This window comes from Bacteroides sp. MSK.18.37 (assembly GCF_019129155.2).
In the GTDB taxonomy this organism is placed as follows: domain Bacteria; phylum Bacteroidota; class Bacteroidia; order Bacteroidales; family Bacteroidaceae; genus Bacteroides; species Bacteroides ovatus.
In genome coordinates this window covers 5,421,122-5,478,792 of sequence record NZ_JAHOIB020000001.1, presented here as the reverse complement: position 1 = coordinate 5,478,792, position 57,671 = coordinate 5,421,122, and the positions used below count along the sequence as shown (strand labels likewise).

Annotated in this window: 43 protein-coding genes and 2 pseudogenes (2 of these 45 running past the window's edge); 31 read left to right on the top strand and 14 right to left on the bottom strand. The window is 42.1% G+C overall.

Annotated elements, in window-relative coordinates; translation table 11 throughout:
• The 4 genes in view from KSX81_RS21145 to KSX81_RS21130 are tightly spaced (at most 8 nt apart) and all read left to right on the top strand, a layout consistent with a single transcriptional unit that may run on beyond the window.
• Window positions 1–2,701, top strand: the 3' portion of a protein-coding gene (locus KSX81_RS21145) for a cobaltochelatase subunit CobN (RefSeq protein WP_217725769.1). 1,718 nt of this gene lie to the left of the window's left edge; the window shows 2,701 of its 4,419 coding nt (coding positions 1,719–4,419); its start codon lies off the left edge, out of view; the stop codon is at window positions 2,699–2,701.
• Window positions 2,702–2,707: 6 nt separating this feature from the next.
• Entirely contained in the window at window positions 2,708–3,421 is a 714-nt protein-coding gene (locus KSX81_RS21140; RefSeq protein WP_004300149.1) for a hypothetical protein, read from the top strand.
• A gap of 8 nt (window positions 3,422–3,429) precedes the next feature.
• Window positions 3,430–4,038 carry a MotA/TolQ/ExbB proton channel family protein gene (locus KSX81_RS21135; RefSeq protein ID WP_004300150.1) on the top strand — a complete coding sequence of 203 codons (609 nt, stop codon included), beginning with the start codon at window positions 3,430–3,432 and terminating at the stop codon, window positions 4,036–4,038.
• The gene (locus tag KSX81_RS21130) at window positions 4,025–4,363 is read left to right on the top strand and encodes a DUF2149 domain-containing protein (protein ID WP_004300151.1); all 339 of its coding nucleotides are present in this window, start codon (window positions 4,025–4,027) and stop codon (window positions 4,361–4,363) included. The genes KSX81_RS21135 and KSX81_RS21130 overlap by 14 nt, the downstream gene beginning before the upstream one ends.
• 583 nt (window positions 4,364–4,946) lie before the next feature.
• Here the strand turns inward: KSX81_RS21130 and KSX81_RS21125 are convergent.
• Both KSX81_RS21125 and KSX81_RS21120 read right to left on the bottom strand, forming a co-directional pair.
• Window positions 4,947–5,615: a bifunctional 4-hydroxy-2-oxoglutarate aldolase/2-dehydro-3-deoxy-phosphogluconate aldolase gene (locus KSX81_RS21125; RefSeq protein ID WP_004300153.1), complete on the bottom strand. Its 669-nt coding sequence runs from the start codon at window positions 5,613–5,615 to the stop codon at window positions 4,947–4,949.
• A gap of 54 nt (window positions 5,616–5,669) precedes the next feature.
• Entirely contained in the window at window positions 5,670–6,695 is a 1,026-nt protein-coding gene (locus tag KSX81_RS21120) for a sugar kinase (RefSeq protein WP_004300154.1), read from the bottom strand.
• A 253-nt stretch (window positions 6,696–6,948) separates the two neighbouring features.
• Between KSX81_RS21120 and KSX81_RS21115 the strand changes: the two genes are divergently transcribed.
• Both KSX81_RS21115 and KSX81_RS21110 read left to right on the top strand, forming a co-directional pair.
• Complete coding sequence (locus KSX81_RS21115) at window positions 6,949–8,013, top strand: LacI family DNA-binding transcriptional regulator (protein ID WP_004300155.1); 1,065 nt, start codon at window positions 6,949–6,951, stop codon at window positions 8,011–8,013.
• Between the two features lie 30 nt (window positions 8,014–8,043).
• Entirely contained in the window at window positions 8,044–9,534 is a 1,491-nt protein-coding gene (locus tag KSX81_RS21110; protein ID WP_004300156.1) for a UxaA family hydrolase, read from the top strand.
• Window positions 9,535–9,650: 116 nt separating this feature from the next.
• Here the strand turns inward: KSX81_RS21110 and KSX81_RS21105 are convergent, their stop codons facing one another.
• From KSX81_RS21105 to KSX81_RS21090, 4 genes are read right to left on the bottom strand one after another with little or no spacing between them, the layout of a single operon-like run.
• A complete protein-coding gene (locus KSX81_RS21105) occupies window positions 9,651–11,255 on the bottom strand; it encodes an MFS transporter (RefSeq protein WP_004300157.1) in 1,605 nt (534 codons plus the stop codon).
• Window positions 11,252–12,322 carry an HlyD family secretion protein gene (locus KSX81_RS21100; protein ID WP_004300158.1) on the bottom strand — a complete coding sequence of 357 codons (1,071 nt, stop codon included), beginning with the start codon at window positions 12,320–12,322 and terminating at the stop codon, window positions 11,252–11,254. Before KSX81_RS21100 ends, KSX81_RS21105 begins: the two co-directional genes overlap by 4 nt.
• A 14-nt stretch (window positions 12,323–12,336) precedes the next feature.
• Window positions 12,337–13,656 carry a TolC family protein gene (locus KSX81_RS21095; RefSeq protein ID WP_004300159.1) on the bottom strand — a complete coding sequence of 440 codons (1,320 nt, stop codon included), beginning with the start codon at window positions 13,654–13,656 and terminating at the stop codon, window positions 12,337–12,339.
• Window positions 13,637–14,077: a MarR family winged helix-turn-helix transcriptional regulator gene (locus KSX81_RS21090; RefSeq protein ID WP_004300160.1), complete on the bottom strand. Its 441-nt coding sequence runs from the start codon at window positions 14,075–14,077 to the stop codon at window positions 13,637–13,639. Before KSX81_RS21090 ends, KSX81_RS21095 begins: the two co-directional genes overlap by 20 nt.
• A gap of 253 nt (window positions 14,078–14,330) precedes the next feature.
• On the opposite strand from KSX81_RS21090, the gene KSX81_RS21085 reads away from it, so the two are divergent.
• The 3 genes from KSX81_RS21085 to creD are packed head-to-tail and all read left to right on the top strand — an operon-like array spanning window position 14,331 to window position 16,606.
• The gene (locus KSX81_RS21085; RefSeq protein ID WP_004300161.1) at window positions 14,331–14,930 is read left to right on the top strand and encodes a hypothetical protein; all 600 of its coding nucleotides are present in this window, start codon (window positions 14,331–14,333) and stop codon (window positions 14,928–14,930) included.
• Window positions 14,931–15,227, top strand: coding sequence for a winged helix-turn-helix domain-containing protein (locus tag KSX81_RS21080; RefSeq protein ID WP_004300162.1), 297 nt, complete (start codon window positions 14,931–14,933; stop codon window positions 15,225–15,227). It begins immediately after the preceding gene.
• Window positions 15,228–15,253: 26 nt separating this feature from the next.
• Window positions 15,254–16,606 carry a cell envelope integrity protein CreD gene (gene creD / locus KSX81_RS21075; protein WP_004300163.1) on the top strand — a complete coding sequence of 451 codons (1,353 nt, stop codon included), beginning with the start codon at window positions 15,254–15,256 and terminating at the stop codon, window positions 16,604–16,606.
• A 457-nt stretch (window positions 16,607–17,063) separates the two neighbouring features.
• Here creD and KSX81_RS21070 read toward each other — a convergent pair whose 3' ends face one another.
• Both KSX81_RS21070 and KSX81_RS21065 read right to left on the bottom strand, forming a co-directional pair.
• A complete protein-coding gene (locus tag KSX81_RS21070; RefSeq protein ID WP_004300165.1) occupies window positions 17,064–17,507 on the bottom strand; it encodes a GNAT family N-acetyltransferase in 444 nt (147 codons plus the stop codon).
• A gap of 29 nt (window positions 17,508–17,536) precedes the next feature.
• Window positions 17,537–17,887, bottom strand: a complete 351-nt coding sequence (locus KSX81_RS21065) for a winged helix-turn-helix transcriptional regulator (protein ID WP_004300166.1) — start codon at window positions 17,885–17,887, stop codon at window positions 17,537–17,539.
• A 166-nt stretch (window positions 17,888–18,053) separates the two neighbouring features.
• Between KSX81_RS21065 and KSX81_RS21060 the strand changes: the two genes are divergently transcribed.
• The 21 genes and pseudogenes from KSX81_RS21060 to KSX81_RS20960 all read left to right on the top strand — a co-directional run bounded on the left by KSX81_RS21060 (window position 18,054) and on the right by KSX81_RS20960 (window position 47,805).
• Window positions 18,054–18,581 (top strand): DJ-1/PfpI family protein, encoded by a 528-nt coding sequence (locus KSX81_RS21060; RefSeq protein WP_004303842.1) that lies wholly within the window; start codon window positions 18,054–18,056, stop codon window positions 18,579–18,581.
• Between the two features lie 499 nt (window positions 18,582–19,080).
• Window positions 19,081–20,686 (top strand): annotated as a pseudogene (locus tag KSX81_RS21055) (GAF domain-containing sensor histidine kinase).
• A 147-nt stretch (window positions 20,687–20,833) separates the two neighbouring features.
• Window positions 20,834–23,992, top strand: coding sequence for an ATP-binding protein (locus tag KSX81_RS21050; protein WP_032846867.1), 3,159 nt, complete (start codon window positions 20,834–20,836; stop codon window positions 23,990–23,992).
• Between the two features lie 47 nt (window positions 23,993–24,039).
• A complete protein-coding gene (locus KSX81_RS21045; RefSeq protein WP_004300171.1) occupies window positions 24,040–25,341 on the top strand; it encodes a Na+/H+ antiporter NhaC family protein in 1,302 nt (433 codons plus the stop codon).
• A gap of 106 nt (window positions 25,342–25,447) precedes the next feature.
• Entirely contained in the window at window positions 25,448–26,002 is a 555-nt protein-coding gene (locus tag KSX81_RS21040; protein WP_004300172.1) for a 30S ribosomal protein S16, read from the top strand.
• Between the two features lie 177 nt (window positions 26,003–26,179).
• Window positions 26,180–27,175, top strand: a complete 996-nt coding sequence (locus tag KSX81_RS21035) for a GntR family transcriptional regulator (RefSeq protein WP_004300173.1) — start codon at window positions 26,180–26,182, stop codon at window positions 27,173–27,175.
• A 68-nt stretch (window positions 27,176–27,243) separates the two neighbouring features.
• The gene (fucI, locus tag KSX81_RS21030; RefSeq protein ID WP_004303845.1) at window positions 27,244–29,019 is read left to right on the top strand and encodes an L-fucose isomerase; all 1,776 of its coding nucleotides are present in this window, start codon (window positions 27,244–27,246) and stop codon (window positions 29,017–29,019) included.
• A gap of 129 nt (window positions 29,020–29,148) precedes the next feature.
• Window positions 29,149–29,787: a class II aldolase/adducin family protein gene (locus KSX81_RS21025; protein ID WP_004308079.1), complete on the top strand. Its 639-nt coding sequence runs from the start codon at window positions 29,149–29,151 to the stop codon at window positions 29,785–29,787.
• 17 nt (window positions 29,788–29,804) lie between these two features.
• Window positions 29,805–31,235 (top strand): rhamnulokinase, encoded by a 1,431-nt coding sequence (locus tag KSX81_RS21020; protein WP_217725917.1) that lies wholly within the window; start codon window positions 29,805–29,807, stop codon window positions 31,233–31,235.
• 6 nt (window positions 31,236–31,241) lie between these two features.
• A complete protein-coding gene (locus tag KSX81_RS21015; RefSeq protein WP_004300177.1) occupies window positions 31,242–31,634 on the top strand; it encodes an L-rhamnose mutarotase in 393 nt (130 codons plus the stop codon).
• A 19-nt stretch (window positions 31,635–31,653) separates the two neighbouring features.
• Complete coding sequence (fucP, locus tag KSX81_RS21010; RefSeq protein WP_004300178.1) at window positions 31,654–32,964, top strand: L-fucose:H+ symporter permease; 1,311 nt, start codon at window positions 31,654–31,656, stop codon at window positions 32,962–32,964.
• 242 nt (window positions 32,965–33,206) lie between these two features.
• Complete coding sequence (locus KSX81_RS21005) at window positions 33,207–33,761, top strand: RNA polymerase sigma-70 factor (RefSeq protein WP_195443681.1); 555 nt, start codon at window positions 33,207–33,209, stop codon at window positions 33,759–33,761.
• A 52-nt stretch (window positions 33,762–33,813) separates the two neighbouring features.
• Window positions 33,814–34,800: a FecR family protein gene (locus KSX81_RS21000; protein ID WP_008776546.1), complete on the top strand. Its 987-nt coding sequence runs from the start codon at window positions 33,814–33,816 to the stop codon at window positions 34,798–34,800.
• 144 nt (window positions 34,801–34,944) lie between these two features.
• A pseudogene (locus KSX81_RS20995) lies at window positions 34,945–38,281 on the top strand (TonB-dependent receptor).
• Window positions 38,282–38,285: 4 nt separating this feature from the next.
• Window positions 38,286–39,881, top strand: a complete 1,596-nt coding sequence (locus KSX81_RS20990; protein ID WP_004300183.1) for a RagB/SusD family nutrient uptake outer membrane protein — start codon at window positions 38,286–38,288, stop codon at window positions 39,879–39,881.
• Between the two features lie 24 nt (window positions 39,882–39,905).
• Window positions 39,906–40,940, top strand: coding sequence for a glycoside hydrolase family 18 (locus KSX81_RS20985; protein ID WP_032846860.1), 1,035 nt, complete (start codon window positions 39,906–39,908; stop codon window positions 40,938–40,940).
• Window positions 40,941–40,954: 14 nt separating this feature from the next.
• The gene (locus KSX81_RS20980; protein WP_032846868.1) at window positions 40,955–42,190 is read left to right on the top strand and encodes a DUF1735 and LamG domain-containing protein; all 1,236 of its coding nucleotides are present in this window, start codon (window positions 40,955–40,957) and stop codon (window positions 42,188–42,190) included.
• Window positions 42,191–42,217: 27 nt separating this feature from the next.
• Window positions 42,218–43,771, top strand: a complete 1,554-nt coding sequence (locus tag KSX81_RS20975; RefSeq protein WP_004317799.1) for a BT_3987 domain-containing protein — start codon at window positions 42,218–42,220, stop codon at window positions 43,769–43,771.
• Window positions 43,772–44,456: 685 nt separating this feature from the next.
• The gene (locus tag KSX81_RS20970; protein WP_004300188.1) at window positions 44,457–46,154 is read left to right on the top strand and encodes a response regulator transcription factor; all 1,698 of its coding nucleotides are present in this window, start codon (window positions 44,457–44,459) and stop codon (window positions 46,152–46,154) included.
• A gap of 174 nt (window positions 46,155–46,328) precedes the next feature.
• Window positions 46,329–46,988: a DUF4840 domain-containing protein gene (locus tag KSX81_RS20965; RefSeq protein ID WP_004325670.1), complete on the top strand. Its 660-nt coding sequence runs from the start codon at window positions 46,329–46,331 to the stop codon at window positions 46,986–46,988.
• A gap of 124 nt (window positions 46,989–47,112) precedes the next feature.
• The gene (locus KSX81_RS20960) at window positions 47,113–47,805 is read left to right on the top strand and encodes a DNA alkylation repair protein (RefSeq protein WP_022199559.1); all 693 of its coding nucleotides are present in this window, start codon (window positions 47,113–47,115) and stop codon (window positions 47,803–47,805) included.
• Between the two features lie 121 nt (window positions 47,806–47,926).
• Here the strand turns inward: KSX81_RS20960 and KSX81_RS20955 are convergent, their stop codons facing one another.
• Genes KSX81_RS20955 through potA form a run of 4 tightly spaced genes read right to left on the bottom strand, consistent with a single transcriptional unit; the run spans window position 47,927 to window position 52,282 of the window.
• A complete protein-coding gene (locus KSX81_RS20955) occupies window positions 47,927–49,258 on the bottom strand; it encodes an ABC transporter substrate-binding protein (RefSeq protein ID WP_008776543.1) in 1,332 nt (443 codons plus the stop codon).
• A gap of 32 nt (window positions 49,259–49,290) precedes the next feature.
• A complete protein-coding gene (locus KSX81_RS20950) occupies window positions 49,291–50,085 on the bottom strand; it encodes an ABC transporter permease (protein WP_004297655.1) in 795 nt (264 codons plus the stop codon).
• Window positions 50,079–50,879: an ABC transporter permease gene (locus KSX81_RS20945; RefSeq protein ID WP_004308090.1), complete on the bottom strand. Its 801-nt coding sequence runs from the start codon at window positions 50,877–50,879 to the stop codon at window positions 50,079–50,081. Before KSX81_RS20945 ends, KSX81_RS20950 begins: the two co-directional genes overlap by 7 nt.
• Before the next feature lie 11 nt (window positions 50,880–50,890).
• Complete coding sequence (potA, locus tag KSX81_RS20940) at window positions 50,891–52,282, bottom strand: polyamine ABC transporter ATP-binding protein (protein ID WP_217725916.1); 1,392 nt, start codon at window positions 52,280–52,282, stop codon at window positions 50,891–50,893.
• A 138-nt stretch (window positions 52,283–52,420) separates the two neighbouring features.
• Between potA and KSX81_RS20935 the strand changes: the two genes are divergently transcribed.
• Window positions 52,421–53,524: a TlpA disulfide reductase family protein gene (locus tag KSX81_RS20935; RefSeq protein ID WP_004308092.1), complete on the top strand. Its 1,104-nt coding sequence runs from the start codon at window positions 52,421–52,423 to the stop codon at window positions 53,522–53,524.
• Between the two features lie 210 nt (window positions 53,525–53,734).
• On the opposite strand, the gene KSX81_RS20930 is transcribed toward KSX81_RS20935, so the two are convergent.
• Together KSX81_RS20930 and KSX81_RS20925 are read right to left on the bottom strand one after the other, a co-directional pair.
• Window positions 53,735–56,299, bottom strand: a complete 2,565-nt coding sequence (locus KSX81_RS20930; protein ID WP_004297649.1) for a glycosyltransferase family 1 protein — start codon at window positions 56,297–56,299, stop codon at window positions 53,735–53,737.
• 37 nt (window positions 56,300–56,336) lie between these two features.
• On the bottom strand, window positions 56,337–57,671 hold the 3' portion of the coding sequence (locus KSX81_RS20925) for a glycogen/starch synthase (protein ID WP_004297648.1). 327 nt of this gene lie beyond the right edge of the window; 1,335 of the gene's 1,662 nt are visible here — the last part of the coding sequence; its start codon lies beyond the right edge, outside the window; the stop codon is at window positions 56,337–56,339.

Genomic DNA, 57,671 nt, shown 5'->3' with positions numbered 1-57,671 from the left:
TAATGTTGGTGAAGGAATGATGGCTAAACGCCGTTCGTATGCCACCATACAGTCGTACCTCACTCCTCTTTTCCTTGAAAGCAGTGTGCGTGGTATTTATCGGGAGCTGATGGAAAAAATCAAGATTTACAATAACTCTCACAAAGAGAATAAAGATCAGGAATCATTAGCTGTCAAAACGCTGACTGTGAAGATGGGAATTCACCGTGATTTAGGTTTGGACAGCATTGCCAACAAACCATATACAGAAGATGAAATCGCCCGGGTAGAAAACTTCGCTGAAGAACTGGCTACCGAGAAAATCACGGGGCAACTCTATACAATGGGAGTTCCTTATGAACCGGAACGGATCACTTCTTCCGTCTATGCAATGGCTACAGAACCTATCGCATACAGTCTGCTGGCTCTTGACAAGCAGCGTGGCAAAGCGACAGATGCCGTCAGCAAGCATCGCAGCCTTTTTACACAACAGTATTTGACCCCTGCCCGTCAGTTGGTAGAAAAGCTAATTGCCAATCCTTCACTAGCCACGGATGAACTGATTTGCCGTACAGCTGGCATCACACCGCAAGAACTTGCCAAAGCACGTCAGATAGAAGCCGAACGCAATGCTCCGAAAGGTATGATGGCAATGATGATGGCTGCATCTGCAAAGAATGAAAATGCTGATAAAGAGAAATCCGGCAAGGATCATCCGGCTATGTCAGGCAAAGGAAAAACTCCTCATAGCAATATGCCTGACAGCATGAAGGAAGCCATGAAAAAGATGGGTGCCAATATGGACCCCGAAAAAGCTATGGAAATGGCTAAATCTATGGGAGCAAATCCCGAAGCTCTGAAAAAGATGGAAGCTGCCATGAAATCCAACAAGGATAAAGAGCAGCCTGCCGGGTCTTCAGATAAACACGGGTCTTCAGATAAACAGATGAAAGGCTCCAAACAAGAAAAACCGAAAGGCATGTCAGCCATGATGGCCGCTATGGGGAAAGCGACGAAAGAATACAGCAAAGAAGAGATTGAACTAGCACTTGCCGTAGCGGAAGTAGAACGTACAATCAAGAATGTAGGTAATTATAAAAATGCACTCATGACAAGTCCCGAAGAGGAACTAAACAGTCTGCTCAATGCATTGAAAGGCGGATACACCGCTCCTACTCCGGGCGGTGACCCAATAGCTAATCCGAACGCTTTGCCTACCGGACGTAATATGTATGCTATCAATGCCGAAGCAACTCCGACAGAATCTGCTTGGGAAAAGGGTATTGCTTTAGCTAAACAAACAATTGATACCTACAAACAACGTCATAATGATTCTATTCCACGCAAAGTAAGTTATACGCTCTGGTCTTCCGAATTTATTGAAACTGGCGGAGCTACTATTGCCCAAGTTCTTTATATGCTGGGAGTAGAACCCGTCCGTGACGCATTCGGTCGTGTCAGCGATTTGAAACTGATTCCTTCAGCCGAACTGGGACGTCCACGTATCGACGTAGTGGTCCAGACTTCCGGACAACTCCGTGATATCGCCGCTTCCCGCCTCTTCCTGATTAACCGTGCAGTAGAAATGGCTGCGACAGCGAAAGACGACAAGTTTGAAAATCAGGTAGCCGCCAGTGTGATAGAAGCTGAAAGAGTGCTGACTGAAAAAGGTGTCAGTCCGAAAGATGCACGCGAGATGGCTTCTTTCCGAGTATTCGGAGGTGCTAATGGCATGTATGGTACAGGAATTCAGGGAATGGTGGAATCCGGCGACCGTTGGGAAAGTGAATCGGAAATCGCAGATACTTACCTCAACAATATGGGAGCCTTCTACGGTGACGAAAAACACTGGGAAGTCTTTCAGAAATTTGCTTTTGAAGAAGCATTGAACAGTACTGATGTTGTCGTTCAGCCCCGCCAAAGCAACACTTGGGGAGCATTGAGCCTCGACCACGTATATGAATTCATGGGAGGTATGAATCTTGCCGTACGCAATGTTACCGGTAAAGACCCGGACGCTTATCTTAGCGACTACCGGAACCGCAACAACATGAAAATGCAGGAACTTAAAGAAGCAGTCGGTGTAGAAAGCCGTACAACGATTCTGAATCCTACCTATATCAAAGAGAAAATGAAAGGCGGTGCTTCTGCAGCAAGCGAGGTTGCCCAGACTGTAACCAATACGTATGGCTGGAACGTGATGAAACCTGCCGCTATCGACAAGGAACTTTGGGATAATATATATGATGTATATGTCAAAGACGAATACAAACTGAATGTAAAAGACTTCTTTGAAAAACAGAATCCCGCAGCTTTACAGGAAGTGACTGCCGTTATGATGGAAACTGCCCGCAAAGGATATTGGAAAGCTTCTCCGGAACAACTCTCCAATATTGCCAAACTGCATACAGACCTTGTCAGACAATTCGGTCCTTCGGGCAGCGGATTTACCGGAGACAATGCCAAATTACAGCAGTTCATCGCCTCTCAAGTAGATGCGCAAACCGCAGCCAACTACAACAAGGAACTGAAACAAATGAAACAAGCCACCCTGGACGGAGAAGCGACCAAAGGAGGCATGGTATTGAAGAAACAATCGAGCGATGCCGTACAAGGGGCACAGGAAGAGCAAAATTCTTTGAATGGAGGCCTTATCACAGGTATTGTTCTGGTAGCATTTGTTGTCATGTTGCTAATACTTAAAAAGAAACGGAAAAAGTAATGTAATATGGAGTTAATCATTCACATATTAATGCTGTTTATCGTGATTAACTGCAGTTTCAAACTCAGTTTCTGGAAACTTTGGCAAACCGTAATATACAGCCTGATAGCCGGTCTTTTTGTAGCCGGCACCTGGCAGTATGCTATTCTCCAGTCAAAGACACAGATTGCTGATTATCTGCAGAACACGGAAGCATTGCAAAACATGGCTATTATCATAACGCTTGAGTCAGCACTCTGCTTCGGCTATTGCGTGGCTTTCCTGCGCGGACTTTATGGTAAGAAGAATTTATGGTGGGCGGAATTACTTCGCTGGTATCCCAGCTTGTTGCTCTTCCCCGTATTATTCTACTATCTCACAGAAGCTATCTTCCGGTTACCTGGCGTAGACTTTTCAGTGACAGCCTGGTCACTTGCAGGGATAGTGGTTATCGCCATCCCATTATTAAGCCGGCTGATGAAGTATCTTGTACCCGAAGACGATCTCCGGTTGGAAGTTCATTTCCTTGTCAGCTTATTCATCTGTATCCTCGGACTACTGACCACTGTCAATGGGAAAACGACCTATGCCGCCACCGAAGAGGCGCTCAACTGGAAAGCGATTATCTTGTCCATCGGTCTGTTCGTTGTCCTGTTTCTCATTGGATTTGCCTGGAACAAGCTGAAATGGCCTTTATTACAACGTAAAGAATTAAAAAAAAGAAGTAAAATCAATCAATAAAATATTATATGGAACTCATCTCTAAACTTTTATTCTGGGTAGCGAACAGTTTACTTATACCCGATATCATTATTTTGCTGTGCCTGTTCGTTCGTTCACTTATTTTGATCGGAGGCACCTACAACATGTACATGACCAAACGTAAAAATGACAAAGCACTGGACCAACTCATTAAAGATGCACGGATAGACGATCTGAAAGCAGCTTTACCCGACAAAGACAATTCACTATATATGGGTTATCTCCGCGATCTGCTCTACCATCCGGCCAGTGCAGATTACTCTGACTTCCTGATAACAAAATTCGAGAATGAAGCAGAGAAAGATGTGTCTCTTTCTAAAATGCTGGCTAAGATAGGTCCGGTTCTCGGATTGATAGGAACATTGATTTCCATGAGTCCGGCACTTGTGGGACTTTCTACAGGAGATATCTCCGGAATGGCATATAATATGCAGGTAGTATTTGCAACGACTGTTGTAGGTTTGGTTATTAGTGCTGTGGGACTGATATCCATGCAGTTCAAACAACGTTGGTATGCCAAAGATGTCAACAACCTCGATTATGTATCAAGAGTATTAAACGAAACAACCGGAGAGTCCAATAATGAAAAGAAATAGAAGAGTCAGCAAATTCCTCAAAGAAGAGGATACCGACCCGCTAAGTGTAGTAGTAAACTTGTTCGACGTAGCGATGGTATTTGCCGTGGCATTGATGGTAGCAATGGTGATGCACATGAATATGACGGAAGTTTTCGGACAGGAAGATTTCACCATCGTGAAGAATCCTGGTAAAGAAAATATGGAAATCATCTCCAAGGAAGGAAAGAAAATCAACACTTACAAGCCTTCCGGTCAGAAAGAGGAGGATTCAGGGAAAAGAGGAAGAAAAGTAGGGATAGCCTACGAACTGGATAACGGTGAGATTATTTATGTTCCGGAATAACCATTAAAAGTATATTTCCTACCAATAATCAATAGTATCGGGCAGGACAATCCTATTCAGGCATTGTCTGCCCTTTATTTCTTTCATTTTACATTGATAACTATCAGAACAAAACATGGTTTCTTCTTTATCAAAACCCGACAAAAGACACACACATTATCGCAGAAATCTACTAATCATCTGCCTGTTATTAGGTATCGTTCTCATTACTTTCTGCTTTTTGCTTTGCCAGCACGACAGTCAGGATATGGACTGCGATTGCTTAAGATGCCTGTTAAGTACTCCTCCCCAGGAGGGAGAGTATCTCTACAACCGTTATCTGCTCCTCATCAGTGTTCTCTGCTTCTTGTTAATATTCCTGCCCATTTATATATTCGAACATCGACAACATATAAAAAGGAAATAAAAAAACAAGCCACCGAAATGAGTCACTCATTCCGATGGCCTATCCCCTTTAAACACCTTTAAACAAAATGAAAATATGCCTCATATACTAACTAAACTAACTAACCCTCGAGGCATATTTTAAAAGAGACTGTCGCATCAACCTCTTTTTATTATAGATAGCTTTCGCTCTCTAATCTTATTTACGAGCTTCAGCAATATAGCCGAGAGCTTCTTCACATTTTGCAGTTACATAAGCCCAGTCTTCTGCTGCTACCTTATCTTTCGGGAACAGTTTAGAGCCCATACCTACGCAGAATACACCGGCTTTAATCCATGCAGTCAGGTTTTCTTTAGTAGGTTCTACTCCACCTGTTACCATCAGCTTAGACCATGGCATCGGAGCCATCAAACCTTTCACGAAGTTAGTTCCGTAAACATCACCCGGGAATACTTTGCAAAGATCGCAACCTACTTCCTGCGCAAAACCAACTTCTGACACAGAACCACATCCCGGAGTATAAGCTACCGAGCGACGGTTACATACCTTAGCAATTTCAGGGTTGAACAACGGACCTACCACGAAGTTAGCACCCAGTTGCAGGTACATAGCAGCAGTAGCCGGATCAACGATAGAACCGATACCGATTGCCATTTCAGGGCATTCTTTTGCTGCGAATTTAACGATTTCAGCAAATACTTCCTGTGCAAAGTCACCACGGTTTGTGAATTCGAAAGCACGAACACCACCGTCATAACAAGCCTTTACTACTTTCTTTGCAACTTCTGCATCTTTGTGATAGAATACAGGAACCATTCCTGTAGAGCCGATCTTATTCAATACGGCTATTTTATCGAATTTTGCCATCTTATTATTTACTATTTAAATGAATTGATTTTCTTTACTTTTCAACTCTCCAAATTATCTCTGTACGCGACCGCTTGCGTCACCACCAGCCAATGCTTCTACTTCTTCTACAGAAACAAGGTTGAAGTCACCATTGATAGTATGTTTCAATGCAGATGCAGCAACAGCGAATTCAAGAGCAGCACCCTGATTAGGTTTAGTCATCAAACCATGGATAATACCGCCGGAGAAAGAGTCACCACCACCTACACGGTCGATAATCGGATCGATATCATAACGCTTTGAAGTATAGAATTCTTCTCCGTTGTAGATCATCGCTTTCCAACCGTTGTGAGTAGCAGAGAAAGATTCGCGCAAAGTAGAAACTACATATTTGAATCCGAATTCTTTCATCATCTGCTGGAAGATACCTTTGTAACCTTCAGCATCTGTGTGACCAGCCTCAACGTCAGCATCCGGCTTGAAGCCCAAACAAAGTTCTGCATCTTCTTCGTTACCGATACATACGTCTACAAACTGCATCAACGGTTTCATGATAGACTGTGCTTTTTCTTTAGTCCACAGTTTCTTACGGAAGTTCAAGTCAACAGAAACAGTTACACCGTGACGTTTTGCAGCTTCACAAGCCAGACGAGTCAACTCGGCAGCCTTGTCAGAGATAGCCGGAGTGATACCAGACCAGTGGAACCAGTCAGCACCTTCCATGATTGCATCAAAATCGAAATCAGCAGCGTCAGCTTCAGCAATAGCAGAGTGAGCACGGTCATAAATAACCTTGCTAGGACGCATAGAAGCACCAGTTTCCAAGTAGTAGATACCTACACGGTCGCCACCACGAGCAATAAAGTCTGTCTTAACACCATATTTACGCAATGCGTTAACAGCAGACTGTCCAATTTCATGTTTCGGCAATTTAGTTACGAAATAGGCCTCATGTCCGTAATTGGCACAGCTTACTGCAACGTTAGCTTCTCCACCACCATATACTACATCAAAAGAATCAGATTGAACAAAACGAGTATTACCCGGAGTTGATAATCTAAGCATGATTTCGCCTAATGTAACGACTTTCTTTCCCATAATCTTATGTTTCAATTTCTAAGTTATTAATATTATGAACTTTCAATTTATCATTCCAGCCCCATTTCAAGGGTTAACACATTGATTATATGAATATTAATATATAACATAACTAATATCACATACCTTTCGTGTGCGGGCACAAAGATACAACAATTTTCGTAATTACAAAAATTGTTATATATTTGTATCGAAAATATTAAGATTATTATTGTGTGCGAGCACAAAAACCTATATAAATAAAGGTTATCGTATGAATAAATTGCCCGAAAGGATCAGGATCAAAGACATCGCCCGTCTGGCAGATGTATCAGTGGGAACAGTAGACCGCGTTATCCATGGACGTAGCGGAGTGTCGGAAGCCAGCAAGAAACGCGTAGAAGAAATTCTGAAGCAGCTTGACTACCAGCCCAACATGTACGCCAGTGCTTTGGCTTCTAATAAGAAGTATACGTTTATCTGTCTGCTGCCGGAGCATCTGGAAGGCGAATACTGGACAGCGGTAGAAACCGGTATCCACGAAGCTATTGCCACTTATTCGGATTTCAATACTTCGGTGAAAATCAACTATTACGATCCATACGATTATCATTCATTCGTCAACGCCAGTGAAGCCATCCTGGCCCTGCAGCCGGACGGAGTGATGGTAGCTCCTACCGCTCCGCAATATACGAAAGGATTCACCGATCAGTTGCAGGCACTGGATATACCTTATATATATATAGACTCCAATATTAAAGAGGTTCCTCCCCTCGCCTTCTTTGGTCAGAACTCACGTCAAAGCGGATATTTCGCTGCTCGAATGATGATGTTACTGGCACGGGAGGAAAAGGAAATTGTGATTTTCCGCAAAATACATGAAGGAATTGTAGGATCTAATCAGCAGGAGAACAGAGAAATCGGTTTTAGGCAGTACATGAAAGAACATCATCCGTCTTGTACTATACTGGAACTTGACTTGCATGCCGAACGCAACGACGAAGATAACGAGATGCTGGACGAATTCTTCCGCACTTATCCGATGGTTAAGAACGGAATCACTTTCAACTCTAAAGCCTACATCGTTGGCGAGTACCTGCAAAGCCGTGGAAAGAAAGACTTCAATCTGATAGGCTATGACCTTCTGGAACGGAATGTCACCTGCCTGAAAGAAGGAAGTATCTCCTTCCTCATCGCCCAGCAGCCGGAACTGCAAGGAGCCAATGGCATCAAAGCTCTATGCGATCATCTTATTTTCAAGAAAGAAGTGACTCGTATCAACTATATGCCCATTGATCTGTTAACAGTAGAGACAATAGACTATTACCATAGCAAATAACAACAAAGTACAACTTTACAAGTACATTACATGGAAACAAAGTATTTAAGAATTAATCCTGCCGACAACGTCGCCGTTGCCATTGTTAACCTCCCGGCAGGAGAGCATCTTTCTGTAGATGGCATTGAGATTACATTGAATGAAGACATTCCTGTGGGACATAAATTCGCATTGAAGAACTTTGCTGAAGGCGAAAATGTAATCAAGTACGGTTACCCTATCGGACATGCACGGATGGCAAAGAAACAGGGTGACTGGATGAACGAAACGAACATCAAAACCAACCTCGCCGGATTGTTGGACTATACTTACAACCCGATTCAGGTTTCTTTGGATATTCCTCATAAAGATCTTACATTCAAAGGTTATCGTCGCAAAAACGGTGATGTAGGGGTAAGAAACGAAATATGGATTATCCCGACGGTAGGTTGCGTAAACGGTATCATCGGTCAACTGGCCGAAGGACTTCGTCGCGAAACTGAAGGTAAGGGAGTGGATGCCATTGTCGCTTTCCCACACAACTACGGTTGCTCACAACTTGGTGACGACCACGAAAATACGAAAAAGATTCTTCGTGACATGGTGCTTCATCCCAATGCAGGTGCTGTATTGGTAGTAGGCTTAGGATGTGAGAATAACCAGCCGGATGTATTCCGTGAGTTCCTGGGCGAGTTTGATGAAGACCGTGTGAAGTTCATGGTTACTCAAAAGGTAGGTGACGAATACGAAGAAGGAATGGAAATCCTCCGTGATTTGTATGCAAAGGCTTCTAAAGATGAACGTACCGATGTTCCTTTGTCCGAACTACGCGTGGGATTGAAATGCGGTGGATCCGATGGTTTCTCCGGCATTACGGCAAACCCGCTATTGGGTATGTTCTCCGATTTCCTGATTGCACAGGGAGGTACAAGCGTATTGACTGAAGTTCCGGAAATGTTCGGTGCAGAAACAATCCTGATGAACCGTTGTAAAAACGAAGAGCTGTTTGAACAGACTGTCCATCTGATTAATGACTTCAAAGAATACTTCCTGTCACATGGAGAGCCTGTAGGTGAAAATCCTTCTCCGGGCAACAAAGCCGGTGGTATCTCTACTCTGGAAGAAAAAGCACTGGGATGTACCCAGAAATGTGGAAAGAGTTATGTATCCGGCGTAATGCCTTACGGCGAACGTTTACAGAAAAAAGGACTCAACCTGCTTTCTGCTCCGGGCAATGACCTGGTTGCAGCCACTACTCTTGCAGCAAGTGGATGTCACATGGTACTTTTCACCACCGGACGCGGTACTCCTTTCGGCACTTTTGTTCCGACCATGAAGATTTCCACCAATTCAACCCTGGCTAAAAACAAACCGGGATGGATTGACTTCAACGCCGGTGTGATCGTAGAAAACGAACCGATGGAAAAGACTTGTGAACGCTTCATTGATTATATCATCAAAGTGGCAAGCGGTGAATTCGTAAACAACGAAAAGAAAGGCTATCGCGAAATTGCTATCTTTAAAACAGGGGTAACCTTGTAAACAGGTCGCTATCTGATACAACAAATATATCGAAGATAAAAGATACATTGTTAAAACAATAGAGTTGCTATCCCGTTCAACTTATCATTGAGTGAAGGATAGCAACTCTTTTTTTGTTATACCATATCATCGCCTGTTTTCTTAAACGTAACGCGGATTGTTTTATGGAAAGGAATAAAACGAGAAATCACAGCTATGACAACAGATATAACCAACAAATAACCCAGAATCTCTTTCAGTGCCAGCAACAGGCTTTGTTGTTGTAACGTATTATATAAGGAGTTGGTTGCCAACTGCGCAGCCTCATCATACGGATGTCCCTGTGTCATCGCATTGTTCAGCGACTGGCTATAGCGTGTTGACGACAATGGATCAGTAGCAGTTATAGTCTCCGACAAAGAATACATATATTTTTGTTGCAGTCGGTACAGTACATTACTATAAAAAGAAGTCGCCATGATAGGTGCCAGCACGGAACGGAAAATAATCAGGAAGAAAGCATTCGACAATAAGTATTTCGGATTCAAGTCTTCCACGGCAAATAGGGCAAAAGCAATAATCAAAGTCAACATACCCAAACCACGAAAGAAGATAGGCAGGTAGAGCATCTCATACGTACTATCCGGAGAAATGCCAAAATACAAAATGGCAAAGAAAATCACAAAGCAACTCATTCCTCCCGCTATCAGAAAACGGAAACGCCACCGTTGCCAGCGAAACCACCAAAAACAAATAAAGGCGCCGACTACATATCCCGGAAGCAAATAAATATAAAGAGAATAGGTATGCGTAGTATCTACTTTCAGAATAACAGTCAGATAGTTAGTCAGCAAAGTGGTTGATGTACTGAAAAACATCACGAGCATCATATAAAAATAGCCCACAATTGCTTTGGGTTGGAACAAAGGAGCCAGACTTACATAAGGATTCTCCAAACGGCTCTGATACCAGATGAACAGCGCAATCAGCATAGGTGCTATTACAATATAAATACATATCTTACCGGAAGCCATCCAATCGAGCACTTTGCCATAATTGATAACGTACATCAACATCAGCAACCCGGCCGAAATAACAAACATCTCACGGATATGCAGATCAGACCATGCGACAGCTTTTATGGGACGATTATGCCGGAAACAGATGATAACAAACAGAATGGAAATCAAGATCAATACCATCATAAAGTAGTACATATACTTCCAGTTATAATGATACGCCAGTAAAGCCGTTACCAGCATCGAAGCTTGTCCCCCACCGTAAACCAACGGATAAAAATAAGAATAGAACTCGCTACGCACATTCTTCGGACTGAAAATCTTCTGGGCATAACGAATAAACCACAACATAAGAAACCCTTTCAAGAAACCGACAGCAAAACTACAGACAATCAAAATATCTGCGTTTTGCGTACGTGCACAAACCCAACTCAAGAAGAATTGCAGTACTAAATCAATCAATAACAGAGATTTCACGGAAAAGGCTGCCAACACCTTAGGAATAATCGGGTATGCGATAGCCATACCTGCCGAAGCAGCGTAATACCCCATCGTAATATCTTCCGAATTAGTACCCAGCGTGTTCGACACTTCCAGCATACTGCCTGTATACGAGCCATTGAGCATAGTGACCGGAAGAATCACGATGAAAATGCTGATAAGTCCAAGCCAATCGGGCACCCATTGACGAACAGGTGCCTCCAATTCCTTCATGGTAATCATTTGCGTAAAGCTTCTGTTTCCACCATCATCCCGGCTCTCAACTGTGCCATTTCTTCCGGAGAAACATCTTCCAAGTCGATACGCACAGGGATTCGCTGCTGCACCTTTACAAAATTGCCGGCAGAATTATCTGTAGGAACCAAGGAATATTTAGACCCGGTTGCCTCGGAAATTGCAGTGACTTCCCCGTGAAAAATCTTTCCGGGCACTGCGTCTACTTTAATACGCACCTGCTGGCCAATATAGATATTAGCAATCTGCGTTTCTTTATAATTAGCGGTAATCCACTTGTCCTTGTTACGCACCAAATAAGAAATAGTCTGTCCGGTCTGCACATATTGACCGGGTTCAAGCGTACGCCTACCCATATATCCATCATAAGGAGCAGTGAGAACCGTATAAGACAGATTCAGCTTAGCCAAATCCAGGTCTGCTTCTTTACGCAAAATGGCAGCCTCCGTACCGGTTGTTTTCTTACTTGTCTCCGCATATTGTGATAATGCCGCCTGTTTCTGTGCAACTAATGCCTGATAACGTGCCTTTGCTGCCTCATAAGCAGCTTTCGCTTGCTCATACTGCTGTTCCGGAACAGATTCTTCTTTCAACAAACGTTCAAAACGATGATAATCCTGTTTCAATTGCCAAAGTTTCGCTTTCGCTTCAGCGATGTTGGCATCCTGTACGGCAATATTCGTATGGGAAGTTTCAATACCCGAATGAAGAACATCCTGCGAGCCATGTGCATCCAACAATGCAGCTTCCGCTTCCTTTACCTTAATCTGATATTCACGATTGTCAAGCACCAGCAGAGTATCTCCCTGATGGACATATTGATGTTCCTTAAAACGAACCTCCTTGATATAACCCGAAGCCCGGACATTCAAAGGAGCTACATATTGATCTACAAAAGCATCATTAGTCACTTCGTAATTCACATAACGCCAGAAGTAATTAGCAGTCCACCAAAGTCCGGAGACAGCCAAACAGACACATACTAAATTTAAAACGATATTACGAACTCTTACTTTTTTCAGTTTCTTCTGTTTTTCTTTCCATTCAATTGCCATATCTGTTCTGTTTATTAAAGACGTCCACAAGCCTTCTGAAGTTGATAATAAGTATAAATCACACGAGTGCGTGCAGTGACCAACTGCAATTCCACATTCAAACGGACGGAATTCGCATCAAGTAAATCAGTCAGGATAGCCAGTTGATTCAGATAACGATTCTGCATAATACGGTAATTTTCTTCCGCTTGCCGGACAGACAGTTTTAGAGCCTCTACCCTCTGCAACGCTTCCCTGTGGCGTAAAAATGCCGAACGTACATCCATGCGGATTCCCTGCATTTTCTGTTCTTCTTCATTCTTCCGCAAAGACACCATCAGTTTGCTCTCTTTTACTTTATGATTGTTCTTGTACAGTGAAGATAAAGGATAGGAAACCGATACTCCCACATTCCAGTTATTGTTATACATATCCGCCAATGTACGTGAAACGGGACGTGCCAATGTATTCGATGCATATAGCGACACACTGGGAAGAGATAAGGATTGGGCAGAACGGATTTCATTCCTTGCCAATTCTGTCTGTGCGCGAAGCAGCCTCATCGCCGGATCATTTTCATACGCCTGAACAATATAGTCATCATAGGACTGCAAAGCAACTGCCTGATAGAGAATGGTTGTATCCGGTTGTAATAACAAGTTCTCATCCTGCCCCAACAAGATATTGAGTTGCTGCGATACAAGCGCAATGCTATTTTCCGCTTCCTCCAAAGACAGTCGGTCATTAGTCAGCTGCATTTCGCTCCGCAATACATCATTATTGGTAATCAGCCCCTCTTTTTTCATTCGCCGGATATCGCGTAACCGGAGTTCCGACTCTTCAATATTCCGTGTCAGTATCTCATGCTGCTTAAACAGACTAAACAAGTTCATATACTGATTGAGTAACCGTAACTTTATTTCCGCCTCATCGGTCAACGTTTGTAGTTCGGCAACTTGTTTTTCTATATCCGCTTTATGAATAGCACTTCGGATTTTACCACCCTGATAGAGAGGCTGTGCCAGATCAATCGCATAATTTTGTGACCAGTCCGGTGCTTCCGGATATGAAGGATCGGATAATCCCCGTTCCCAAACAACAGGCTGCCCTACAAATCCCCCTTTCAGTCCGATCTGCAGTTCCGGTAACTGTGCAGACCGTGCGGTCCGTATCCGCTCCTGCGCCATAGATTCTTTCATTACATCCGCCTGAAGTTGCAGACTATGCTGTACCCCCCGTTCAAAAAGCTGATCGATAGTGAGAAACAAAGAATCCGTTTGTGCATTTATGGATTGAGCAGCCAAAAACAGGCTAGATAAAACCGCCCCATACTTCTTATACATTTTCAAGTACATCGCATACACTCTTTAATTCAGACAACATAGTTTCAATGCTCTCTATACCAACAATTTTTTCTGCATATACATAAACCTGATCGAGAATCGGACGAATCTGTTCTTTAAATTCTTCCCCTTCGGGAGTCAGGAACACCAGTTTATTACGACGGTCGGCAAGATCTTCTTTCCGATGAACATACCCTTTCTTTTCCAGATTATTCATCAAATTGGTGAGACATGCCTTATCTTTTGCAATGCGTTCCGCCAATATCTGCTGACTAATTCCCTGCTCATGCCATAAACTACTTAATACCTGAAGCATCTCAAACGTAATACCCGCATTATTTTTTCTCAATGTCCGTTGCATAGACCGGCGAAAAGCCATACGGGTACGAACAATCTGCAACATGAGTTCTCTAAACTCTGCTCCTTCTCTCATTTTCTATACTCTTTTTACCTGTTTCGTTTCGGCGGCAAAGTTAGGTATTTCCTCCGAATTAGTCAAACGTTTGACTAATTTCATTTTCAAACCCTCTTTATATAATTTCTGACTATTCGTTCATTCACCCATTAAACAACTGTATATTAACGCCTTATCATACCATTCAAATATTTATCATTAAAATATTCAGGCAAAAAGTTTGTTCATCTGAAATCTTTTATTTTACTTTGTATCACAAAGTACTTTTTATATGGATAAAGATAAAGCATTAGAATCGGTAAATGAGATAAAAGAGTTGATGGAAAAGTCGTCCAAGTTTATCTCTCTAAGTGGTCTCGCTGCAATCATGGCGGGCATTTACGCATTAGCTGGCGCATACATCGCTACACAAGTTATTACCCCGGGCACACATTTAATTGTTGCTCTCGAACTAATGGTTATTATAGCTTCGCTCGTATTGGTAGCAGCTGCGGTCACCGCCTGCATCCTGTCCTATTATAAATCCAAGAAGACAGGACAGAAATTTTTCAGCCGCCTCACCTACCGGGCATTGTGGAACTTTTCTCTTCCGATGCTGACCGGAGGTGTTTTATGCATCTCCATCATGATGCATGAGTATTATGACATCCTGGCTTCCGTCATGCTTTTATTTTACGGACTAGCACTGGTCAACGTATCCAAGTTCACTTACTCCAGTATCGTATGGTTAGGATATGCTTTCATTTGCCTGGGAGTCGTAGATTGTTTTTGGGAAGGTCATTCACTGCTGTTCTGGACCATCGGTTTCGGCGGTTTCCATATTCTTTATGGCATATTGTTCTATTTACACTACGAAAGAAAGAGATCATAAATGATAGAAGCATTCCAATATATTAATAAAGCATTCGAAAGCAAGGTCCGGCTCGGTATCATGGCTATTCTGATGGTAAATGAGGAAGCCGACTTCAATTTTCTGAAAGAGCAGCTCTCTCTGACAGACGGCAATCTTGCCAGCCATACCCGTTCCCTGGAAGAACTGGGATATATCGTATGTAACAAAAGTTTTGTTGGACGAAAGCCACGAACTGTTTTTCAAGCAACCCCGCAAGGCAGAGAAGCTTTCAAATCTCATATTGAAGCTTTAGAGAAATTTCTAAAATCAAAATAAATAATTCATCAAAACACTACTGGCTTATGGACGGTTTCAATGAAAATTCAAATGAGCAACAGGTGCAGCAACCTATGGGATGTCTCCACCGTTTCTCCAAAACAATCAAGGTTGTCATCATCGGATTATTAATTCTTCTCCTGATGATACCGATGTTCATGATTGAAAATCTTATTTCCGAACGGGGACGAACCCAGGAAGAAGCTATCGACGAGGTAAGTGAAAAATGGAGTCTGGCACAGACCATCACGGGCCCCTACCTGAATCTCCAGTATCCGGTCGTCATTGAAAATAACGGCGAGAAGAAGGTTTCTATCAAAGACCTGATACTTTTTCCCGATGAGCTTATGGTCAGCGGACAACTAAAGACTGAAATTCTGAAAAGAAGTATCTACGAGGTCAATGTATATCAATCGGAACTGACATTGAAAGGGTCATTCAGTTCGGAAGAATTGAAAAAGAGCAGAATAGATATGGAACAGCTGCAGTTTGACAGGGCAGCTATTTGCCTGAATCTGACCGATATGCGTGGCATCAGCGAACAAATCAGCATCACTTTGGGAGATTCAGTTTACATCTTCGAGCCGGGTATGGACAACAGAGGCATAGATAATACCGGAGTTCATGCGATCGCTAATTTGTCGGAATTGAAGCAGAATAAAAAACTCCCTTATGAAATAAAAATCAAACTGAAAGGTTCACAGTCACTCAACTTTATTCCGTTGGGTAAAACAACCCGTGTAGATCTGAAAGCCAACTGGAATACACCGAGCTTTACCGGAAACTATCTGCCTAACAACCGGAATATTACGGAGAAGGAATTTTCCGCGCAATGGCAGGTTTTAAACTTGAATCGGAATTATTCGCAGGTGATGGCTGACTACAACACCTCGAACATCAAAGATATTGAAAACTCCAGTTTCGGTGTGAATTTCAAAATTCCGGTGGAACAGTACCAGCAGTCCATGCGCTCCGCAAAGTATGCCATTCTGATTATCCTACTGACTTTCGGAGTGATCTTCTTCACTGAAATCATGAACAAGACCCGTATTCATGCCTTGCAGTATTTATTGGTAGGACTAGCTCTCTGTCTATTCTACAGCCTGCTCCTCTCTTTCTCCGAGCACGTCGGTTTCAACCCGGCCTATTTGTTATCTTCTGCACTGACTATTATACTGGTAGGCGGCTATATGTTCGGAATTACCAAGAAAAAGAAACCATCATTAATCATGTCCGGCCTATTGGCTATACTCTATATTTATATCTTTGTTCTTATCCAGCTGGAGACTTTCGCATTATTGGCAGGCAGCTTAGGACTGTTTATCATTCTGGCAATAGTGATGTATTTTTCAAAGAAAATAGACTGGTTTAATGAATAATCGGCTTTTCTTCTGAAACACTTGACAAATGGCTTTTTATTTTGTATCTTTGAGAAAACAAAAGCAATAAGAGAAATGAAAAATCTAGGAAAAATAGAGACATAAAGGACCTTTAAACTGATACATTTTAGTATTAATACAGATATATCATAGGGCAATGATCTAACGATCATTGCCCTATTTTGTTTATATTTTTACTTAACTCATTCTATAGAATCTCTAAAAATACTCAAAATAGTTTTTAATAAACTCTGATACCGTTTATAATAAACTATCAAAAAGTTTATTATAAACCGAAAGTACGTTTATTAAGAACGTAGTCTTTAATTGTAAAAATTGACAAACACGTTTTCATACAATAGGAGGTTATAAATAAGCCGTTCATTCATACAGTAACATAAACAAACAAAATTCTTTATTTCATCCAAACGATTGAACTTCCTTCACTCACTACACACTAAAATGTTTTCTTCAAATATATCATATCCACCAACTGCACACCATCCTCATACATCGGATGATCGTAGTTGTCAGTAAAGAAATTCTTTATCCGGTGAGAAACCGTGAAACCACAGTGTTCATAAAAAGATCTGGAAGAAGGTACATCGCCTGTACCCACTAACATTTCAGAACACTTTCCCTGATAATATTCAAATAAAAATTCGATTAAACGTTTTCCGTACCCCTGCCGTTGAAAGAAAGGAACGGTAGCAATATTCTTGATTTCATAAATACCTTCCCCTTCACGAGTCACTACACAAAGAGCTTTCAATCCGTTATCATAAAGAACGAACATATCGCCGCGCTCCAAATACCGGTCAATCATACTTTCCTGTTCATCAGCCAAGAGTAATAATTCGAGAAATTCTTTTTTATCTGAAGTTACTAGCTTTATCTCCATATTATCTATTTTATCATAAAATAAAAATGTTACCGACTCATTTGTCTGTGGTCCAAAATAGTATCCATATTCTCCAAAGCCCATCCCACCAGTCCTTCAATATGAGGAATCAAAGTGCCACCCGTATCTGTCAGACAATACTCCACACGGGGAGGTACTTCAGCATATACTTTCCGTTCAACCAATCCATCTGATTCCAGAGTACGCAATGTTACAGTCAACATTCTTTGTGAAACATCTTCTATCGTTTTATGAATATCACTAAAACGCATGGTGCCGTTTGCGTTCAGCGTAATAAGCACCAGCATCGACCACTTGTCTCCCAAGCGGCTAAGCACATCTCTTATCGGACAATTTCCTATCGGATGAAAGTTTTTCATTCTTTAACGTTTTGTATTTTATTGAGTTCCAACAATAGTTACCTCTATGTAACTTCCTTATTTTCAAGTACGTTATTGCATTTCTCAAACTAGAAAGATACATTTGCATCACAAAAGTAATAAACTTACTAATAATAACTATTGTTTCATTTAAATAATTATGATTATGGCAAAGAAAGTTGCAGTTTTAGCAGTGAATCCGGTAAATGGTTGTGGATTATTCCAATATTTGGAAGCGTTTTTCGAGAATGGCATTTCATATAAAGTATTTGCCGTATCGGATACGAAGGAGATTAAAACAAATTCAGAAATCAGCCTGACAGCAGACGATGTGATCACTAATTTGAAGGGACACGAAGATGAATTCGATGCACTCGTTTTCTCTTGTGGGGATGCAGTACCTGTATTTCAGCAGAATGCCGATAAACCCTATAACGTAGATTTGATGCAAGTCATTAAAACTTTCGGAGATAAAGGGAAAATGATGATCGGACATTGTGCCGGTGCAATGATGTTTGACTTTACCGGAATTACCAAAGGGAAGAAAGTAGCAGTTCACCCATTAGCTAAACCAGCTATTCAAAACGGAACAGCTACCGATAAGAAATCAGAGATAGATGGCAACTTTTTTACTGCTCAAGATGAAAACACCATTTGGACAATGATGCCACAGGTTATCGAAGCATTAAAATAATGTTTGCAACGTAGATATAAAACAATAAATATAAACATTATTATATTAATCTACGCATCCGAAGATGAAAAAGCACGTTCCTTTAAAAGCAACAGTGTGTTTCTCGGTGTACAACGGGTCGTTTCTTTTAAAGGAACGACCCGTTGGTTTTAAAGGAAAAATGTACATTTATTGCGCATTAATAATCAATCACTTACAGATTCAAAAAATTCAATGACCGACTAACTTCCCCAATCATTATTCAATTCAATAAATCCGCACAAGTGTTCACTCCTTTATTTCTCAAATGATTATTGTTAGTTAACTAAAATCCAAGAGAAATATCATATATCACATTCTCTTTTCGTACCAAAAAAAAGAAAAACGGAACATTACAAAAAATCTGAAACAGCGTTCATCATTTTTTAAAAGTCCGTATATTAGCAGCTTGAAGACTTGAAAGAGATAAACAGCATACTCCTTCCGAGTTTAAATAACCAAACAAGATGCCTAAAACAATATGATTAGAGAAAGAGAGAATTACAATGCATTTTTACTTCATTTTTTAGAAAGACTGAATAGCTGTGACTCTATTGAGAAAAAAATCACAGAATCACTTACGGATATTTGCGAATACTATGGCTTTAAAAGAGGATTCATTTATCAAACTGACGGATTTCGCTACTTCTATCTAAAGGAAACTGTCGGAAATAACGACAACGTTTTGCGACAACGTTTTGAAATCAGCGAAATGACCAATCAACATGTTGTCCGTGCAAATGGAAAGAACAAACCTTTTTATGCTTGCAGAAACCAAAATACTTCTTGGGATGATGTAGACATCGTGGATTTCTATAAAGTCGATTCATTACTAATCCGGCAAATTCAAGACTCCGAAGGAAAAATTATCGGATTCATCGGATTTGGAGACAGAGAACATGCAATATCTTTCACCGATGAAGAACTGCAAATGATTCATCTCATTTTAGGCTCCCTCTCCAAGGAAATAGCAGTGCGGGAATATAAAGAAAGAGAAGTACGGGCGAGCAAGACGTTAAGCAGCATCATGAATAATATGGGGGTTGACATCTACGTAAACTCTTTTGATTCCCATGATATGCTATATGCCAATGAATCTATGGCCGCTCCTTATGGAGGTATCGAACACTTTGAAGGAAAAAAATGCTGGCAGGCTCTATATAAAGATAAAACCGGAGAATGTGAGTTTTGTCCTAAGAAACATTTGATAGATGAAAACGGGCTGCCAACCAAGGTATATTCCTGGGATTACCAACGCCCGTTCGACAAATGTTGGTTCCGGGTATTCAGTGCAGCATTTGCCTGGATAGACGGACAGATGGCACACGTGATTACCAGCGTTGATATTGACCACCAAAAAAACAATAGAAGAAGAACTAAGGATAGCCAAAGAAAAAGCGGAAAACCTGGACCGCTTAAAATCAGCCTTCCTCGCCAATATGAGTCATGAAATCCGTACTCCGCTCAATGCGATTGTCGGCTTTGCCAGTTTACTGGTCGAATCGGATGACAAAAAGGAACGCCAGGATTATGTCGATATCATGCAAGAAAACACCGAACTTCTTTTACAACTGATATCCGACATTCTCGACTTATCAAAAATAGAAGCCGGAACACTCGACTTCACCATGGATTATCTGGACATCAAGAGCTTCTGTGAAGATATCATACGCAATTATGATATAAAAGAAGATAAGCCGGTACCTGTATTACTAGCCCCCACCCTACCCAATTTTTATATCTATACTGACAAGAAACGTCTGATGCAGGTTATCACAAACTTTATCAACAATGCCCTCAAATTTACAAATAAGGGACAGATTCTTCTTGAATATCATCTGAAAGAAGATACCTGTGAAATTGAATTTTCCGTAGCTGATACAGGAATGGGGATTGAACCGGACAAAGTAGACCGGGTATTCGACCGCTTTGTGAAACTCAATTCATTCTCAAAAGGCACAGGCTTAGGGCTGTCTATTTGCAGGAGCATTATCGAACATCTCGGCGGCACTATTGGAGTGGAATCCGAGATGGGAACCGGCTCGCGTTTTTGGTTTACTCATCCCTACCAAAGCGTATCCCTATAAAATTGAATAAAAAGCCCGTTAATCAGAAAAAGACCTGAAGTCTTTTTTTCATTCATTTTTTATGGTCAAAATCAAGTTTAATTCATTTATTATTAATACTTTTGCCAATGCATAAACTTAATAAGCCACCAGAAAATTAAATTTAAAATGACAACTCTTTTTCAAACCAAAATAATTAACTCATATATAATAAAATTATTTTTGTCTTTCTGTCTATTAGCTTTTTCCTACATATCACCGATTCTAGCTCAAAAAGATTCAGTGAACTCGTCAAATTATCTTTTAATCATTAATTCATATACAGAAGCAGCTCCCTGGAGCTTCAGAATGATTTCAGCCATTACCGAATATGCCCAGAATTCGCCTCAATTAGCACTCTATACCGAACACATGAACATGCTAATGATGGACACAGACTCCACTTTGAATGAATTCAGACAGGCAGTTCTGGAAAAATACAAGCGACATTCTCCGCGTATGTTGATATTACTCGGAAACTCCAGCATGATATTACGGGACGACTTCAGAAAGATGTGGGGAAATATTCCGATTATACTATGTGCTGAAGAAGATTACATCGGCCCGAAGGAATTTTATCTCCAAAAGAAGCCTGTTGAGTTGACTGCAAGAACCCCGATTGCAGATATGGCGCAGCCTTACAATCTCACTTTCCTACATTCCAATTTCTATATTAAAGAAAATATAGACCTGATTTGCCGAATGACTCCCGATATTAAAAATTTCATATTTATCGGTGATGAACGGCAAAACAACCAGACTTACAATATGGTTATCAAACAAGAATTGAAAAAGAGCCATCCCGACATCAATTATCAATTCATATCGCCCCGGAAGATGCAAACCAATCATTTACTGGACACCCTTTACACCGTTGATCCTAAAACAACAGGAATACTTTTCTCTTCATGGTTTTACAAACACACCTTTGCCGGCAACACCTCGCTAGTTACAAATTCACACCTATTAGTCTCAACGACTTCCGCACCTCTGTTCAGCCTTGGGATGATGACAATCAAGGACAACGCAGGAGGAATAATTGGCGGATACATCTACGATCAACATGTATACAGCCAGAAAATCATACAAACGATCCAATCAATATTGAATGGCAAACAAGCATCCGAGATACCTTTTTACGAGCCTTCAGATGCCGCTCCGACTATCAACTACAATGTTTTGCTACGTAAAGGAATGTCGCCATACTTATGTCCACCGGGCACTATTTTCTTTAACAAGCCGCCTACGTTTTGGGAACAGTACGGATACTTTATTTTAGGAACCATAGTCTGCTTCATACTGCTTGCCCTATTCTTCCAATACCGCATCAGTCATCTGAATAAGCTCAAGAAAATACAACAGAAAGAGATTGACACAATGACTTCTTACAAAAACCTGATTAACAATATGCCTATATTGTATATGCAAGAAGAGTTAATCATGAATGAAGAAGGTACCCCGATAGAACTTGTATACCGGAATGTCAACGCTCATTTCGAGAAAAGTTTTTTCCGTAAAGAAGATGTAGTAGGCAAGAAAGCCAGTGAAATATTCCCTGAATCCATGCCGGAGTTCCTGCATTTCACCAAAATGTCACTTGCGGAAAACAAGGCTATCACTTTCCCCTATTATTTCAAACAGATAGACACCTTCTATGATGTAGTACTAAAAGGAACTCACCACAACAATATTGTCGATATTTTCTGCCTGGACAGCACCGAACTACACAAAGCACAACAAAAACTAAGTGCTACCAACAATAAACTGGCAATGGCACTGGACGTAGCCAATATCGTGCCTTGGAAATGGGATTTGCGAAGCAAAACCATACTTTGCGACATCAATAGGCCTATTGAGCTTAGCACAAACGATAAAGACGTGAATGAAGAACAATTGGCAGTGCCCGATTCCCAATATTTCTCAAAGATATTCAAAGAAGACCGTAAACGGGTAGAAAAAGCCTATGATGACCTGATAGAAGGGCGATCGGATAAAGTCAGGGAAGAATACCGGGTTATCAATGTACAGAATAACATTCACAGAATCGAATGGGTGGAAGCTCAAGCCGCTGTAGAGACCCGTGACGAAAACGGCAAGCCGCTCACCCTGGTCGGTTCTTCACTAGTCATCACCACACGGAAAAAGATGGAAATGGAATTGACCACAGCCAGAGACCGGGCAGAAGAATCCAATCGTCTGAAGTCTGCCTTCCTCGCCAATATGAGCCATGAAATCCGTACTCCCCTCAACGCTATTGTCGGTTTCTCCGGCATATTGGCTTCAACAGACGAGGAAGAGGAAAAGCAGGAATATGTGAGCATCATTGAAAACAATAATACCTTGTTATTGCAATTAATCAGTGACATTCTTGATTTATCAAAGATTGAAGCCGGAACATTGGAATTTCAATATTCCAACATAGACTTGAACAAAATGCTGAACGAGTTAACGAGCTCATTACAATTAAAAATAAAATCTGAAAAAGTACAGTTAACCTGCCATCTGGCAGAGAAAAACTGCTTTATCCATACAGAGAAGAACAGGCTGTCACAATTGCTCATCAACCTGATAAGCAATGCCATCAAATTCACCACTGAAGGATACATTCGTTTTGGTTATGAACTCCGCGGCAAAGAGATCTATTTTTATGTCAGCGATACTGGCTGTGGCATTCCCAAAGACAAGCAAAAGAGCATTTTCGGACGCTTCGTCAAATTAAATAGTTTCGAACAAGGCACCGGCCTGGGACTTTCTATCTGCCAGACTCTGGTAGAACACATGGGAGGTACCATCGGAGTAGACTCGGAAGAGGGCAAAGGTTCAACATTCTGGTTCACGCTGCCATATAAAGCCGCAATAGCCGTAGAAGAAAGCATAAAAAAAGAGGAAATTCAGCCGATAAGTATAGAAAAAAACAAGTTTACCATTCTGATTGCCGAGGATAATGAAAGTAACTACAAACTGTTCGCATCCATACTAAAGGGAGAGTATCAATTAATTCATGCCTGGGATGGACAAGAGGCGGTGGAAATGTTCAAGCAATATAATCCGCAGATTATATTGATGGACATCAATATGCCGGTCATGGACGGTTACGAGGCAACTAAAGAAATACGCAAATATTCTGCCAAGGTACCTATTATCGCCATTACGGCTTTTGCATACGCTTCGGATGAACAACGGGTGATGGAAAGCGGTTTTGACGGCTATATGCCTAAACCTATCAATGCCCGCCTGTTGAAAGCACAACTGACGGAAATCATGCAAAAGCGTATTATTTTACTTTAAGAGACAGAGAACCGAAAGCAAAAAACGAATATCTACATATTCCATTTATGACTGAAGAAAAAATACATAAAAACCGCACCGGAAGTTGGTGGGCATTAAGTCCGTTGCTCGTATTCTTATGCCTTTACCTGGTAACTTCCATTCTTGTCAACGACTTTTATAAAGTGCCTATCACGGTGGCTTTCCTTGTTTCTTCCTGCTACGCCATTGCTATTACCAAAGGATTGAAACTAGACCAACGCATCTATCAGTTCTCCGTGGGAGCTGCCAATAAAAATATCCTCCTGATGATATGGATATTCATTCTTGCCGGAGCCTTTGCTCATAGTGCGAAACAAATGGGAGCAATCGATGCCACTGTCAATCTGACACTGCATATTCTGCCGGATAACCTGTTACTGGCAGGCATCTTCATTGCCGCCTGTTTCATCTCTTTATCCATCGGAACCAGCGTAGGAACTATCGTCGCCCTTACTCCCGTTGCCGTAGGACTGGCAGAAAAGACAGAAATAGCTCTCCCCTTTATGGTAGCCGTCGTAGTAGGCGGTTCTTTTTTCGGAGACAACTTATCTTTTATCTCCGACACCACCATCGCTTCGACAAAAACCCAGGAATGTGTAATGCGCGATAAATTCCGTGTAAATTCTATGATTGTCGTCCCGGCAGCCATCATTGTGTTGGGAATTTACATATTTCAGGGACTATCCATTACCGCTCCCGCCCAAACACAGACCATTGAATGGATCAAAGTTATACCTTATATAATAGTATTAGGAACAGCCATTGCCGGAATGAACGTGATGCTCGTACTCATAATAGGTATATTGACAAGTGGCATCATTGGCATCGCGACCGGCAGCTTTGGAATTTTCGACTGGTTTGGTGCCATGGGAACGGGAATTACAGGAATGGGAGAACTGATTATTATCACTCTATTGGCCGGAGGGATGCTCGAAACCATCCGTTATAACGGTGGTATCGATTTCATTATCCGGAAACTCACCCGCCACGTCAATGGTAAAAGAGGAGCCGAACTAAGCATTGCCGCCCTGGTAAGTATCGCCAACTTATGTACAGCCAACAACACAATTGCCATTATAACAACAGGACCGATTGCCAAAGATATTGCCGTGAAATTCCATCTCGACCGAAGAAAAACAGCCAGTATCCTCGATACTTTCTCCTGCCTGATACAAGGGATTATTCCATACGGAGCGCAGATGCTGATTGCAGCGGGACTTGCCAGTATCTCCCCCATCAGTATCATCGGAAATCTCTACTATCCGTTTACAATGGGAGCATGCGCCCTGCTAGCAATTTTGTTCCGCTATCCGAAACGGTATTCGTAAAAAAGATGCGAAATGTTTGTCAATCAAAAGAAAAGCCGTATCTTTGTGCCTGCTATTACGAGATAATAGTATAATTCAAATCAATCATTAAAAACAATTATTTAAAATGGCAACTAGAATCAGATTGCAGAGACACGGACGTAAAAGTTACGCGTTCTATTCAATTGTAATTGCAGACAGCAGAGCACCACGTGATGGTAAATTTATTGAGAAGATTGGTACTTACAACCCTAACACCAATCCTGCTACAGTAGATTTGAATTTCGACGCTGCATTGGCATGGGTACTGAAAGGTGCACAACCAAGTGACACTGTACGTAACATTCTTTCTCGTGAAGGAGTTTACATGAAGAAACATCTTCTGGGCGGTGTAGCAAAAGGCGCATTCGGAGAAGCAGAAGCTGAAGCTAAATTCGAAGCTTGGAAAAACAACAAACAGTCAGGTTTGGCTACTTTGAAGGCTAAACAAGACGAAGCTAAGAAAGCTGAAGCAAAAGCACGTCTGGAAGCAGAAAAGAAGATCAACGAAGTGAAAGCAAAAGCACTCGCTGAAAAGAAAGCTGCTGAAGCTGCCGAAAAAGCTGCTGCTGAAGCACCTGCAGAAGAAGCTGCCGCAGCTCCGGCTGAAGAAGCTCCTGCAACAGAAGCTGCTGCTGAATAAATTTCAGCAGATTCCGAACAAGAAATCAGGAAAAGCTATAAATCCTCTCCGGTCCGCCGGAGGGGATTTTTTTATTGTTTTCTGCTATAAAACATATCAAATTATTTATTCCGTTCAGAATAAAATGCCTTTCTTTGCATCAGCATAGTTCAGCATAGTGTTATTTATTTTTCGAATATGAAACGAATTGATAAAAAGGCAACATTCGGACAACAGGCAAGCAAGGTTACGCAACTAGCGGACGCACTTAGCCAGGCGATTTCCAGAAAAGAATTTCTTGAAGGAGATTCTTTGCCTTCCATCAATCAGTTGAGTGCTCAATACGGAGTATCACGCGACACCGTTTTCAAGGCTTTCCTTGATTTACGCGAACGAGGCTTGATCGACTCCACTCCCGGCAAGGGTTATTATGTGACGAGCCAGGTGACCAATGTCTTATTGCTGCTCGACCAATATACTCCTTTCAAAGAAGCCTTATATAACAGTTTCGTCAGACATCTGCCTATCAACTATAAGGTAGACTTATTATTTCATCAATACAACGAACGGTTGTTCAATACGATCCTCCGGGAATCCATCGGGAAATACAACAAATACATCGTGATGAATTTCGATAACGAAAAATTCAGCACTGTTCTCAATAAAATTAATCCTTCAAGATTACTACTCCTTGATTTCGGCAAATTCGAAAAAGAAAAGTATTCATATATCTGCCAGGATTTTGATGAATTTTTCTATCAGGCATTGAATCTGCTCAAGGAAAGATTGAAGAACTATCACCAGCTCGTTTTTTTGTTTCCCAAAAGCCTGAAACATCCCCAAAGCAGTAAGGTGTATTTTACCCGTTTCTGTCAGGAGCAAGGATTCCTCTGTGAAATACAGGAGGATATTGAGAATCTGATCGTACGTAAGGGAGTTGCCTATATCGCCATCAAGCAACAAGATGTAGTAAAAGTGGTGAAACAAGGAAGATTGGAAGGGCTGAAATGCGGAAAAGATTTCGGTCTGTTAGCGTATAATGATATTCCTTCCTACGAAGTGATTGACGAAGGAATAACCTCATTGAGTATTGATTGGGAAATGATGGGAAACGAAGCGGCCAATTTCGTTCTTAATAATGTACCGGTTCAGAAGTTCTTACCAACGGAAGTAAGGCTTCGAAAGTCACTTTAATTTTTTTTTGCGAAGACATCAGCACAGTTCAGCACAGATATTAATTAATCCTTTAATAGATAGAAACCATGAAAAAGTATCCGAAAATCGGGATTCGTCCCACAATCGATGGTCGCCAGGGTGGCGTTCGCGAAAGCCTTGAAGAGAAAACAATGAATTTAGCAAAAGCAGTAGCCGAGTTAATCAGCAGCAACCTGAAAAACGGTGATGGCAGTCCGGTAGAATGTGTTATAGCCGATAGCACGATCGGACGCGTAGCCGAAAGTGCCGCTTGTGCGGAAAAGTTTGAAAGAGAAGGGGTCGGCTCTACCATTACCGTCACTTCTTGCTGGTGCTATGGTGCTGAAACGATGGATATGAACCCGCATTATCCGAAAGCTGTCTGGGGATTCAACGGCACAGAACGTCCGGGAGCTGTATACCTTGCTGCCGTACTTGCCGGACACGCACAAAAAGGCCTTCCCGCATTCGGTATCTACGGACGCGACGTTCAAGATTTGGACGACAACACAATCCCTGAAGATGTATCGGAAAAGATTCTTCGCTTTGCACGTGCTGCACAGGCAGTAGCTACGATGAGAGGGAAATCTTACCTGTCAATGGGTAGTGTATCTATGGGTATCGCCGGTTCTATCGTTAATCCTGATTTCTTCCAGGAGTATTTGGGAATGCGTAATGAGTCAATAGACCTCACAGAAATCATCCGTCGAATGGACGAAGGCATCTATGACCACGAAGAATACGCCAAAGCCATGGCCTGGACTGAAAAAAATTGCAAGACAAACGAAGGTGAAGACTTCAAGAACCGTCCTGAAAAACGTAAAACCCGTGAACAGAAAGATGCTGATTGGGAATTCATTGTAAAGATGACGATTATCATGCGCGACTTGATGACCGGAAATCCCAAATTGAAAGAAATGGGATTCAAGGAAGAGGCTTTGGGACACAATGCCATTGCAGCCGGTTTCCAGGGACAACGCCAATGGACAGACTTCTATCCTAACGGTGACTATCCGGAAGCTTTACTCAATACCTCTTTTGACTGGAATGGTATCCGTGAAGCATTTGTGGTAGCTACCGAAAATGATGCCTGCAACGGTGTAGCCATGTTGTTCGGACATCTATTGACCAACCGTGCACAAATATTCTCCGACGTACGTACTTACTGGAGTCCTGAAGCCGTGAAACGTGTAACCGGCAAAGAGTTGAGCGGATTGGCAGCAAACGGTATCATCCATCTTATCAATTCCGGTGCAACGACTCTCGACGGTTCCGGCCAATCATTAGACGCAGCAGGCAATCCGGTTATGAAAGAACCATGGAACCTGACGGACGCTGATGTAGAGAACTGTCTCAAAGCAACGACCTGGTATCCGGCAGACCGTGACTACTTCCGTGGGGGTGGCTTCTCGTCCAACTTCCTGTCAAAAGGCGGAATGCCTGTTACCATGATGCGCCTCAACCTGATTAAAGGCTTAGGCCCTGTCCTGCAAATCGCAGAAGGTTGGACAGTGGAAATTGATCCGGAAATCCATCAGAAACTCAATATGCGTACAGACCCGACATGGCCTACCACCTGGTTTGTGCCCCGTTTGTGTGATAAACCGGCTTTCAAAGACGTATATTCAGTCATGAATAACTGGGGAGCCAATCATGGCGCCATCAGCTATGGACACATCGGCCAGGACTTAATCACTCTTGCTTCCATGCTCCGCATCCCGGTATGCATGCACAATGTAGAAGAAGATCAGATGTTCCGCCCGGCTGCCTGGAATGCTTTCGGCATGGACAAAGAAGGATCAGATTACAGAGCTTGTGCAACTTATGGTCCTATTTATAAATAAACAAGTTTTTTTCGTCCTGTATAAATAAATATTTTAACTTTGCCGTTCGTAGGGACGGGGTCCCCCACCCGACACATAACAAATGTCGGGATAGCCCCGCCCCCTACAGCGACTTAAATAAGTAAGACTATGATTACTAACGAACATATTGAACAGTTCATTGCACAAGCACATCGTTACGGGGATGCAAAGTTAATGCTTTGCAGCAGCGGTAACCTTTCCTGGAGAATCGGCGAAGAAGCATTGATTTCCGGTACGGGTTCCTGGGTTCCCACACTTGGCAAAGAAAAGGTTTCAATCTGCCATATTGCCAGCGGCATTCCTGCCAATGGTGTAAAACCCTCTATGGAAAGTACATTCCATTTGGGTATTCTCCGTGAACGTCCGGACGTCAATGTCGTTCTCCATTTCCAATCGGAATATGCCACCGCTGTCTCCTGCATGAAGAACAAGCCGGCAAATTTCAACGTAACAGCAGAAATTCCTTGCCATGTAGGTTCAGAAATACCTGTGATTCCGTATTATCGTCCCGGCTCACCGGAACTGGCGAAAGCCGTGGTAGAAGCCATGCAAAAGCATAACTCGGTTTTACTGACCAACCACGGACAAGTGGTGTGCGGAAAAGACTTCGACCAAGTATATGAACGGGCTACTTTTTTCGAAATGGCTTGTCGCATCATTGTTCAATCCGGCGGTGATTATTCAGTGCTCACACCGGCAGAAATTGAAGACCTGGAAATCTACGTATTAGGAAAGAAAACCAACTAATATCCAGGCATATTACCATGAAAGATACCATCAAACACACTTATTTAGCAGCAGACTTCGGAGGCGGCAGCGGGCGAATCATCGCCGGCTTTCTTCTTAACGGCAGGCTGGAATTGGAAGAGATATACCGCTTCTCCAACCGGCAGGTCAAACTAGGCAATCATATTTACTGGGACTTCCCGGCTCTGTTCGAAGATATGAAAACCGGACTAAAACTGGCTGCACAAAAAGGATATGCCGTAAAAGGTATTGGTATTGACACTTGGGGAGTGGATTTCGGACTGATTGACAAACATGGAAACCTATTAGGAAATCCAGTCTGTTACCGGGATGCAAGAACAGAGGGAATGCCGGCAGAAGTATTCAAGTGCATGGATGAACATCGACATTATGCCGAAACCGGTATTCAGGTGATGCCTATCAATACGCTGTTTCAACTTTACAGCATGAAGCAAAATCAAGATGCACAGTTGGAAGTTGCCCGGCAACTTTTATTCATGCCCGATCTCTTCAGTTATTTCCTGACAGGGGTAGCCAATAATGAATATTGTATCGCCTCCACCTCTGAATTACTCAACGCCAAATCACGCAACTGGTCATTCGATACCATACATAGCTTAGGTCTTCCCGAACATCTGTTCGGTAAAATCATTCTTCCCGGAACAATCAGAGGCACTCTGAAAGAGGATATTGCACGCGAAACCGGACTGGGTGCCGTAGACGTTATTGCCGTAGGTTCACATGATACAGCCAGTGCCGTAGCTGCTGTTCCTGCTGCAGAAAGTCCTATCGCTTTCCTTAGTTCCGGCACTTGGTCGTTACTGGGAGTTGAAGTGGACGAACCCATATTAACGGAAGAAGCAAGAAAAGCTCAATTCACCAATGAAGGAGGTGTAGACGGCAAAATCCGTTTCCTCCAGAATATAACAGGATTATGGATTCTGCAACGCTTGATGAGCGAGTGGAAAGCGTGTGGCGAGGAACAAGATTATGATATAATCATCCCGCAAGCAGCCGAAGCCGAGATTGATACAATCATCCCTGTAGACGACACCATATTCATGAATCCGGAAAATATGGAGAATGCGCTTATTCATTATTGCCGGAATCATGCTTTGCAAATTCCCCAAAACAAGGCAGAGACTGTACGATGTGTGCTCCAGTCATTAGCTTTCAGATATCGGCTGGCTGTGGAACAGCTCAACCGTTGCCTCCCCGCTCCAATCCGTCAGTTAAATATCATCGGAGGAGGATCACAAAATAAGTTACTCAACCAACTGACAGCTGACGAACTCGGTATTCCTGTTTATGCAGGTCCGGTGGAAGCCACTGCAATGGGAAACATTCTGACGCAGGCAATGGCTAAAGGAGAAATTGCCAATCTTCGTGAATTGCGGGAAATTGTCACTCACAGCGTTACACCACAAGTATATTATCCTAAAAAATAAAAGTATATGGAAACATCTAAAACCGGTTATCAGGTTCAATCTTATGACGTTCCCGTCAAACGATATTGCCAAACCCTTGATTTACGCGATTCTCCGGAACTAATCGCCGAATATCGGAAAAGACATAGCCAGGCGGAAGCATGGCCGGAAATTCTTGCCGGTATCCGGGAAGTTGGCATCCTGGAAATGGAAATTTATATCCTGGGAACCCGACTGTTTATGATCGTCGAAACTCCCCTTGATTTTGACTGGGACACGGCAATGGAACGCCTGAACACCCTTCCCCGCCAACAAGAGTGGGAAGAATATATGGCTATCTTCCAACAAGCCGCACCCGGAATGAGTTCCGCAGAGAAATGGAAACCGATGGAAAGAATGTTCCATTTGTATAATACTTAAAAAAATACCAGAAACAACCATGAAACACACCAAGCAGTCCATCATTTCGAAAGATGGCATCAGTTATCTTATACCTTTTATTCTCATTACCTCCTGTTTTGCGTTATGGGGATTTGCCAATGACATTACCAATCCGATGGTAAAGGCATTCTCTAAAATCTTCCGGATGAGTGCCACCGACGGGGCATTGGTACAGGTTGCCTTCTATGGAGGCTACTTTGCAATGGCTTTCCCGGCTGCCATCTTCATCCGCAAATATTCCTACAAAGCAGGTGTTTTGTTAGGACTGGGTATGTATGCTTTCGGAGCCTTCTTATTCTTCCCCGCCAAAATGACGGGTGAGTACTATCCGTTTCTGATTGCTTATTTTATTCTGACCTGCGGATTATCTTTCCTCGAAACAAGCTGTAATCCGTATATTCTTTCCATGGGAACGGAAGAAACAGCTACCCGGCGATTGAACCTTGCACAGTCTTTCAACCCGATGGGGTCACTTCTCGGAATGTATGTAGCCATGCAGTTCATTCAAGCGAAATTGCATCCGATGTGTACCGAAGACCGCGCATTGCTTAACGACAGCGAATTTCAAGCAATCAAAGAAAGCGACCTTAGCGTCCTGATTGCTCCTTATCTCATTATCGGACTGATTATCGTAGCCATGTTGCTTCTGATACGATTCGTCAAGATGCCTAAGAATGGAGATCAGAATCATAGAATAGACTTCTTCCCTACACTGAAACGTATTTTCACCCAAACGCGTTATCGTGAAGGTGTGATTGCCCAATTTTTCTATGTAGGTGCACAAATTATGTGCTGGACTTTCATCATTCAGTATGGAACACGCTTGTTCATGTCACAAGGTATGGACGAGAAAAGTGCGGAAGTACTATCTCAACAATATAATATCATAGCAATGGTGATATTCTGTATTAGCCGTTTTATCTGTACGTTCATTCTGCGCTATCTCAATGCGGGTAAATTGCTGATGATTCTTGCTATCTTTGGAGGTATTTTCACTTTAGGTGTAATCTTCCTTCAAAATATCTTCGGAATGTATTGTCTGGTAGCAGTATCGGCTTGTATGTCATTGATGTTCCCTACCATCTACGGTATTGCCTTGAAAGGTATGGGAGATGATGCGAAGTTCGGAGCTGCCGGCCTTATTATGGCTATCCTGGGAGGTTCTGTTCTTCCACCGCTACAGGCAAGCATCATTGATTTGGAACAAATAGCGTGGTTACCGGCTGTCAATGTTTCATTTATTCTTCCGTTCATCTGTTTTCTTGTAATTATCGGCTACGGTTACCGCACAGTGAAAAGAAACTGGTAAAATACATATCTAAAAATAGTGACGGTATCACATTGGTATACCGTCACCATCTCACTCGAATAGTGACGCCATCCCTACTGGATAGCGTCACTATTTTTTTCCTTTTCACAGTTAAGAGTTCATAAAAACACAGAACTTGAAGTCGTTTTTTTAGTTTCCTTTTTCGCATACTAATCTTGGCTTCTTAGTATTGTTGAATTATTTACATACATTTGTCTCATACCAACAGACCTGATAAACCTATGAGCCAAAACCAAGACCCTATTCATCTAGCCCGCCAATTCGAAATTATATTTACCACGCACTATTCCGCTGTTAAATATTTCGCTATAAACTTGCTCAAATCTGAAGAGGACGCAGAAGATATCATTCAGGATGTGTTCGCTAAATTATGGACACAACCGGAGGTCTGGCTGGAAAACAAAGACATAGGCCAGTATATCTACGCCATGACTAAAAACACAACTTTCAATTTCATCAAACGCAAAAGACTGGAACAATCCTATCAGGAACAATTATCGCAGAAATATCTAATCGAAGACTTACTAAAATCCGAAGATACTCTCGACCCTATCTATTATAAAGAAGCACTATTAATCATCCGCCTAATTCTCGACCGCCTTCCCGAACGCCGCAGAAAAGTTTTTGAAATGAGCCGCATCAACAATATGAGTAATATGGAGATAGCACAAGCACTCAATATTTCCGTACGAACTGTGGAACACCAAATCTATCTGACCCTGCTCGAAATAAAAAAACTATTTTTATTGCATTTTTCTTGTGTTTCTTTTAAGTAATCCCCCATTTTCGATTGTGCTAATAGTGTAACCACTAAAAAGAACAGCGCAAATGAGGAACTTTTTTCAGAAAATACTGATATTATTTACCGGCAATAACTATCCGGAAGCTACCCAAAATGAATTCTATCAATGGCTGGTAGATGAGGATCATGCATCCCAGAAAGAAGATGCTTTGAGAGAGCTATGGAACAAAGCGCAACGGCAAAAAAACGTGAAAGGAATGCAGAAGTCTTACGAGCGCCTGAAAAAACAGGAAGGTATTCCAACCGTACCCAAAGAGAGAAGAATTCGCCCAATACATATATGGCAATCCGCAGCCGCTATCTTATTCCTCCTGCTTGCCTCTTCGGTCTATCTATCGACTGTAGGCACAAAAGCGGAAACCGACTTGTTACAGCAATATATTCCGATAGCAGAAATGAGAAGTTTGACGCTGCCCGACGGAACAAAAGTGCAACTCAACTCGAAAAGTACACTTTTATATCCGCACGAGTTTACCGGAGATAGTCGTAGTGTATTCCTGTTAGGCGAAGCCAACTTCAAGGTTAAGCCGGACAAAAAACGTCCGTTTATCGTGAAATCCAATGATTTACAGATTACTGCGTTGGGTACGGAATTTAATGTATCTGCCTACCCTGAAAGCCAGGAAATAGCAACGACCCTCATTTCAGGCAGTATCCGTGTAGATTATAACAATCTGACAACAAGTGTCATTCTCCATCCCAACGAACAGTTTGCCTATAACAGAAACAATAAGAAATATGATCTCTCCAATCCGGATATGGACGATGTGACAGCCTGGCAACGCGGAGAACTGGTTCTGCAAAAGATGACGCTGACGGACATCATCAACGTATTGGAGCGAAAATATCCTTATGCCTTTGTATATAGTATCAAGAACCTCAAAAACGACAGGTTCAGTTTTCGTTTCAAGGACAACGCACCACTCGAAGAAGTGATGGAAATCATCGTGAACGTGGTCGGACAAATGGACTATAGAATAGTAGAAGACAAGTGCTATCTGACAAGAATATAACTTTTTAACCTTATATGCCATGCAAAAAAATACCCGGAACAGAGGCCTCACTCCGTCCCGGATATGAAATCTGAATTCCCAATATTAGAGTTTACTCTACAAATTACCTCGAAATAATTTAGTCAATAACCTAATACTAAGAAAATGCTACAAATTTATAAATTTATAGTAGACAAGAAGACAAAGGGAAGAAGTTTTATGCTTTTTTTCTGTTTGATGCTCGCCACAACAGTTTCCCTTGCACAAAATGGTGCTAAAATCACTATTAAAAAGAATAGTATATCTGTGATTGAAGCACTGAAAGAAGTTGAAAAACAATCCGGCATGTCCGTAGGCTACAACGATTCCCAACTGAAAAACAAACCGGCCATCACCCTCAATATAGAGGCGGCTTCGTTGGAAAATGCGCTCGCTCAAATTCTCAAAGGTACAGGTTTCACCTATCAACTGAAAGAGAAATATATCATGATTATTCCGGAACAAAAGAAAGAAAGCAACCCGACCAAAAAGATCACCGGTAAGGTAGTTGATGAAAACAACGATCCCTTGATCGGAGTGAACATCAAAGTGGAAGGCACTGCCGCCGGATCTATCACAGACATCGACGGGAACTTCCTGATCGAAGCTTCCACCGGAAATACACTGACATTTACTTATATCGGTTATACTTCAGGAAGCATTAAAGTCACCAACCAGAATAATTACCGCATTCAACTGACAGCCGATACGCAACAGCTATCGGAAGTTGTAGTAACTGCTCTCGGCATCAAACGCGAGCAAAAAGCATTGAGCTACAACGTCCAGCAAATCGGAGCAGACAAGATGCCGGAAATAAAAGACGCCAACTTTATCAACAGTTTGAGCGGAAAGGCTGCCGGCGTTGTCATTAATGCTTCTTCTTCCGGTGTGGGAGGTGCCAGTAAAGTGGTGATGCGTGGTACAAAGTCTATCGAGCAGAGCAGTAATGCGCTATACGTCATTGACGGTATTCCGATGTATAACTTCGGCGGTGGAGGCGGTACTGAATTTGACTCCAAAGGTGCTACGGAAGCCATTGCGGATATTAATCCCGACGATATTGAAAGCATCTCTTTCCTGACAGGTGCGGCAGCAGCCGCAATGTATGGCAGCAACGCTGCCAACGGCGCTATTGTAGTGACTACCAAGCGGGGACAGATAGGAAAACTGTCGGCTACTTTCTCAAGCAGCATGGATTTATGAACCCATTTGTATTGCCCAAGTTTCAGAATCGATATGGAACCGGTACACGGGGCGATGCGGAAGGTTCTCCCATATTAAGTTGGGGGCCTAAACTGAATCCGGCCAACCAAACAGGATATGAACCCACCGACTTCTTTGATACGGGAGCGGCTTACAGCAACTCCATCACCCTCTCGACAGGTACGGACAAGAACCAAACGTTCTTTTCTGCCGCAGCAGTCAATTCAGAAGGGATGATTCCGAACAATAGGTACAACCGATATAATTTCACATTTCGCAATACGACTCATTTCCTGAATGACAAGATGAAATTGGATGTAGGAGCCAGTTATATCATACAAAATGACCGCAACATGACCAATCAGGGAGTTTATTCCAATCCATTGGTTTCGGCTTACCTGTTTCCACGCGGCGATGACTTTTCTCTAGTAAAAGCCTTCGAACGTTATGACGAAGCACGTAAAATCAATGTGGCTTACTGGCCGCAAGGTGAAGGGGATTTGCGTATGCAGAATCCTTACTGGATTGCTTACCGAAACGTCCGCACGAATGAGAAAAAGCCTTATATGCTGAATGCCGGACTGACATACGACATTTTGGACTGGCTGAATGTATCGGCACGTATCCGCGTGGATAACACCGACAATACTTATCAGCAAAAGCTATACGCAAGTACGATCTCTACACTGACCGAAGGTAGTACCCAGGGACATTACACCATCCAAAAGGTGAACGAGACACAGACGTATGCCGACTTCATGGTGAATATCAATAAACGCATTGACGACTTCACGGTAGTAGTCAATGCCGGTACTTCATTGAGCGACAACTCCAGTGATTTACTGGGTTACGGTGGTCCGATTCGCGACACGGGAGTGCCCAACGTATTCAATGTATTTGATTTGGATAATGCCAAGAAACGGGCAACACAGGAGGGTTGGGAAGAAATGACGCAGTCTATTTTTGCCAGTGCGGAAATAGGATGGAAAAGCATGCTGTACCTGACGTTGACCGGACGTAACGACTGGGCTTCCCAGTTGAAAGGCTCGAATCCTACTTCTTTCTTCTATCCATCGGTAGGTCTTTCGGCAGTAATCAGCGAAATGGTGACATTACCCAAAGCGATTGATTACCTGAAAGTACGCGGATCATTCAGTTCTGTGGTACCCCCTACCCGCGTTTTCTGGTACAACCGACTTACAGCTATGACCCTACCAAACAGGACTGGAACGCCAAAACCCATTATCCTATCGGCAAACTGAAACCGGAACGTACCGACTCTTGGGAAATAGGTGTGGACGGAACTTTCTTCAAGGATTTCAAAGTCAGTGGTTCATTCTACTATGCCAATACCTATAACCAGACATTCGACCCGAAAATCACCGTGTCTTCCGGCTATTCGACTCTTTATGTGCAAACCGGTTATGTACGCAATCTCGGTGTCGAGGGGCTACTCTCTTACGGACATACATGGCGCGACTTCGGATGGAACAGTAATTTCACTTTCTCCTGGAATAAAAACAAAATTGTGGAGTTGGTTAAGGACTATGTGCATCCCGAAACCGGAGAAATCGTCAACAAAGACCGCCTTGAACTAAAAGGACTGGGATATACCAAATTTATCCTGAAAGAAGGAGGCACACTGGGAGACCTGTACACGAATGCCGACTTCATACGTGACGATAAAGGATATATCCAGATAGACAAAAATGGGGATGTCGCCAAAACGGATAATCTACCTGACATCAAATTAGGCAGCGTATTTCCTAAAGCAAACCTGGCATGGAACAACAGCTTTTCTTACAAAGGTATTTATGCGGGATTCCAATTAAGTGCCCGCCTGGGAGGTATTGTTTATTCAGCCACACAGGCTGCTCTCGACCAATATGGCGTATCCGAAGCATCTGCTGCCGCCCGTGACCGTGGCGGAGTACTCGTCAACGGACGTAGCTGGGTGAACGCACAGCAGTATTACGAGATTGTAGCTACCTCAAGCGGGCTGCCGCAATATTATACGTATAGTGCCACAAATCTGCGTTTGCAGGAAGCGCACATCGGATACACCATCCCCCGCAAATGGTTGGGTAATATCTGCGACATCAACGTCTCTGTAGTGGGACGTAACCTGTGGATGATTTATTGCAAAGCACCTTTCGACCCGGAAGCGATTGCTACAACAAACAATTTCTATCAGGGAATCGACTACTTCATGATGCCCAGTACACGCAATTTTGGTTTTAATGTAAAGATTAACTTCTAAAACTATGAATACTCAAATGAAAGAATACAGAAAAGCAACCCTCCGACTGGCATACCTGCTAACGCTGATGCTATGGACGGGAAGTTGTATCGATATGGATATCAATCGTAATCCTTACGAGACAACGCAGGATGAACTGATGCGCGAAAACCATATCATCGGCTCGTCTCTAAAGAGCATGGAAGCATTGGTGGTCCCCACACAAGAGCATCTTTATCAATTTGTGGAAGCGATGTGCGGAGGAGCCTACGGGCGTTATTTTGGAGAGACTCGTGTGGGTTGGACTGAAAAATACTCGACTTATAATCCCAAGTCGGACTGGCTGAAGGCTTCGTTCTCCGATCCTATCTCGGAAATGTATCCTTCCTACCGGGATATTATCAACCGTACCAATGACCCCGTCGCACTGGCATTCGCCAAGATTCTGCGAGTCGCTATCATGCACCGGTCTACGGATATGTTCGGGCCGATTCCCTATACCAAAGTATTGGGAGATAAAACGGAAGGTGACGGCCTTAGTGCTCCTTATGACTCTCAAGAGGAGGTTTATGTGGCTATGTTCAAGGAATTGGAAGAAGCAGATGAAGCTCTGAAGGAGAATCTAGGTCTAAGTGCGGAAGGATTTAAGAAACTGGATAATCTTTATTATGGAGATGTGCGGAAATGGTATAAATACCTTCACTCGTTACAGCTTCGCATGGCCATGCGTATCGTTTATGTGAAACCGGAACTGGCCAGGGAAATAGCCGAGAAAGCCGTAGCCGCAGGTGTGATAGAGAACAATGAGGACAACGCGCAACTGCATGTGGAGGAGAATCGTTCGGCTCTCTGTTTCAATGATTGGAAGGATTACCGGATAGCTGCGGAAATCGTTTCCTATATGCAGGGATATAACGATCCGCGTTTGGAAAAATACTTCACCCAGGGAAAGTATCAGGATGATACCGATTACTATGGGCTACGCATTGGTATTCTTCCTTCCAAAGTGACGGACGACGAGTTGATACAAACCTATTCCAACCGTTTGATGACTGCCAATGATACGTATATGTGGATGACTGCCGCCGAGGTCACGTTCCTTCGCGCCGAAGGTGCCCTGCGGGGATGGGCAATGAGCGGAGATGCCCAACAGCTATATGAGAAGGCGATCACCCTTTCCTTTGAGCAATGGGGCGCAAGCGGAGCAAGCGGATACTCCCAGAATAAAGCATTGGTGCCAGGGGCTTACAAAGACCCGAGAGGTACATACAGCGCCCAATCTCCGAGCAGCATCACCATTGCCTGGAACGAGGACAAGGAGAATACCCGTTTCGAAGAAAACCTGGAACGTATCATTACTCAAAAATGGATTGCCATGTTTCCTCTGGGCATTGAAGCCTGGTGCGAACATCGCCGCACAGGGTATCCTAAATTCCTTCCGATAATGGACAACAAGGGAGTGGGAATCACTAACCTGACACTGGGAATACGACGTCTCTCCTATCCTGCCGAAGAATATCAGCTGAATGCGGAAAATATGCTCGGTGCCCTGCGAAAGCTCAATGGAGAAGATAACGGCGCTACCCGCTTATGGTGGGACTGCAATCCGAATGTAAAATAATGTGGAACTTAAACCCAAGATACAATGAAACTGAATTCATTCATAAGTGTCATATTGACCGTAGCCTGCTCACTGATGTTCGTTGCCTGTAGCGACTGGACAGAACCGACACCGGTTGATTACAACCCTATATTTCCCGACGAACAAGACCCCAGCTTGCATGAAAAATACGAGCAAAGTCTGAAAGAATACAAAAACCGGAAGCATACGTTAATGTTAATACGTTTTGCCAACAATCCGGGTACGACATTGGGCGAACAGGATTTCTTGCGTTCCTTGCCCGATAGCGTAGATTTTGTGGTGCTGACCAACGCTGATAATCTGTCCGTTTATGATAAGGAAGACATATCCAAACTCAAACGGACTGGCACCAAATTTCTCTATTACAAGAATTTATCCGAATTCTACGACCAATGCGAAGAAACAGAAAACCTGGAAGAATTCAAAACGAAAATGAATGCGGCATTGAAAAACGGGGAGAGTGATGAATTTGACGGTTATTATGTGCAGTTTGGTCGTGCCGGAAGTATGATGCATGTCGATTTCTTCAATGAGGTAACGACGGCTATCCGGGAAAAACTTGCCGCTATCGGCGGTCCGAAAGCTAATAATGGAAAGTTGGTTTTCTTTGATGGCATCGTCACATTTACAGTGGATTATAGCGGAAGATACGAAGAGCCGTTCATCGATTTGGTAGACTATTTCGTGGATGGGCAAATTGTGTTGCTTGAAAGCTCACTCGAAATAAAACTGAATATGAGCCAACCTGTAGGTTTCTATGGGAAAATGCCCAAAGAGAAAGTGATAACGACAGCCACTCCTCCGACCGATGACGGTAAAACCGGTATCATCAGCCGGGAAGATTTGGATGTTATACAAACCTCGGAAGGGATGGCCTACATCATCAATCATTTCATCACAGGACTGGGTAACAATGGTCCGCTGGCAGGAGTTTCTATCTACAATGCCAATGAAGATTATCTCGCCACCGATGGGGTGACTAACTACCGCCGTATACGTGATGCTATCCAAAAACTGAACCCATCACCGATTAATTAATGAAAGGAGGAACTATGAAACGATATAAAATAATCATCTCTCTGGCTGCAATCATCTGCGGACTGATGATTGCCTGTGACAATACGGATTACAGCAATAAAGCACCATTCGACAACATGGTCTATATCAAGGAAGCCAGTAACAGCAATTCAGAAAGAGTGACTTTCCGAAATACGCTGAATGAACAGAAACGTGCCTTCAGCGCCAAGTTGACTTACCCGGCAGGAAAAGACATCGTAGTGAAGCTGAAAGCGGATCCCGAACTGATAAACGAATTCAATGCCCGGCACGGGACTGATTATGGAATGCTGGATAGTAAATATTATAGCCTGTCGAACAGCGAACTGATTATCAAAGCCGAAAAGAGTGAATCATTGATTGATACGATCTATTTTAATAACCTGTTAGATCTGGAGATTGATAAAACTTATCTGGTTCCGCTCACCATCTCTGAAACGTCGGGTGGCGTTCATCTATTGAACGGTTCGAAAACATTGTTCTATCTGGTGCGCCGTTCAAGCGCTATCACGGTAGCCGCCAACCTGAAAGACAATTATCTGGAAGTGCCTACTTTCCTCGACGAAGAGAAAAATGCCTGTCTGAAAGAATTAGGTCAGATTACCATGGAAGCACTGGTATATGTAGAGGACTTTACATACAGCGGACCAAGCAATACGGCCGGTGCATCGGATATCAGTACGATCATGGGAGTAGAACAGCATTTCTTAATGCGTATAGGTGATACAAGTTTCCCACGCCAACAGTTGCAGATGCAGGGACCGGACGGAGTCAAATTCCCCGCCGCCGACAGGGCTAAGTCACTGAATGCAATGACATGGTATCATATAGCGCTGGTGTACAACGCCAAGGAACATTTTATTGCCTATTATGTGAACGGACAACTGCAAAGTCAGGATATCTCTTATGGAAAAGGAGCTACTGTGGATATCTGTGGAACGCCGGATTGCGAATTCCAGATAGGACGCTCTTATGAAGATGAGCTACGGCAACTCAACGGTAACATCGCAGAGATACGTATCTGGAACACTTGCCGTACGAAAGAGGAAATCTGGACGAATATGTATAAAGTGGAAGATCCTGAAAACGAAGAAAGCCTGCTTGCTTACTGGAAATTTAATGAAGGTGAGGGAAACATTGTCAAGGACCATTCGAAACACGGATTCGATGCAGTATCTGCCGAACCTCTTGTGTGGCCGACGGGAATCGAAATTCCACAAATCAACAAGTAATCATTCACTTTAAAGATAACCATGGACATGAAAAGAAATATAAACTTCAAAAATGTTCTCTGCATGGCTGCCATTACATTAGTAACCGGCATGCTAGGAGGCTGCGAAGATAATTCCATTGCCACTCCCGTAGGTAAATTACCTAACGAGACGGCTTTAGACAATAACTTTGGCATGCTAAAATGTGATATGACAACCAGTGACCTGGAAATCACCATGACCAATACCAAGACTCCCGATTTTGCATTCTTCTACCAAACGGTGAAGCCGGTGGCACAGGACACCCGAATCACAATGAAAATCGACCTCGACTTAGTAGACAAATACAATGAAGAACACGGTACGGAATACCGGAAAATGTCTACTATCAGCATTGAGGGCATCAGTAACGATGGTGCAATGACTATTAAGGCAGGAGATACAATGTCGGATACTATCATGGTACGCCTGAATCCGCTAGGCACATTGCATGATTATTCTTTGCTCCCTATTACCGTAGAACTACCGGAAGAAAGCGGAATTCGTCCGTCACGGGATAGTAATGAAATCTATTACAAGATTTATTATAAACGCTCTACTTATCCGTGGTTGAGCCCGATGAAGGCTGATATGAAAAAGTACAAGATGGTAGGGTTTATTGATGGCGAAAAAGTCAACGCCTCCATTGCCAAAGAATTTATCATGGTATTATATGATAATGAAACATTCGGTCCCGGACATTATGAGTTATGGGAAACGTCGTGGTATGCCTATTTATATGACATCATTAATGTGAATGCCGCAACACTGGGATATGCGAATGGAAAAGTGACTCTGAACCAATCAGCCAATTTCAAAAAGCAGTTAAGCAATATGTCGTCACTCTCCAGCTATGGTATAAAGCGTTGCGTCACCCTTAAAGCAGAAGGGACCGGCTTGGGATTCTGCAACCTGACAGATGAGCAGATTACAGCCTTTGTAGCGGAAGTCAAGAAGCTCGCCAACTACCGTGTAGATGGCATTAATCTCATGGACGAAGGTGCCGAATATGGTATAAACGGACATCCGGCTGCCAATGCGACCTCGTATCCGAAGCTCATCAAAGCACTACGGGAATCTTTAGGCAAGACCAAACTGATTACAGTTACCATAACGGGTGATCCGGCCGGTTCACTAGCCTCCGAGGCTGCGGGTATCAGAGCAGGTGAATATATTGATTATGCCTGGACATGGGTAAATACCAAAATTATGAATCCATGGGAGGATAGCTCGATTGAAAAACCAATAGCAGGACTGGACAAATCTCAATATGGCGGTTTCAGCACCGACGAATATACGTTCGATTATGAAAATGACGAATCGTATCCGGAAACGTTACGAGAAAAGTTATATGACAAAGGTCTTGGCAAACTTTACATAATGCGTAATATCCCTTTCTGGTCGGACGCACTGGAAGCAACACCATATCATGCTAACATAAATGCAGGGGCAGCAGCCTTTTATAGAGTGGAAGGAGGCCATAAATATGAACCGGACATCAACTATTTGCATAATGGTAAATACAAGGATATGAAAGGGGATAAAAACTATTACGAGATGTAGAATTATCAATTAAACAGGGGAGGAAAAACAAATCCTTTCCTTACTAACAGGAGCTTATGCGCCTATTATCAGTAAAATAATATAACCGGAATTTTAACCATCTATTTGGTTAAAGTTCCGGTTTCACTATTTCCACCAAATATCATCAATTAAAATAATACAAAAACACAACACTTATCACCTACAAAACAACACCAAACAATAACAATACACCATTTGCCAATAACTCATCATTTATTTATTATACCAAATCATTACTTTTACTCCGCAAAAACAAACTATATTTCAATAAAGAAAATATGTTTACTTTACCTTAGGAATTACATATGAAAAAGCATATTGTGATACTGATAGCCCCAAAAGATTACAGTATCAAATACAAGATACGCCCACCACCGTCAAAGAATCTCTATTTAGTATTATATATTCAGAAAAAATGATCTATTAATTATTGTCACTTGGAGGAAATAGATATTCCTTAAAGAATGATTCAAGACGTAAGGATTTAAATCTGCATACGGAACTCGCTTTCTTAATATTGACCTTCAAAGAACAAATAATTTTGAGATTAGACTGTTTGAGTTTAGTAATGCCCTAAATCACACTCGTTGTGCATTTTCTCATCCCCCCTCAACTAAAAAGGAACAGAGGTATACAGTCCAAGTGACCTCAACAAAAAATAAATATGAAATACTTAATGATAACGTCACTATTTGTCTCTATTATAGATGCAAATATCTTTCACCAGTCTCACTTCTTCTTACTACTTACAGCCGGAGGAATTTCATTATATTGGCTCTTATCTCATTTTCTTACCCTCCATAAGGAAATCAAAATCTTAAAAGAAGAGCACCAATATTTCATGGATTCTTTTCAAAGCATTCGCAACCCTATCACACTCGTTCATACCCCTCTAAGAGCTGCTTGTGATGATAGTTGCCCCGAAGACATAAAGAAAATGTTATCACTAGTCATTCGTAATATAGACTGTCTTGATGAACACCTAACCAAATTAATGAATCTGCGACATCTGCTTATCTACTCCAAACAGATGGATATTGCCGAATATGAACTGGGAAACTTCATTAATAACAGAGTCCATTCATTGAAAAATTTCGCTACGGACAAGCGGATTAAGTTAGAAATAAAAACAGAGTTTAATTATGCCAGCGTTTGGTTCGATCAAAGTAAAATCTCTCCCATCATTGATAAATTCATAAAAAACGCAATAGAACATTCGAAACCTGAAGATAAAAGGATTATCTTTTCAATTTCTTCTAATTCCGAACACTGGGAACTTAAAACGTTCGATGCCAACAAGGGCAAATTGCTAACATGTTATAGGCGCCAAAAGTATCACTTGATTAAACCTAAACATAAATCAGAGTTCAAATATGCATTTGCCAAAAGTGTACTCTGCAAAAAATTAATGAAACTATGTGATGGGAATATTCTTATCAATCATTCAACCCACACTGTCTCACTAAGATTTCCTACAACAAATTCAGAAAGAAAGGTATCCGGATATAATATCATACACTCCGCAAAAAAGTCGGAAGAAAGAAAGACTGATACTTCATTGGGTAAGATTGCTCATAAAAAAAGTTCAATCAAGCCTACTGTTGTTCTCGCTGACAGTAATGAAGAATTCAAGTCTTATTTGGAAGAATGTTTATCAAAGGATTTTGATGTGAAAAGTTTCGGGAATGGCTCTGAAGCTTTAGAATGTATAAAAGAGAAATATCCTGATTTAGTGATTTGCGACCTTATGCTGCATGGAATGTATGGCTATGAACTGTCATCAAGACTAAAGACATCAGGAGAAACATCCGTTATTCCTATCATCCTTTACGGTTCACGTATAGATATAGGACAACGCAACAAAAGAGAAAGTTCCCTGGCCGACATCTTTTTATATGTGCCTTTCCACATCGAAGATTTAAAGATAGAAATGAATGTACTTATCAAAAACAACCGTTCTCTAAGAAGATCATTCTTGCAGACAGTTTTCGGAAAGCAGTTCTTGGAAAAGGAAGAAGAGAAAGTTTTAGATGATAGTAATTACACATTCATCAATCAAGTAAAAGAATTTATTCTAAAAAATATAGATAAGGAAAATCTGACGATAGATGAAATTGCCTCTGAACTGTATATGAGCAGAACTGCTTTCTTTAATAAATGGAAAGCACTGACGGGAGAAGCACCGAAGTATTTTATTTATCGTATTCGTATGGAAAAAGCACGTGAGTTATTGGAGAGTGGAAAATACTCTGTCCAGGTTATTCCTGAAATGATTGGATTGAAAAATCTTAAGAATTTCCGCCATAAATACAAAGAGTATTTCGGGATAACTCCAAGCAAGTCCATTACGAAAAAGCTATAAAATAAAAAGAATATTTTATAATTGAAGATCCCATGAACAGGGATCTTCATGGCAATACTCATATAAAAAAAAATATTCTATTTTTATTTCCTTATGCAGTATTTCACAAGTACCGGCATTTACTTTATGTACGTACACCTTAATTTTGAAATTAATAATCTAATTTAAAACAGTATGAAAATTATAACTGAAATAAAAAAAACTTGTTGTTTTAATCGTTTTGCTTTCTTAGTAATGTCATTAGGCCTGATAGCCACTTTTACAGCATGTAGTAGTGATGACGATTCTGATATTCCCGTATATTCACTTAAAGATGTGGAAGGTAATTATTCCGGTAATATGCTGACAGAAACTGCTCCATCCGTCAATCCACAAAACTATTCCTTCAAAGAAGAACAGCCGCAAGGAGCCACAGTTACCGCTGAAGTAAAAGACAATCAGATTATGATAAAAAAACTTCCGGTTGACGATCTGATTAAAAGTATTGTCGGTGAAGAAATAGGCGAAATTATCATTGAGACTTTGGGTGATATCAATTACAACATTCCTTATACTGCAGCCTTTAATGATGATAGCAAAGGCTCCATTCTACTTCAATTAAAACCTGAACCTTTGGAAATAAAATACACGATCCCTACCCAAGTACAAACAGAGGGAGAGGAAGCTCCTCAAATTACTGTAAAAGTAACTATAGAAGCGGAAGAAAAGGGTCAATATACATATAAAGATAAAAAACTCACCTTTGTAATCAAAGCCACCCAAGTGGAAGTAGAAGGAGAGCCGCTTGAAAACTTTTCGGTTACCACATTCAGTTTCGACATGGTCAAAAAGTAACTGATCGGATAAACTTTCCCAACGTATTTTCATTATGATGGGAATTACCTCCAAAAAGAGTATGCCTGCACACAGCGCGCATACTCTTTTTTTATACCTTTGTGAAATAACCAACGATATGAAAATGACTACAACTGAAAATATCCGGAAAGAATTACAAACATTAGCAGATTCCAAATATCAGGAATTTCATTCTTCCCTCCTCCCGGGAGCAAACAACATTCTCGGCGTACGCATCCCCCAACTGCGGACAATGGCCAAAGAAATTATTAAGAAAGAAGACTGGCGTACATTTGTCGAATCAACCGATACGATTTATTATGAAGAAACAATGCTTCAGGGAATGATTATCGGACTGGCAAAAATGGAACTTGAAGAACAAATGAAATACGTAACGATGTTCATTCCCCGTATAGATAATTGGGCTGTATGCGACATATTCTGCAGTGAACTGAAAACTTCTGTGAAAAAAGGAAAAGAAAACGTATGGCAATTTATCCAACCCTATCTGAAATCCTCTAAAGAATTTGAAATACGTTTCGGAATTGTGATGCTTTTCCATTATGTAGATGACGCGCATATCGATTCGTTACTGAAATATGCCGACTCATTCAATCATGATGCATATTATGCACGCATGGCTATGGCATGGATGATATCATTGTGTTTTATCAAATTTCCCCAAAAGACAATGGAGTATCTGAAACATAGCACACTGGATAACTGGACTTACAACAAGGCACTGCAAAAAACAATTGAGTCATTCCGGGTAGATAAGGACACCAAGGACATTCTCCGAGAAATGAAAAGACGATAAATACCAAGCACGGCGAACATCCTGCCATCAGCATTCTGTTCACCGTGCTTCTTATTTCTTACCGTAGATACCGCTTTTATTTTCCACCTAATTTATTTTTTGTTTGCAATCCGGAGAAACACTAATTCCTCCTGACCTTTTTCCTTCTGCTTCTACGTCTTTGTTGTTTCTGACGATTATAACGCTGCCACTTCTTATAAATCATCCAACCACTCATCAATGCAACAACGACGAAAATAAGAATAGTGATACCCACTCCCAAATTATCTCCTTTAATACGCGACCAAATATCAAGAACTTCTTTTGTCTTATCGCCAAAATCACGAATCATGGCACATCGTTCCACCACCTTACGATCCGGATATTGTATTTTATCAATCTGCACGCTGTCTGCACCCGGTCCGAAAAAGTAACTTAAATCGGAATAATAATGAAGAGTGGTGTCTATCTTCTCTTCCAGTATTTCGGGAGTAGCTATGGAACTTACATATCCGCAGAAATCCATATTCCGCAAGGCTATATCCGGACGACACATAAAGTTGATAAAATAACTAGCCGCTTCCGGATTCCTGGCATATTTCGGGATCACCCAACCGTCATACCAGATATTACTTCCTTCTTCGGGAACTTCATAATCCAAATCCACTCCTACCGCATTGGCCTCTTCAATCGCCCAGATTGCATCACCGCTCCAAGTCATATTCAGCCAAGCTTTATTTTTCGTCATCATTTCCTTGCCAAAGTCCGCTTCCCAGCCAGCAATGTTCGGTTTCAAGGCTTTTAAGTATTTTTCAGCCAACTCCATCGCACGTGGAGAATAGTCGTTCATCAACTCTTCCACTGTTACCGTTCCCTCCTTCAGTTCCTTTGCATGCGCATAAATCACGGCTGTTCCATAAGCATCACGATAACTATCCTTCATCAGGATCTTTCCGGCATACTTTTTATTCCAAAGGCAATCCCAGGACAGGGCTACCGAATCGGGCACATAAGCCCGGTTATACAGAATACCTGCCGTCCCCCACATATAACATACAGCATAGCGGCTGGCTTTTTCACCCGGCTGACTCAATTTATTAATCTGCTTACGAATAAATGGAGCCACATTATTCATGTAATTGGGAGAATGTGCGAAATTCGTGTCGATAGGTAGCAACAAATGCTTCTTCAGCATACGCTCGATGATGTATTCCGAAGGACAAACAACATCAAAATCTTCATGCCCCTTTTCAATTTTCGTCAACATGATTTCGTTGATATCGAATGTCTGGTAAACGATACGGATATTCTCACCGGTCTGTTCTTTATAATATGCCTGGAAATCCTCAAGTACACCTTCGCCGATGTAATCCGCCCAGTTGTAGATTTTAAGAACCCGCTCACGAGGTTCACCGGAATTATAACACCCGGTCAAAGCCAATAAGAGCAGGATAGCAGGAATTATTCTTTTCATATTATTTACGTAGTAGCACATTTGATAGTCTATTAATCTTTTTTCTTCGTTTTTCCTGCCCGGTAATTGATTACAACCAATAACGCCAGTACCACGACAAAAATGATAGCCGAAAGCGGGCGAAGTTCCGGGGTCAAACCTCCCTTGCGGGCATCGGCGTAGATATAAGTAGAAAGCGTTTCCAAACCTTGATTACCGATAGTGAATACAGTTACGGCAAAATCATCAATGGATAGTGTCAGTGCAAGCATAAAGCCGCTAATCATTCCCGGACGAATCTCCGGAATTATGACTTTCCACAAGGCCTGCATAGGAGTAGCTCCTAAATCGAGGGCAGCTTCATAAATATTCGGATTCATCTGCTTCAAACGGGGCAATACACTTAAAACAACGTACGGGGTACAAAAAGTAATATGAGCAAGCACTACGGTTGTGTAGCCTTGTGTGATCCCCAGAGATACAAACAAAAGGAACAAGGATATACCGGTGATAATATCACCATTCAGAATAGGAATGCTGTTCACAAATCCGATCGCTTTGCGTGAACGGGCTTTCAGATTGAATATACCGATAGCAGCGATGCTTCCTAATAACGTAGATGCTGTTGCAGCCAGTAGAGCGATAGTGATCGTATTAATCAATGCATTCATCAAAGAATGATGAGCACCGGTAGTGAATAACGAAGAATAAAGTTTGGTAGAAAATCCCGTCCAGTTACCCAACACTTTCGCCTCTGTAAATGAGTAGATCACAATAATCACGATCGGAGAATAAAGCAAGAGCAGCAATATCCACAAATAAGTCTGTGCAAATATCTTCTTTACCATAGCCCGCCTCCTTCATTTGAGTTTTCCTTATCATCGGTGCTGAACAGGGAAGTAGCAGCTATCAATAGCAACATAATGAGCGAAAGTGCCGCTCCATAGTTCCACATACTGTTATTGATATTTTCCTGAATCGTCGTACCAAAGAGTTTGATGTTATTCATCGTCAGCAACTCGGCAATGGCAAATGTCGATATAGTCGGCATGAACACCATCATGATACCACTCATCACCCCCGGCATGGAAAGCGGAAGGACTGCTTTCAGAAAGACTTGCACAGGATTGGCTCCCAAGTCTTGCGCCGCCTCGATATAGCTATGATCCATCTTCTGCAAAGTATTGTAGATAGGATAAATCATGAAAGGGATAAAGTTGTATACCATACCGAATATCAACGCTCCCTCGCCCAACGGCACACTGAAAAAGTCGAATAAGGCAACAGTAGCAAGGGTACGCACCAGAATATTTACCCACATCGGCAAAATAAACAGTACGACCATCGTCTTGGAACGGTTCAGCTTGCTGTTACTCAATATCCAGGCAGCAGGATAACCCAGTAAAATACAAACAAGGGTGGTAATAATGGCAATACCAATCGAATAGACAAAGGTATTGATTGCTTCGGGATGTTCGAAGAACTTCTGAAAATTGGCGAGTGTCAAATGGCCGCTATCATCGGTAAAGGCATATACGACAATTAAGAACAACGGTATAATCACAAAGATCGCCGAAAAAATAATGTAAGGGAGAGTCCAACTCTTACGTGATGACAAAAAGACTATAAACCTCTTATTCACTTCCTTTCCTGTTAATCGGTTATTTTAACTATACGAATAGCATCTGGAGGGATGGTAATACCTACACGGTCACCGTCATCCCATACATCGTTCGTATCTACAAATACATTCTCGTCCCAATCTGACAATACAGTCAGATGATAATGGTCACCCTTGTAAAGGATGAATTTCACCTCACCCGTCAGCGTTCCGTCTTCTTCATTATCCTGAAGAATCACTTTTTCAAAGTCTACTTCCACTTTGACATTCGTATCGAAAGCGATTCCTTCCACCGGAACACATTCAAAGTTACAGCCCAGGAATTCCACATGAGTAGCATCCAGCAATTTTCCTTCGAATGTATTGCAAACACGCTCTTTCTTCATAATATGAATATCGAAAGGCTTCACCAACAGACCGACTTCAGCCCCTACTTCAAAATGATGGTAATCCTGCACCAAGAATTCATATCCGCCGCACAACACCGTCATTTCATAATGCACTCCTTTAAAAATAGAAGTCTCTACCACTCCTACTAACTGTGCCATTTCCGAAACGGGGAAAATATAAAGATCCTCCGGACGAATGACTACGTCCACCGGAACATTCTCGCCAAATCCTTCATCCACACATTCAAACTCCGTACCGCAAAAACGTACGAGTTTATCATGAATCATGGTACCGTTGAGGATATTGCTTTCTCCGATAAAGTCCGCAACAAAAGCATTGATAGGTTCATTATAAATATCAATCGGCGTACCGATCTGCTGAATCTTTCCTTCACTCATCACGACAATCGTGTCACTTAACGTAAGTGCCTCCTCCTGATCGTGAGTGACGTACACAAACGTGATTCCCAAAGATTTATGCATTTCTTTGAGCTCCATTTGCATATCCTTACGCATTTTCAGATCGAGCGCTGCCAGCGGTTCATCCAACAACAACACTTCCGGCTCATTCACGATGGCGCGGGCAATAGCTACACGTTGTTGCTGACCACCGGAAAGAGAATCCACATCGCGGTATTCATAATCCGTCATGCCTACCATTTTCAAAGCAGCTTTCACCTTCTTCTCAATGGTCTGTTTCGGTGTTTTTTTCAGTTTCAGGCCGAAAGCGATGTTATCATACACATTCAAGTGCGGGAACAAGGCATATTTCTGAAATACCGTATTCACCGGACGCTTATGGGGAGGAGTTTGTGTTATTTCCATCCCCGAAATTCGGATTTCGCCTTCCGAAGCTGTCTGAAAACCAGCAATGAGACGCAACAACGTGGTTTTACCGCAACCGGAAGGACCAAGGATAGTCACAAACTCGCCCCTTTTCACGTTCAGAGTCACATCATCCAATGCTGTTTTATCGCCAAAGTACTTCGATACATGGCTCACCTCAATGATGGATTTATCTTCTTGCATATTCATACTAAAGTTTGGGCTGCAAAGGTACACATTTCTGCGGTTTCCACCTACGTGTTAATCTAATATAACAGTGTTTTTCGATGCCCGACAGAAAAAAAATCTATCTTTGCATAAATATTTATTCACCAATTTTACAAAAGCATGAAAAAGTTTACTTATTTAGTTATTGCAACGGCAGCGTTAAGCATGGTAGCTTGTACTGGCGGAAACAAAGCCGGATACACTATTACAGGTACAGTAGAAGGTGCAAGCGATGGTGACACCGTTTATCTTCAGGAAGCCAATGGTAGAAATCTGACCAAACTAGATACAGCCGTTATCACCAAAGGTACTTTTACCTTTGAAGGCACACAAGATTCTGTGGTTAGCCGTTATGTCACTTGTGAAGTGAACGGAGAACCGTTGATGATCGACTTCTTCCTGGAAAACGGAAAAATCAACGTTGCCCTGACCAAGGATAATGACGCTGTTACCGGTACTCCCAACAACGATGCATACCAGGAAATCAGAGCTCAAATCAATGACATCAGCAAAAAAATGAATGCCATTTATGAGGCAATGGGTAATACATCTTTAAGTGATGAGCAAAAAGAGGCCAAACAAAAAGAAGGTGCTCAGCTGGAAGAACAATATGACAAAGCAATCAAAGAAGGCGTACAAAAGAATATCACCAACCCGGTTGGAGTATTCTTGTTTAAACAAACTTTCTACAATAACTCTACGGACGAAAATGAAGCTTTGTTGCAACAAATTCCTGCTAATTTCCAGAATGACGAAACAATCGTAAGAATCAAAGAGATGACTGACAAGCAGAAAAAGACTGCTGTAGGTACTCAATTTGTTGATTTCGAAATGCAGACTCCGGAAGGAAAGACAGTGAAATTGTCTGATTATGTAGGCAAAGGAAAAGTGGTATTGGTTGACTTCTGGGCTAGCTGGTGCGGTCCTTGCCGTCGCGAAATGCCTAACCTGGTAGAAACATACGCTAAGTACAAAGGCAAAAACTTCGAAATCGTAGGTGTATCTCTCGATCAGGATGGTGCTGCATGGAAAGAAGCAATCAAGAAGCTAGACATGACTTGGCCGCAAATGTCCGACCTGAAATTCTGGCAAAGTGAAGGTGCACAGCTTTATGCTGTAAACAGCATTCCTCACACTGTATTGATCGATGGTAGCGGTAAGATTATTGCTCGCGGTCTGCACGGAGAAGAACTTCAAGCTAAAATTGCAGAAGCTGTAAAATAACAAATCCAAAGAAAGGCTTTTCCAAAGGCCTTGAAATTTATACAAGACTGTCTCAAATAGAAAATGAGACAGTCTTTTTTATTTGCGAGACTTTACGCCTCACTCTCCAAACAGATAAAAAATTCAGCCCCTGTCATTCTCAAAGAATACAGGGGCTGAATGTATGTATGAAAGTGAGGGAGATATACTCCCCTACTTTTACTCAAGCAATTAGATAAACCAACGTACGTAGCAGAAGTCCTGACGGTGTGGAAGTTCCGGATTCTTCGGGAACATACGGTAAGACACCTTGAAACTACCTGCATTTGACAAGCTGTGTTTAACCTGGAATGTATACAAGTCGCCTTCTTTCTTGACTACACTGAACGGTTCTACAGAATAAACATGTTGTTTTCCGTCTGCAGTTGTGTAAGTAGTAACCAATTCAAGTCCCACTGCATCATTCAAGCCTTTTTCATCGATAACGTAAGTAATAGTATATTCTTTTCCGCTTTCGATATCACCATTCTTCAGCTCTTCTACCTTGTCACAAGATACGATTTCAATAGAATCCCATTTAGCAACCACATCTTCTTTCCAAGCTGCGATTTCTTTTGCTTTTGCATTATCGTTAGCAGCCAAAGTCTGGAAACGTTTTGCCAGTTTGCAATAGAACTTGCTATAGTAATCATCCAACTGACGCTTCATGGTATAATGAGGAGCAATCTGTGCGATAGAATTCTTCACCACTTTGATCCAGCCTTCAGAATATCCCTTCTTATTACGTGCATAATACAACGGAAGGATTTCAGTTTCAAGAATACTGTAAATAGTAGCAGCATCCAGCTGATCCTGATGTTCCTGATTCTGGTAAGTACGTTTTTCAGTCAACGCCCAACCTGCACCTTCACGGTAACCTTCCAGCCACCATCCGTCTAATACGGAGAAATTGACAACACCGTTCATCAAAGCTTTTTCACCAGATGTACCGGATGCTTCCAACGGACGAGTCGGAGTATTCAACCAGATATCAACGCCGGAAACCAGACGACGAGCCAGTTGCATATCGTAATTCTCGAGGAAGATAATCTTACCCAGGAATTCCGGACGACGAGAGATTTCAATGATACGCTTAATCAAGCCCTGGCCTGCTCCATCGTGCGGGTGAGCTTTACCTGTAAACAGGAATTGTACCGGATAATCAGGATTGTTCACGATCTTAGAAAGACGATCCAAGTCGGTGAACAGCAAGTGTGCACGTTTGTAAGTAGCAAAACGACGGCCGAAACCAATCAGCAATGCGTTCGGATTGATCTTATCCATCAGTGAAACGATACGAGAAGGATCTCCCTGGTTCTTCAACCATGTATCGCGGAATGACTTACGGATATAGTCAACCAACTTATTCTTCATAGTCATACGAGTCTTCCAAATCTCTTCATCGGGCACATTGTAGATAGCTTCCCAAATCTTAGGATTAGACTGATCGAACCAGAAGTTTTCGTTGAAATATTTAAAGTATAATTCTTTCCATTCTGTTGCACTCCAAGTTGGGAAGTGAACACCATTCGTTACATATCCTACGTGGCTTTCTTCCGGGAAATAACCTTTCCAGATAGAAGAGAACATTTCTTGAGAAACTTTTCCGTGCAGCCAGCTTACACCGTTCACTTCCTGTGAAGTGTTACAAGCAAAAACAGACATACAGAAACGTTCGCCCTTGTCGCCCGGATTGTTACGTCCTAGATCCATCAAGTCATCCCATGAGATACCCATTCTGGAAGGATAACCACCCATATATTTGCCGAACAAACCTTCGTCAAAATAGTCGTGACCTGCGGGCACCGGAGTATGAACAGTATAAAGAGAAGAAGCGCGAACCAACTCAATAGCCTGGTCGAAAGTCAATCCAGTAGCTACATAGTCGCAGATACGCTGAACATTAATCAATGCAGCATGTCCTTCATTACAGTGATAAACATCTTTCTTGATACCCAGAGCTTTCAGAGTCAGGATACCACCGATACCCAACAAGATTTCCTGTTTCAAACGGTTTTCCCAGTCACCACCATAAAGCTGGTGAGTGATAGGACGGTCGAATTCGCTGTTCATTTCATTATCCGTATCAAGCAGATACAAAGAAATACGTCCAACATTCACACGCCATACGTTTGCATGAACAAAATAATCAAGATAAGGAACGTCAACTATCAACGGCTGACCATTGGCATCCATTACGCGTTCAATAGGAAGTTGACCGAAGTTCTGTGCCTCGTAGTTGGCAATCTGCTGTCCATCCATAGACAACGTTTGAGTAAAGTAGCCGTAACGATACAAGAAACCTACCGCACACAAATCAACATTGCTGTCGGAAGCCTCTTTCAGATAGTCACCAGCCAATACGCCCAGACCACCGGAATATATTTTCAGGACGCTGCTCAAGCCATATTCCATGCTGAAATAAGCTATAGATGGGCGTTGCTCATCCGGCTTCACATCCATGTAATCTCTGAATTTCGTATAAACTTCATTCATTCTTCTTAGAATCACCTTGTCTTTTGCCAGCGCTTCCAGCTTCTCATAGCTCATACGTTCCAACAACAGTACTGGATTCTGTCCACATTCTTTCCAAAGTTCCGGATCTAGATCTCTAAACAGTTCAGTCGCTTCAAAATTCCATGCCCACCAAATGTTGCGTGCGATTTCAGACAACTTCTCCAACTCTTCCGGTATACGTGATTTCACAGTAACCTCTTTCCAGTTGGGAGTATTCACATTACTAACTTTGATTTTCATAATGTTTTCGTTTACTTATTGATAAATAATTTCTTTCTTAACTCAACTGACGTATCCTTGCCTTACGCAAAGCGATATCATAAGCTTCATAATAATATTGTATAAAGTGCTTCCATAAAGCCTGCTCTGCAACTTCAGCAGCACGCTTACGGATTTCCTTCACCTCTTTATCAGTCTTATCCGCAAACAACGTAATCGTATCTTTGATACCATCCGCCACTTCCGAATAATTATAGTCCGAACGATGCAGCACTTCCACTCCATCATTAATGCCATGCTGGTTCTTCAGGCTGTTTACCCAAAGTCCGAATCCTGCCAGATCCGTAGTGATTGTCGGCACATGGAAAGCTACACTTTCCAGCGGAGTATATCCCCACGGTTCGTAATAAGAAGCATAGACACTCAAATCCTGCCCCAGCAATATATCATAATATTCTTTATTCATGATACCATCACGACCATCCAGATAACAAGGAACAAAAATCACCTTTACCTTATCTTCCGGACGATTGCCCATTCCCAGATATTTCAACATGTCCAACACCTGGTCATGAGTCATATTATGCAGCCAATGAGTGATAAACGGTACTTCGAGGGGAGTGTCGAACTTATCTTTGCTCTTCAAACGTGCCTGCAAATCCTCGCGAGGCTCTCCCACCCAACCGGGTACATTGATGAATGCCAACACATTCTTATGCAGTTTCTTATCCCTGTTCAAGCGGTTTAATGATTCCAAAAAAACATCAATACCTTTATTCTTAAACTCATATCGCCCACTGGTTCCGACAATTAACGTATCATCACCCAGATTTGTTCCCAATAATTTATTGGCAACACTAAGCATCAAGGTACGTGCGCGCTTACGCTTGCCGGTAAACGTGCTTCCTTTCGGCACAAAATCATCTTCAAAACCGTTCATCAAAACAACATCTGCCGGTTTATCCAGTAATTCCTTGCATTCATTATTGGTTATTTCACTCACCGTAGTAAAACAGTCTACATAATGTGCAGTCTGTTTCTCAATCGAGTGTTTCGATTGCATGTTCAGTTCCTGCGCCATCTGGTCGCCATTATAAGCAAACAGATAGTCATACAACGGCTTATTATTGCCGGCAATGGAACGACCGATAGACGTAGCATGGGTCGTAAAAATAGTAGCAACCTCCGGCACAGCTTCCTGTACATAAAGTGCTCCCATTCCAGTCATCCATTCATGTGCCTGATATACCACCTTATCCGTTTCCGTCAGGTTGTAGCGATAGAAACTCTCCACCACTCTTCCTGCGGCATAGGAAAACATAGAAGCCTCGTCGTAATCGCCATAGGCGTGCAACGAATCTACTTGATAACGATTCCACATTTCTGTGTATAT

Excerpts from the sequence above, each read along its gene's own strand:
- KSX81_RS21140 (WP_004300149.1), top strand. The coding sequence starts at position 2,708 with ATGGAGTTAATCATTCACATATTAATGCTGTTTATCGTGATTAACTGC.
- KSX81_RS21135 (WP_004300150.1), top strand. The coding sequence starts at position 3,430 with ATGGAACTCATCTCTAAACTTTTATTCTGGGTAGCGAACAGTTTACTT.
- KSX81_RS21130 (WP_004300151.1), top strand. The coding sequence starts at position 4,025 with ATGAAAAGAAATAGAAGAGTCAGCAAATTCCTCAAAGAAGAGGATACC.
- KSX81_RS21125 (WP_004300153.1), bottom strand. The coding sequence starts at position 5,615 with ATGGCAAAATTCGATAAAATAGCCGTATTGAATAAGATCGGCTCTACA.
- KSX81_RS21120 (WP_004300154.1), bottom strand. The coding sequence starts at position 6,695 with ATGGGAAAGAAAGTCGTTACATTAGGCGAAATCATGCTTAGATTATCA.
- KSX81_RS21115 (WP_004300155.1), top strand. The coding sequence starts at position 6,949 with ATGAATAAATTGCCCGAAAGGATCAGGATCAAAGACATCGCCCGTCTG.
- KSX81_RS21110 (WP_004300156.1), top strand. The coding sequence starts at position 8,044 with ATGGAAACAAAGTATTTAAGAATTAATCCTGCCGACAACGTCGCCGTT.
- KSX81_RS21105 (WP_004300157.1), bottom strand. The coding sequence starts at position 11,255 with ATGATTACCATGAAGGAATTGGAGGCACCTGTTCGTCAATGGGTGCCC.
- KSX81_RS21100 (WP_004300158.1), bottom strand. The coding sequence starts at position 12,322 with ATGGCAATTGAATGGAAAGAAAAACAGAAGAAACTGAAAAAAGTAAGA.
- KSX81_RS21095 (WP_004300159.1), bottom strand. The coding sequence starts at position 13,656 with ATGTACTTGAAAATGTATAAGAAGTATGGGGCGGTTTTATCTAGCCTG.
- KSX81_RS21090 (WP_004300160.1), bottom strand. The coding sequence starts at position 14,077 with ATGAGAGAAGGAGCAGAGTTTAGAGAACTCATGTTGCAGATTGTTCGT.
- KSX81_RS21085 (WP_004300161.1), top strand. The coding sequence starts at position 14,331 with ATGGATAAAGATAAAGCATTAGAATCGGTAAATGAGATAAAAGAGTTG.
- KSX81_RS21080 (WP_004300162.1), top strand. The coding sequence starts at position 14,931 with ATGATAGAAGCATTCCAATATATTAATAAAGCATTCGAAAGCAAGGTC.
- creD (WP_004300163.1), top strand. The coding sequence starts at position 15,254 with ATGGACGGTTTCAATGAAAATTCAAATGAGCAACAGGTGCAGCAACCT.
- KSX81_RS21070 (WP_004300165.1), bottom strand. The coding sequence starts at position 17,507 with ATGGAGATAAAGCTAGTAACTTCAGATAAAAAAGAATTTCTCGAATTA.
- KSX81_RS21065 (WP_004300166.1), bottom strand. The coding sequence starts at position 17,887 with ATGAAAAACTTTCATCCGATAGGAAATTGTCCGATAAGAGATGTGCTT.
- KSX81_RS21060 (WP_004303842.1), top strand. The coding sequence starts at position 18,054 with ATGGCAAAGAAAGTTGCAGTTTTAGCAGTGAATCCGGTAAATGGTTGT.
- KSX81_RS21050 (WP_032846867.1), top strand. The coding sequence starts at position 20,834 with ATGACAACTCTTTTTCAAACCAAAATAATTAACTCATATATAATAAAA.
- KSX81_RS21045 (WP_004300171.1), top strand. The coding sequence starts at position 24,040 with ATGACTGAAGAAAAAATACATAAAAACCGCACCGGAAGTTGGTGGGCA.
- KSX81_RS21040 (WP_004300172.1), top strand. The coding sequence starts at position 25,448 with ATGGCAACTAGAATCAGATTGCAGAGACACGGACGTAAAAGTTACGCG.
- KSX81_RS21035 (WP_004300173.1), top strand. The coding sequence starts at position 26,180 with ATGAAACGAATTGATAAAAAGGCAACATTCGGACAACAGGCAAGCAAG.
- fucI (WP_004303845.1), top strand. The coding sequence starts at position 27,244 with ATGAAAAAGTATCCGAAAATCGGGATTCGTCCCACAATCGATGGTCGC.
- KSX81_RS21025 (WP_004308079.1), top strand. The coding sequence starts at position 29,149 with ATGATTACTAACGAACATATTGAACAGTTCATTGCACAAGCACATCGT.
- KSX81_RS21020 (WP_217725917.1), top strand. The coding sequence starts at position 29,805 with ATGAAAGATACCATCAAACACACTTATTTAGCAGCAGACTTCGGAGGC.
- KSX81_RS21015 (WP_004300177.1), top strand. The coding sequence starts at position 31,242 with ATGGAAACATCTAAAACCGGTTATCAGGTTCAATCTTATGACGTTCCC.
- fucP (WP_004300178.1), top strand. The coding sequence starts at position 31,654 with ATGAAACACACCAAGCAGTCCATCATTTCGAAAGATGGCATCAGTTAT.
- KSX81_RS21005 (WP_195443681.1), top strand. The coding sequence starts at position 33,207 with ATGAGCCAAAACCAAGACCCTATTCATCTAGCCCGCCAATTCGAAATT.
- KSX81_RS21000 (WP_008776546.1), top strand. The coding sequence starts at position 33,814 with ATGAGGAACTTTTTTCAGAAAATACTGATATTATTTACCGGCAATAAC.
- KSX81_RS20990 (WP_004300183.1), top strand. The coding sequence starts at position 38,286 with ATGAATACTCAAATGAAAGAATACAGAAAAGCAACCCTCCGACTGGCA.
- KSX81_RS20985 (WP_032846860.1), top strand. The coding sequence starts at position 39,906 with ATGAAACTGAATTCATTCATAAGTGTCATATTGACCGTAGCCTGCTCA.
- KSX81_RS20980 (WP_032846868.1), top strand. The coding sequence starts at position 40,955 with ATGAAACGATATAAAATAATCATCTCTCTGGCTGCAATCATCTGCGGA.
- KSX81_RS20975 (WP_004317799.1), top strand. The coding sequence starts at position 42,218 with ATGAAAAGAAATATAAACTTCAAAAATGTTCTCTGCATGGCTGCCATT.
- KSX81_RS20970 (WP_004300188.1), top strand. The coding sequence starts at position 44,457 with ATGAAATACTTAATGATAACGTCACTATTTGTCTCTATTATAGATGCA.
- KSX81_RS20965 (WP_004325670.1), top strand. The coding sequence starts at position 46,329 with ATGAAAATTATAACTGAAATAAAAAAAACTTGTTGTTTTAATCGTTTT.
- KSX81_RS20960 (WP_022199559.1), top strand. The coding sequence starts at position 47,113 with ATGACTACAACTGAAAATATCCGGAAAGAATTACAAACATTAGCAGAT.
- KSX81_RS20955 (WP_008776543.1), bottom strand. The coding sequence starts at position 49,258 with ATGAAAAGAATAATTCCTGCTATCCTGCTCTTATTGGCTTTGACCGGG.
- KSX81_RS20950 (WP_004297655.1), bottom strand. The coding sequence starts at position 50,085 with ATGGTAAAGAAGATATTTGCACAGACTTATTTGTGGATATTGCTGCTC.
- potA (WP_217725916.1), bottom strand. The coding sequence starts at position 52,282 with ATGAATATGCAAGAAGATAAATCCATCATTGAGGTGAGCCATGTATCG.
- KSX81_RS20935 (WP_004308092.1), top strand. The coding sequence starts at position 52,421 with ATGAAAAAGTTTACTTATTTAGTTATTGCAACGGCAGCGTTAAGCATG.
- KSX81_RS20930 (WP_004297649.1), bottom strand. The coding sequence starts at position 56,299 with ATGAAAATCAAAGTTAGTAATGTGAATACTCCCAACTGGAAAGAGGTT.